63 protein-coding genes and 1 pseudogene (2 of these 64 cut by a window edge) are annotated in these 57,671 nt (G+C 28.4%); 23 read left to right on the forward strand and 41 right to left on the reverse strand.

Annotated features, from left to right (window positions below):
• Positions 1-1,569: the 3' end of an acyl-[ACP]--phospholipid O-acyltransferase gene (locus L8X33_RS01670; protein ID WP_263669791.1), read on the forward strand. It extends 1,944 nt beyond the left edge of the window; 1,569 of the gene's 3,513 nt are visible here — the last part of the coding sequence; its start codon lies off the left edge, out of view; it ends in the stop codon at positions 1,567-1,569.
• A 30-nt stretch (positions 1,570-1,599) separates the two neighbouring features.
• On the opposite strand, the gene L8X33_RS01675 is transcribed toward L8X33_RS01670, so the two are convergent.
• Both L8X33_RS01675 and L8X33_RS01680 read right to left on the reverse strand, forming a co-directional pair.
• Positions 1,600-3,609, reverse strand: coding sequence for a CocE/NonD family hydrolase (locus L8X33_RS01675; RefSeq protein ID WP_263669792.1), 2,010 nt, complete (start codon positions 3,607-3,609; stop codon positions 1,600-1,602).
• Positions 3,606-4,856 carry an MFS transporter gene (locus L8X33_RS01680; protein ID WP_133318814.1) on the reverse strand — a complete coding sequence of 417 codons (1,251 nt, stop codon included), beginning with the start codon at positions 4,854-4,856 and terminating at the stop codon, positions 3,606-3,608. Before L8X33_RS01680 ends, L8X33_RS01675 begins: the two co-directional genes overlap by 4 nt.
• A gap of 252 nt (positions 4,857-5,108) precedes the next feature.
• On the opposite strand from L8X33_RS01680, the gene L8X33_RS01685 reads away from it, so the two are divergent.
• From L8X33_RS01685 to mnmH, 7 genes are read left to right on the forward strand one after another with little or no spacing between them, the layout of a single operon-like run.
• The gene (locus L8X33_RS01685; protein ID WP_263661794.1) at positions 5,109-6,053 is read left to right on the forward strand and encodes an NAD(P)-binding domain-containing protein; all 945 of its coding nucleotides are present in this window, start codon (positions 5,109-5,111) and stop codon (positions 6,051-6,053) included.
• Positions 6,047-6,739 (forward strand): tRNA1(Val) (adenine(37)-N6)-methyltransferase, encoded by a 693-nt coding sequence (locus L8X33_RS01690; protein ID WP_263659105.1) that lies wholly within the window; start codon positions 6,047-6,049, stop codon positions 6,737-6,739. Before L8X33_RS01685 ends, L8X33_RS01690 begins: the two co-directional genes overlap by 7 nt.
• Complete coding sequence (locus L8X33_RS01695; RefSeq protein ID WP_263669793.1) at positions 6,729-7,100, forward strand: YkgJ family cysteine cluster protein; 372 nt, start codon at positions 6,729-6,731, stop codon at positions 7,098-7,100. The genes L8X33_RS01690 and L8X33_RS01695 overlap by 11 nt, the downstream gene beginning before the upstream one ends.
• Positions 7,076-8,311: a tetratricopeptide repeat protein gene (locus tag L8X33_RS01700; protein ID WP_263669794.1), complete on the forward strand. Its 1,236-nt coding sequence runs from the start codon at positions 7,076-7,078 to the stop codon at positions 8,309-8,311. Before L8X33_RS01695 ends, L8X33_RS01700 begins: the two co-directional genes overlap by 25 nt.
• Complete coding sequence (locus L8X33_RS01705; RefSeq protein WP_133318809.1) at positions 8,296-8,898, forward strand: indole-3-glycerol-phosphate synthase TrpC; 603 nt, start codon at positions 8,296-8,298, stop codon at positions 8,896-8,898. The genes L8X33_RS01700 and L8X33_RS01705 overlap by 16 nt, the downstream gene beginning before the upstream one ends.
• A complete protein-coding gene (locus tag L8X33_RS01710; RefSeq protein WP_263661799.1) occupies positions 8,898-9,386 on the forward strand; it encodes an HIT family protein in 489 nt (162 codons plus the stop codon). The genes L8X33_RS01705 and L8X33_RS01710 overlap by 1 nt, the downstream gene beginning before the upstream one ends.
• Positions 9,379-10,362 carry a tRNA 2-selenouridine(34) synthase MnmH gene (mnmH, locus tag L8X33_RS01715; RefSeq protein ID WP_263669860.1) on the forward strand — a complete coding sequence of 328 codons (984 nt, stop codon included), beginning with the start codon at positions 9,379-9,381 and terminating at the stop codon, positions 10,360-10,362. Before L8X33_RS01710 ends, mnmH begins: the two co-directional genes overlap by 8 nt.
• On the opposite strand, the gene L8X33_RS01720 is transcribed toward mnmH, so the two are convergent.
• The 3 genes from L8X33_RS01720 to L8X33_RS01730 are packed head-to-tail and all read right to left on the reverse strand — an operon-like array spanning position 10,357 to position 13,785.
• Positions 10,357-11,877 (reverse strand): inorganic phosphate transporter, encoded by a 1,521-nt coding sequence (locus L8X33_RS01720; RefSeq protein WP_133318806.1) that lies wholly within the window; start codon positions 11,875-11,877, stop codon positions 10,357-10,359. The two genes, mnmH and L8X33_RS01720, sit on opposite strands and share 6 nt — an antisense overlap.
• 43 nt (positions 11,878-11,920) lie before the next feature.
• Complete coding sequence (gene pdxA / locus L8X33_RS01725; RefSeq protein ID WP_263664426.1) at positions 11,921-13,021, reverse strand: 4-hydroxythreonine-4-phosphate dehydrogenase; 1,101 nt, start codon at positions 13,019-13,021, stop codon at positions 11,921-11,923.
• Positions 13,018-13,785, reverse strand: coding sequence for a pyridoxine 5'-phosphate synthase (locus tag L8X33_RS01730; protein WP_263662541.1), 768 nt, complete (start codon positions 13,783-13,785; stop codon positions 13,018-13,020). Before L8X33_RS01730 ends, pdxA begins: the two co-directional genes overlap by 4 nt.
• 55 nt (positions 13,786-13,840) lie before the next feature.
• Here L8X33_RS01730 and L8X33_RS01735 point away from each other — a divergent pair, with 55 nt between their 5' ends.
• From L8X33_RS01735 to L8X33_RS01745, 3 genes are read left to right on the forward strand one after another with little or no spacing between them, the layout of a single operon-like run.
• The gene (locus L8X33_RS01735; protein ID WP_263669795.1) at positions 13,841-14,800 is read left to right on the forward strand and encodes a Ppx/GppA family phosphatase; all 960 of its coding nucleotides are present in this window, start codon (positions 13,841-13,843) and stop codon (positions 14,798-14,800) included.
• A 10-nt stretch (positions 14,801-14,810) separates the two neighbouring features.
• Positions 14,811-15,254: a GatB/YqeY domain-containing protein gene (locus L8X33_RS01740; protein WP_263666179.1), complete on the forward strand. Its 444-nt coding sequence runs from the start codon at positions 14,811-14,813 to the stop codon at positions 15,252-15,254.
• A complete protein-coding gene (locus tag L8X33_RS01745; protein ID WP_263666177.1) occupies positions 15,251-15,904 on the forward strand; it encodes a DNA/RNA non-specific endonuclease in 654 nt (217 codons plus the stop codon). Before L8X33_RS01740 ends, L8X33_RS01745 begins: the two co-directional genes overlap by 4 nt.
• Positions 15,905-15,935: 31 nt before the next feature.
• Here the strand turns inward: L8X33_RS01745 and dnaK are convergent, their stop codons facing one another.
• Genes dnaK through L8X33_RS01760 form a run of 3 tightly spaced genes read right to left on the reverse strand, consistent with a single transcriptional unit; the run spans position 15,936 to position 19,109 of the window.
• A complete protein-coding gene (gene dnaK, locus L8X33_RS01750; protein ID WP_263666176.1) occupies positions 15,936-17,798 on the reverse strand; it encodes a molecular chaperone DnaK in 1,863 nt (620 codons plus the stop codon).
• Positions 17,799-17,820: 22 nt separating this feature from the next.
• The gene (gene grpE / locus L8X33_RS01755; RefSeq protein ID WP_263669796.1) at positions 17,821-18,330 is read right to left on the reverse strand and encodes a nucleotide exchange factor GrpE; all 510 of its coding nucleotides are present in this window, start codon (positions 18,328-18,330) and stop codon (positions 17,821-17,823) included.
• Positions 18,327-19,109: an HrcA family transcriptional regulator gene (locus L8X33_RS01760; RefSeq protein WP_258107533.1), complete on the reverse strand. Its 783-nt coding sequence runs from the start codon at positions 19,107-19,109 to the stop codon at positions 18,327-18,329. Before L8X33_RS01760 ends, grpE begins: the two co-directional genes overlap by 4 nt.
• 240 nt (positions 19,110-19,349) lie before the next feature.
• On the opposite strand from L8X33_RS01760, the gene L8X33_RS01765 reads away from it, so the two are divergent.
• The gene (locus L8X33_RS01765; protein WP_256374638.1) at positions 19,350-19,481 is read left to right on the forward strand and encodes a hypothetical protein; all 132 of its coding nucleotides are present in this window, start codon (positions 19,350-19,352) and stop codon (positions 19,479-19,481) included.
• Here L8X33_RS01765 and L8X33_RS01770 read toward each other — a convergent pair.
• The 5 genes from L8X33_RS01770 to L8X33_RS01790 are packed head-to-tail and all read right to left on the reverse strand — an operon-like array spanning position 19,470 to position 23,934.
• Complete coding sequence (locus L8X33_RS01770) at positions 19,470-20,099, reverse strand: hypothetical protein (protein WP_263669797.1); 630 nt, start codon at positions 20,097-20,099, stop codon at positions 19,470-19,472. The genes L8X33_RS01765 and L8X33_RS01770 overlap by 12 nt on opposite strands.
• The gene (locus L8X33_RS01775) at positions 20,096-20,332 is read right to left on the reverse strand and encodes a hypothetical protein (RefSeq protein WP_263659094.1); all 237 of its coding nucleotides are present in this window, start codon (positions 20,330-20,332) and stop codon (positions 20,096-20,098) included. Before L8X33_RS01775 ends, L8X33_RS01770 begins: the two co-directional genes overlap by 4 nt.
• Positions 20,316-21,368, reverse strand: a complete 1,053-nt coding sequence (locus L8X33_RS01780) for a DHH family phosphoesterase (RefSeq protein WP_263666173.1) — start codon at positions 21,366-21,368, stop codon at positions 20,316-20,318. The genes L8X33_RS01775 and L8X33_RS01780 overlap by 17 nt, the downstream gene beginning before the upstream one ends.
• A gap of 9 nt (positions 21,369-21,377) precedes the next feature.
• Complete coding sequence (gene flhA / locus L8X33_RS01785) at positions 21,378-23,537, reverse strand: flagellar biosynthesis protein FlhA (protein WP_263669798.1); 2,160 nt, start codon at positions 23,535-23,537, stop codon at positions 21,378-21,380.
• On the reverse strand, positions 23,530-23,934 hold the full coding sequence (locus L8X33_RS01790) for an Rrf2 family transcriptional regulator (RefSeq protein WP_220567238.1): 405 nt from the start codon (positions 23,932-23,934) through the stop codon (positions 23,530-23,532). The genes flhA and L8X33_RS01790 overlap by 8 nt, the downstream gene beginning before the upstream one ends.
• 182 nt (positions 23,935-24,116) lie before the next feature.
• Between L8X33_RS01790 and rpsO the strand changes: the two genes are divergently transcribed.
• Positions 24,117-24,389, forward strand: a complete 273-nt coding sequence (gene rpsO, locus L8X33_RS01795; protein WP_012661650.1) for a 30S ribosomal protein S15 — start codon at positions 24,117-24,119, stop codon at positions 24,387-24,389.
• Between the two features lie 187 nt (positions 24,390-24,576).
• Here rpsO and L8X33_RS01800 read toward each other — a convergent pair whose 3' ends face one another.
• From L8X33_RS01800 to ilvC, 5 genes are read right to left on the reverse strand one after another with little or no spacing between them, the layout of a single operon-like run.
• Entirely contained in the window at positions 24,577-25,470 is an 894-nt protein-coding gene (locus L8X33_RS01800) for an RsmB/NOP family class I SAM-dependent RNA methyltransferase (RefSeq protein ID WP_263669799.1), read from the reverse strand.
• Positions 25,457-25,843 carry a Holliday junction resolvase RuvX gene (gene ruvX / locus L8X33_RS01805; RefSeq protein ID WP_263664421.1) on the reverse strand — a complete coding sequence of 129 codons (387 nt, stop codon included), beginning with the start codon at positions 25,841-25,843 and terminating at the stop codon, positions 25,457-25,459. Before ruvX ends, L8X33_RS01800 begins: the two co-directional genes overlap by 14 nt.
• Positions 25,840-26,607: a DNA-protecting protein DprA gene (locus L8X33_RS01810; protein ID WP_263669800.1), complete on the reverse strand. Its 768-nt coding sequence runs from the start codon at positions 26,605-26,607 to the stop codon at positions 25,840-25,842. Before L8X33_RS01810 ends, ruvX begins: the two co-directional genes overlap by 4 nt.
• Complete coding sequence (locus tag L8X33_RS01815) at positions 26,594-27,658, reverse strand: divergent polysaccharide deacetylase family protein (RefSeq protein WP_263669801.1); 1,065 nt, start codon at positions 27,656-27,658, stop codon at positions 26,594-26,596. Before L8X33_RS01815 ends, L8X33_RS01810 begins: the two co-directional genes overlap by 14 nt.
• A 1-nt stretch (position 27,659) precedes the next feature.
• Entirely contained in the window at positions 27,660-28,682 is a 1,023-nt protein-coding gene (ilvC, locus tag L8X33_RS01820; RefSeq protein WP_263669802.1) for a ketol-acid reductoisomerase, read from the reverse strand.
• A gap of 107 nt (positions 28,683-28,789) precedes the next feature.
• Here ilvC and L8X33_RS01825 point away from each other — a divergent pair, with 107 nt between their 5' ends.
• The 6 genes from L8X33_RS01825 (at position 28,790) to L8X33_RS01850 (ending at position 33,646) form a co-directional block, all read left to right on the forward strand.
• The gene (locus tag L8X33_RS01825) at positions 28,790-30,730 is read left to right on the forward strand and encodes an RNB domain-containing ribonuclease (RefSeq protein ID WP_263669803.1); all 1,941 of its coding nucleotides are present in this window, start codon (positions 28,790-28,792) and stop codon (positions 30,728-30,730) included.
• Positions 30,723-31,688, forward strand: a complete 966-nt coding sequence (holA, locus tag L8X33_RS01830) for a DNA polymerase III subunit delta (RefSeq protein ID WP_263669804.1) — start codon at positions 30,723-30,725, stop codon at positions 31,686-31,688. Before L8X33_RS01825 ends, holA begins: the two co-directional genes overlap by 8 nt.
• A gap of 90 nt (positions 31,689-31,778) precedes the next feature.
• Positions 31,779-32,153: a 30S ribosomal protein S6 gene (gene rpsF / locus L8X33_RS01835; RefSeq protein WP_133318789.1), complete on the forward strand. Its 375-nt coding sequence runs from the start codon at positions 31,779-31,781 to the stop codon at positions 32,151-32,153.
• Between the two features lie 3 nt (positions 32,154-32,156).
• Complete coding sequence (locus L8X33_RS01840) at positions 32,157-32,687, forward strand: single-stranded DNA-binding protein (protein WP_263669805.1); 531 nt, start codon at positions 32,157-32,159, stop codon at positions 32,685-32,687.
• Between the two features lie 10 nt (positions 32,688-32,697).
• Entirely contained in the window at positions 32,698-32,958 is a 261-nt protein-coding gene (rpsR, locus tag L8X33_RS01845; protein WP_039618521.1) for a 30S ribosomal protein S18, read from the forward strand.
• Between the two features lie 52 nt (positions 32,959-33,010).
• A complete protein-coding gene (locus L8X33_RS01850; RefSeq protein WP_263659084.1) occupies positions 33,011-33,646 on the forward strand; it encodes a MarC family protein in 636 nt (211 codons plus the stop codon).
• Here L8X33_RS01850 and L8X33_RS01855 read toward each other — a convergent pair.
• The 5 genes from L8X33_RS01855 to fliW form a co-directional block, all read right to left on the reverse strand.
• Positions 33,639-33,953, reverse strand: a complete 315-nt coding sequence (locus L8X33_RS01855) for a hypothetical protein (protein WP_133318786.1) — start codon at positions 33,951-33,953, stop codon at positions 33,639-33,641. The genes L8X33_RS01850 and L8X33_RS01855 overlap by 8 nt on opposite strands.
• Before the next feature lie 98 nt (positions 33,954-34,051).
• Positions 34,052-34,780 carry a prepilin-type N-terminal cleavage/methylation domain-containing protein gene (locus L8X33_RS01860; RefSeq protein WP_263669806.1) on the reverse strand — a complete coding sequence of 243 codons (729 nt, stop codon included), beginning with the start codon at positions 34,778-34,780 and terminating at the stop codon, positions 34,052-34,054.
• On the reverse strand, positions 34,764-35,060 hold the full coding sequence (locus L8X33_RS01865) for a hypothetical protein (RefSeq protein WP_263661811.1): 297 nt from the start codon (positions 35,058-35,060) through the stop codon (positions 34,764-34,766). The genes L8X33_RS01860 and L8X33_RS01865 overlap by 17 nt, the downstream gene beginning before the upstream one ends.
• Complete coding sequence (locus L8X33_RS01870) at positions 35,057-35,785, reverse strand: pyrroline-5-carboxylate reductase (RefSeq protein ID WP_263661812.1); 729 nt, start codon at positions 35,783-35,785, stop codon at positions 35,057-35,059. The genes L8X33_RS01865 and L8X33_RS01870 overlap by 4 nt, the downstream gene beginning before the upstream one ends.
• Complete coding sequence (gene fliW, locus L8X33_RS01875; protein WP_012661666.1) at positions 35,785-36,180, reverse strand: flagellar assembly protein FliW; 396 nt, start codon at positions 36,178-36,180, stop codon at positions 35,785-35,787. Before fliW ends, L8X33_RS01870 begins: the two co-directional genes overlap by 1 nt.
• Before the next feature lie 175 nt (positions 36,181-36,355).
• Between fliW and bamD the strand changes: the two genes are divergently transcribed.
• Positions 36,356-37,012 (forward strand): outer membrane protein assembly factor BamD, encoded by a 657-nt coding sequence (gene bamD / locus L8X33_RS01880; RefSeq protein ID WP_263669807.1) that lies wholly within the window; start codon positions 36,356-36,358, stop codon positions 37,010-37,012.
• Positions 37,012-39,390, forward strand: a complete 2,379-nt coding sequence (gene lon, locus L8X33_RS01885) for an endopeptidase La (protein ID WP_263669808.1) — start codon at positions 37,012-37,014, stop codon at positions 39,388-39,390. The genes bamD and lon overlap by 1 nt, the downstream gene beginning before the upstream one ends.
• 10 nt (positions 39,391-39,400) lie before the next feature.
• Here the strand turns inward: lon and L8X33_RS08750 are convergent.
• The 11 genes and pseudogenes from L8X33_RS08750 to L8X33_RS01940 form a co-directional block, all read right to left on the reverse strand.
• Positions 39,401-40,072 (reverse strand): annotated as a pseudogene (locus tag L8X33_RS08750) (methyl-accepting chemotaxis protein); the annotation flags it as partial.
• A 716-nt stretch (positions 40,073-40,788) separates the two neighbouring features.
• Positions 40,789-41,280, reverse strand: coding sequence for a PAS domain-containing protein (locus L8X33_RS01895; RefSeq protein ID WP_263669809.1), 492 nt, complete (start codon positions 41,278-41,280; stop codon positions 40,789-40,791).
• Between the two features lie 85 nt (positions 41,281-41,365).
• Positions 41,366-41,857: a PAS domain-containing protein gene (locus tag L8X33_RS01900; RefSeq protein WP_263665206.1), complete on the reverse strand. Its 492-nt coding sequence runs from the start codon at positions 41,855-41,857 to the stop codon at positions 41,366-41,368.
• A 43-nt stretch (positions 41,858-41,900) separates the two neighbouring features.
• A complete protein-coding gene (gene ilvA, locus L8X33_RS01905; protein ID WP_263669810.1) occupies positions 41,901-43,112 on the reverse strand; it encodes a threonine ammonia-lyase in 1,212 nt (403 codons plus the stop codon).
• The gene (locus L8X33_RS01910) at positions 43,105-43,476 is read right to left on the reverse strand and encodes a CoA-binding protein (RefSeq protein WP_257928492.1); all 372 of its coding nucleotides are present in this window, start codon (positions 43,474-43,476) and stop codon (positions 43,105-43,107) included. The genes ilvA and L8X33_RS01910 overlap by 8 nt, the downstream gene beginning before the upstream one ends.
• A gap of 74 nt (positions 43,477-43,550) precedes the next feature.
• Positions 43,551-44,723 carry an MFS transporter gene (locus tag L8X33_RS01915; RefSeq protein ID WP_263659077.1) on the reverse strand — a complete coding sequence of 391 codons (1,173 nt, stop codon included), beginning with the start codon at positions 44,721-44,723 and terminating at the stop codon, positions 43,551-43,553.
• Between the two features lie 13 nt (positions 44,724-44,736).
• Positions 44,737-45,060, reverse strand: a complete 324-nt coding sequence (locus L8X33_RS01920) for a MarR family winged helix-turn-helix transcriptional regulator (protein ID WP_133318774.1) — start codon at positions 45,058-45,060, stop codon at positions 44,737-44,739.
• Positions 45,061-45,863: 803 nt separating this feature from the next.
• Positions 45,864-46,901 carry a tRNA (uridine(54)-C5)-methyltransferase TrmA gene (gene trmA, locus L8X33_RS01925; RefSeq protein ID WP_263669811.1) on the reverse strand — a complete coding sequence of 346 codons (1,038 nt, stop codon included), beginning with the start codon at positions 46,899-46,901 and terminating at the stop codon, positions 45,864-45,866.
• Positions 46,902-48,614 carry a Na+/H+ antiporter NhaC family protein gene (locus tag L8X33_RS01930; RefSeq protein ID WP_133318771.1) on the reverse strand — a complete coding sequence of 571 codons (1,713 nt, stop codon included), beginning with the start codon at positions 48,612-48,614 and terminating at the stop codon, positions 46,902-46,904. It abuts the gene before it with no gap.
• A 16-nt stretch (positions 48,615-48,630) separates the two neighbouring features.
• Entirely contained in the window at positions 48,631-49,377 is a 747-nt protein-coding gene (locus tag L8X33_RS01935; RefSeq protein ID WP_263669812.1) for an SDR family NAD(P)-dependent oxidoreductase, read from the reverse strand.
• Positions 49,374-50,621 carry an ankyrin repeat domain-containing protein gene (locus tag L8X33_RS01940; RefSeq protein WP_133318769.1) on the reverse strand — a complete coding sequence of 416 codons (1,248 nt, stop codon included), beginning with the start codon at positions 50,619-50,621 and terminating at the stop codon, positions 49,374-49,376. Before L8X33_RS01940 ends, L8X33_RS01935 begins: the two co-directional genes overlap by 4 nt.
• Positions 50,622-50,729: 108 nt before the next feature.
• Here L8X33_RS01940 and L8X33_RS01945 point away from each other — a divergent pair, with 108 nt between their 5' ends.
• Together L8X33_RS01945 and L8X33_RS01950 are read left to right on the forward strand one after the other, a co-directional pair.
• A complete protein-coding gene (locus tag L8X33_RS01945) occupies positions 50,730-51,182 on the forward strand; it encodes a methylated-DNA--[protein]-cysteine S-methyltransferase (RefSeq protein WP_220567261.1) in 453 nt (150 codons plus the stop codon).
• Between the two features lies 1 nt (position 51,183).
• On the forward strand, positions 51,184-52,062 hold the full coding sequence (locus L8X33_RS01950; RefSeq protein ID WP_263669813.1) for an EamA family transporter: 879 nt from the start codon (positions 51,184-51,186) through the stop codon (positions 52,060-52,062).
• Here the strand turns inward: L8X33_RS01950 and truA are convergent.
• The 7 genes in view from truA to glmU are tightly spaced (at most 1 nt apart) and all read right to left on the reverse strand, a layout consistent with a single transcriptional unit that may run on beyond the window.
• Complete coding sequence (truA, locus tag L8X33_RS01955; RefSeq protein ID WP_263669814.1) at positions 52,016-52,750, reverse strand: tRNA pseudouridine(38-40) synthase TruA; 735 nt, start codon at positions 52,748-52,750, stop codon at positions 52,016-52,018. The genes L8X33_RS01950 and truA overlap by 47 nt on opposite strands.
• Complete coding sequence (locus L8X33_RS01960; protein ID WP_263669815.1) at positions 52,750-53,775, reverse strand: LptF/LptG family permease; 1,026 nt, start codon at positions 53,773-53,775, stop codon at positions 52,750-52,752. Before L8X33_RS01960 ends, truA begins: the two co-directional genes overlap by 1 nt.
• The gene (locus L8X33_RS01965; protein WP_263669816.1) at positions 53,772-54,521 is read right to left on the reverse strand and encodes a prepilin peptidase; all 750 of its coding nucleotides are present in this window, start codon (positions 54,519-54,521) and stop codon (positions 53,772-53,774) included. Before L8X33_RS01965 ends, L8X33_RS01960 begins: the two co-directional genes overlap by 4 nt.
• Positions 54,518-55,186: a polyprenyl diphosphate synthase gene (gene uppS, locus L8X33_RS01970; RefSeq protein ID WP_263660975.1), complete on the reverse strand. Its 669-nt coding sequence runs from the start codon at positions 55,184-55,186 to the stop codon at positions 54,518-54,520. The genes L8X33_RS01965 and uppS overlap by 4 nt, the downstream gene beginning before the upstream one ends.
• A 1-nt stretch (position 55,187) precedes the next feature.
• Positions 55,188-55,808 (reverse strand): hypothetical protein, encoded by a 621-nt coding sequence (locus L8X33_RS01975; protein WP_263660976.1) that lies wholly within the window; start codon positions 55,806-55,808, stop codon positions 55,188-55,190.
• The gene (gene coaBC, locus L8X33_RS01980; protein ID WP_263669817.1) at positions 55,805-56,968 is read right to left on the reverse strand and encodes a bifunctional phosphopantothenoylcysteine decarboxylase/phosphopantothenate--cysteine ligase CoaBC; all 1,164 of its coding nucleotides are present in this window, start codon (positions 56,966-56,968) and stop codon (positions 55,805-55,807) included. Before coaBC ends, L8X33_RS01975 begins: the two co-directional genes overlap by 4 nt.
• A protein-coding gene (glmU, locus tag L8X33_RS01985) for a bifunctional UDP-N-acetylglucosamine diphosphorylase/glucosamine-1-phosphate N-acetyltransferase GlmU (RefSeq protein ID WP_263669818.1) crosses the window boundary here: on the reverse strand, positions 56,965-57,671 show its 3' portion. Its footprint extends 586 nt past the window's final position; 707 of the gene's 1,293 nt are visible here — the last part of the coding sequence; its start codon lies beyond the right edge, outside the window; the stop codon is at positions 56,965-56,967. Before glmU ends, coaBC begins: the two co-directional genes overlap by 4 nt.

Below are 57,671 nucleotides of genomic sequence, written 5' to 3' on the forward strand. Positions count from 1 at the left end.
ATTACTTATAGAAAAATGCTTGCTTTAAGTTTAGTTTTTAGCTCTTTTATAAAAAATAGATCACATGAGTTAAATATACAACCTACCCAAGGAAGCTATGCTCCAAAAGAAGAATGTATAGGAATTTTGCTCCCTGCTTCCATGGCTAGCTCTCTTTGTAATCTAGCTGTATTACTTGCAAATAAAATCGTGGTAAATTTAAATTTCACAGCAGGTGTAAAAGCAATAAATCAAGCCATTCAAAGCTCTCAAATTCAACAAATTTATACTTCTAGAAAATTTATGGAAAAATTAGAAAATAAAGGCATAAAACTAGAATTTGAAGAGTATGTTAGAATTATTTTTATGGAAGATATTATCGCAAACTTTAAAAGACAAAAACTCAAAATCTTTTCTATGCTTGCTTTAGTAAGTATCTTACCTACTTGTTTAATAAAAGCATTATTTGCATCTAATAAACAAAACCTTGCCATAGCTGCTATATTATTTAGTAGTGGTAGCGAGGGAACACCTAAAGGAGTAATGCTAAATAATCGCAATATTTTAAGCAATATAGCCCAAATTTCAGATGTATTATGTGCAAAAAATGAAGATGTTGTCTTATCTTCTTTGCCACCTTTTCATGCTTTTGGATTAACTGTAACTACTTTTATGCCTTTATTAGAAGGGATTAAAAGCATAACACATGCTGATCCAACAGATGCGCTAGGTGTAGCAAAAGCTATAGTAAAAAATAATGTTAGTATTATGTGTGCTACTTCAACTTTTCTAGGTATTTATGCAAGAAATAAAAAACTTGATGCGATTATGTTTGAAAGCTTAAGGATTATCGTATCAGGTGCTGAAAAACTCAAAAGCGAAGTAAGAACTGCCTTTGAAATGAAATTTAAAAAACCTATTTTTGAAGGTTATGGAGCCACTGAAACCACTCCGGTTGCAAGTGTGAATTTACCGAATAAATTTGATCCTGACTATTGGATTTTACACCGTGCAAATAAAGAAGGTAGTGTAGGTATGCCTTTGCCAGGAAGTGCTATACGCATAGTAGATCCATCTACTTATGAAAGTTTAAATCATAGAGAAGATGGATTAATACTCATTGGTGGCCATCAGGTTATGGTAGGTTATTTAAACAATAAAGAAAAAACCGATGAAGTTATCAAAGAAATCGATGGCATACGCTGGTATAATACCGGAGATAAAGGCCATGTAGATGAGGATGGCTTTTTATATATAGTAGATCGTTATTCTCGTTTTGCAAAAATTGGTGGTGAGATGATATCTTTAGGAGCTTTAGAAGAAGAAATTGCTAAATTTATCAATACAGATGTAGTAAAATTTTGCGCAGTTGCGCTAGATGATGATAAAAAAGGTGAAATGGTATGCTTATTAGTAGAATGTCAAGATCAAGATTTTGAAGGAATTTGCGAAGCGATTAAAAACTCTACTATGCCTGCTATTTTTAAACCAAGTAAATATTTTAAAGTAGAACAAATTCCACTTTTAGGTTCTGGTAAAGTGGATTTAAAAGGCGCTAAAGATTTAGCTAAAATCTTACAAGAAAATTAATTCCCAAAGTAATTTTACTTTGGGGAAATTTTACAAACTATTTCTTTTAGTTTTATAATCATATTTTTTATCAAAAACAAGCTTATTATTTTCCTTAGCTACTAATTTTCCCTTAATATAAAAATACTCCAAATCGCTAGTTTGTGTTAAGATTATATCTGCCTCCATCATACAACCCTCGCGTCCTATTTGCATTGTTTGAGTAATGGTATATTGCGCGCTTAATGGGTTTTCATTTTGAAGTTTTAATTCTCTTTTTAAATTATGCTTTACTAAAACATCAACCTCATCAAATCTATAAACACCTTCTCCAAAAACTCCACCAACACCATCTGTAATACAAGTCCAAGTATCGTTTAAAATATCATAAGAAATGCTTCTATCTACCCTACCTTCTTCTAAAAGTGTTATTGGGGTCAAAGGGGCACTTTGTGCTTGCATATTGATTTTATCGCTATCTTGACCACTAAAACATGGCAAATTAAATTCACACTCATTTAAATCTAAAGTCAATATTGAAATTTTTGGCATAGGCCAAAACATAGGCCAAAAAGAATTTGCCAATGATAATCTTATCTTAGAACCCTTAGCAAATCTATATCCACAAGCATCAAGTTTGATTTGCTTTTGGATAAATTCATCTTTTTTTAAAGGTATAAATTGCTCTTTATTATCACTTAATGCAAGATTGATTACTCCATAACTTACTCTTTTTACAAAACCATCAGCTCTAACTTCACTAAGTTGAGCAAAAAGCATAGCTTTTTCTTGATCGCTTGCAATTTTTACATTTAACATAGGAAAGCCCAAGACATCCAAATCTTGTTCTAAAAAATCACTTTCAAAAACAACTGCCATCCCATCATCCAACCTTTGATCGCTAGGACTTTCTCCTAAAACACCAGCTCCCATCCACTCTCCTGATAAAAGCCCATGATTTAATGGAGTGTTAATTTTGATAAATTCACTTGATTTTTTACATGTTAATTTATGCGGATTTAAATAGTATCTTTTATAGCTAATATCATTTTTAAAATCATTTAAAGCAACAAAACGACCTTCTACTTTCTCTGTTTTTGAATTTGGCTTAGAGCTATTTTCAATATATGCTTGTATCATAGGAGCTTCAAGCACATCGTTTTCTTCATTTTTAAGCCATTTATCCCACCATTTAAGTGCTTCTTGTAAAAAACCCATTGCAGGCAAAGGTAAGCCATCATGAGGATAAACATGAGCCCAAGGACCAACGATAGCTTTTTTTGGAACTTTCAAACCATTCATTAGAGTAAAAACAGGATTAGTGTAAGAATCAGCCCATCCATCTAATGCAAAAACAGGAACTTGTATATCATCATAATTTTCCCCAACAGACCCATGCTTCCAATAATCATCTTTTAAAGTATGCCCAAGCCATAATGTGGGCCATAAAGGCATGTTCTCAAGCCTATTGAACCATTTTTTTCTACCATTTGGATCAATTTTTGGATCAACAAAGCGTGATTGATATGCAAGCATGATATTACCCCACCAAAAATTATCATTAAGCAAACATCCGCCTTTATAATGAATATCCTCATTAAACCTATCATCAGTAAAACCTACTACTATAATTGCTTTTAAATTTTTAGGTCTTCTTGCTGCAACTTGTAAAGAATTAAAGCCACCCCAAGATTTACCCATCATACCAATATTCCCATCACACCATTCTTGCTTTGCAATCCACTCAATGACTTCTAAGGCATCATCTTGTTCTTGTTTTAAATATTCATCTTCTAATAAACCATCAGATTCCCCACTTCCTCTAATATCAACCCTAACAACCGCATAGCCATTACCACTAAAATATCCGTGCATAGGCTCATCTCTGCCCCTTGTTCCATCATTTTTTCTATAAGGAATGTATTCTAATATAGCAGGAACTTTTTCTTTTACTTGAGGAAGCCAAATTCGTGATGAAAGCTTAGTGCCATCTTTTAAAACTATCCATTCATTTTCTATTACTCTAACCTTGTTTTTAAAGTTAAAAACAATTTCCTTCATTTCATCTCCTTTTTATTGTATTTTTTAATCCAAATCAAACAAAACATTACACCCAAAATAGCCATAACTATCATGATGGTAAAATATATATGAAAACCTTTTACACCTGGGTATCTATCTAATAAATCTCCAGCAAGTAATGGTGCAAAAACTTCAGGCAAATACCCAAAAGTAGATACAATACCTATAGCCATACCCGCTAAATGTATAGGAATTTTTCCCTCACTAAGTAAAGAATAATAAATTCCAAAATTAGAATACATAGCTATATAAATTATGACACAAGCAGAAGTTAAAACACTCATTTGTAAAAATCCATTTAATTTTGAACTAAGCATTAAAAAAATAACACCAATTCCCATTAAAATAAAGCCTATCATCATTATTTTAGCTTTTCCATATCCATCTGCTATAAATCCACCCACTACAGAAGAAACCGGACGAATATATTGAGCCAATACCGTTAAAATAGCTGCAAAAACAGCAGAAGTTCCTATAACATTGCTTGCATAAGGAGTAAAATAATAAAAACTCATGTTAAAAAAATATGTACAAAAAGTAATAGCAACCACAAGCCAAAGAGCAGAATTTTTCAAAAGAAAAACCAAGTCTTTGATTTTAATCTTCTCACTTTGCTCATTAATATCATCTTTCAAAAGAAAAAACAATAAAATAGCACTTACAATAGGAGCTATAGAATAAAACACAATAACCATTTCTATACCTTGTGCGGCTAAGGCTTTTGTTTGAAAATATCCAAAAATACTCGTAGCTATAGCCAAATGTGCAGCACCAACAACTCCTCTACCGCCTTCAAAAATTCCATAAGCCCTTGCTTGTTCTTTAGAATTTGCTAAGCTCCTTACTATTTTCATCAAAGAAGGCCAAAAAGTTAATAATGAGGTAATCCCCCAAATTCCATAAATAATCAAAAGTGCATTTAAAGAAGTAAAATATAAATGCAATAAACCACCAAGTCCTGTAGCAATTAAAGAAAAAATCAATAACTTTTTTGGTGCAAAACGATCTGCTAAATAACCTCCTAAAGCATAAGAAAACAAACCAAGCAATCCATAAGCACTACCTAAAAGCCCCATTTCAAAATTATTTAAATGATAAAGACTCATATAATCATCATAATAATACTTTCTAAAATAAGGCAAACCATAAATAATAGATCCGCAAAAGGATAATAACAATAATGTTAAAAAATTATTTTTTAAACTTTGTCCTGTATTTTGTCCCATCAAAAACTCCTTTTGCATACTATATATAATTTTTATGTTTTTTTTGCTTTTATATAAGTGATTTTATGCAAAAAATATTATAATAATATATTTTTTACACATTTTAATCTACTTTATTATAAAATTTTATTAATTTAATAATTTATAAGCATAAAAAATTTATTTACAAAATAAAAATAATTTCTGTTTTTTATTTTTTATTATTGTTTTTTTGATACATTTACATAAACTAAAAATTAAAAAAGGGAAATAATGAAAATTTTTGATATGGTAGTTATTGGCGCTGGCCCTGCAGGTATTGCAGCAGGAGTAGAAGCTAAAATAAAAAATAAAGAAGTTATTGTTTTAGAAAAAGCTGATGCGATTTGTCAAACCTTAGTAAAATTTTACAAAGAAGGTAAAAGAGTAGACAAAGCTTATAAAGGTTGTGATAGCACAAATCACGGGCATATAAATTTTGAAGATGGAACTAGAGAAAGTACGATAGAAACTTTCCAAAATGCTATCAAAGAGCATAATCTTGAAGTAAAGCTTTCTAGTGAAGTTGAAAGTGTTAAAAAAGATGGAGAAAATTTCATCGTTAGTACTGCAAATGAAAATTATATTTGTAAAAATGCAGTTATTGCCATAGGTAGAATGGGTAAGCCAAATAAACCAAACTATACTTTACCTATAACTTTAACTAAAATCATCAATTTTAATGCAAATTCAACAAGCCAAGATGAAAAAATCTTAGTTGTAGGCGGTGGAAATTCAGCAGCAGAATACGCTATAGATTTAGCTAAAAATAACGATGTTACACTTTGCTATAGAAGAGAAACTTTCTCAAGATTAAATGATATTAATCTTGAAGATATTCAAAAAGCTTTTGAGCAAGGCAGTGTAAAAGCAAAACTCGGCATAGATATAACTGGTATTGAAGATGAAAATGGTAAAGCTAAAGTAAATTTCACTAACAATACAAGTGAAATTTATGATCGCATTATTTATGCTATTGGTGGTTCAACCCCGCTTGATTTCTTACAAAAATGCTCTATAGAAGTTGATGAAAAAGGTGTGCCAAGCTTTGATGAAAATAAAGAAAGCAATGTAAAAGGATTATTTATCGCAGGTGATATAGCGAGTAAAAACGGAGCTTCTATTGTAGTGGGTTTAAATGATTCATTTAAAATCTGCGATCATCTTTATAAATGCTAAAACTCTTTCAATATTCAAAAGGCTATCGTTATAATAATGATAGCCTTTTACTTTTTGACTTTTTATCTAAAAATAACTTAAAAGGAAATATCCTTGATATAGGATGTGGATGTGGAATTTTAGGACTTTTAGTAAAGCAAAAATTTCCAAATTCAAAAGTTTATCTACTAGATATTCAAGAGCAAAATATCAAACTAAGTTATAAAAATGCTAAAGAAAATAAACTTGAAATTCAAAGCATTTGCGAAGACTTTTTAAACTATAAAAGTGATATAAAATTTGATTTTTTGATCTCTAATCCTCCATTTTATAAAAAAAATACACAAAAAAGCCAAGATTTGCATTTATGTATATCAAGATATCAAGAATTTATGCCGCTTGAGAAGATGTTTGCTAAAATAAATACTTTAATCAAGCCAAATGGTAGTTTTTTTATGTGCTATGAGGCAAGTTTTTTAGATGAAATTTGTGCTTATTTAAAACAATTTAAATTAAAACTAGTTTCTCTTCAATGTATTCACACCAATACACAAACTAATGCAAGGCTTGTTTTAATGCATATTAAAAAAAATAATAAAAGCCCTTGTGTGATAATGCCTACGCTTTTTATGTATGAAAATAATGTTTTAAATCCAAAAATTAGCGAAATTTATGAAAATACAGGAACTATAAGCTATGATATGTGAAAAAAACTTTGATTATTCTTTTGATGAAAATGCTTGTAAAACATGCGGTGGAAAATGCTGCACTGGAGAAAGTGGATATATCTATGCTAGCAAAGAAGAGCTAGAAGCTATTGCTGCTTTTTTAAATTTAAACTTTGAAGCCTTTAAAGAACAATACCTTATCAAAGTTGGATTTAAATATAGTTTTAAAGAAGTAAAGCATGAAAATGGCTATCGTTGTATTTTTTTTGATACAATGTATAAAAAATGTTTAATTTACAAGCATAGACCAAAACAATGTAAAACTTTTCCATTTTGGGAGTATTTTAAAACACACAAAGAGGAGTTGAAAGAAGAATGTATAGGGGTTTGCTTTCACTAATTATCGTTTTTATCCTAACAAACCTTGCTTTGGCTAAAAGCGAAGATAAAATCTTACAAGCACTCATTTATGAAGAACATGGACAGTTTCAAAAAGCATGTGATATTTATACAAATTTATTTCATGAAAATAATGAAAGTATCTATTTGCAAAAAGCATTGCTTTTAGCTTTGGGTGCTAACTTAAAACAAAAAGATGAACTTTTAAAAGCCTCTAAAGAATTTTTAAATCATACGGCTATTGCAAGATTAAATGCTTTGCATTTTTTTGAAATAGGAGATTATAAACAAGCCGAAACTATACTTTATAAACTCATTAAAGAAGAGCAAGATTATAGAAACTATGAAATACTAGGTGATATTTTTGCTAAAAAAGCTTTATACACCAAAGCTTTAGAGCAATACAATCTTGCTTATAAGCTTTTTGAACATGAAAATTTATTACTTAAAATAGTTGAAATTAATATTAAAAATAAAAATATTGATCAAGCTAAAAAAGCTTTAGAAGAATTTGTAAAAAATTCACAATGTACTCTTAAAACATGCACCCTACTTTTAAAAATTTATCAAGAGCAAAAAAACAATAAGGCAAGCATTCAAACCCTTGAAAAACTATATAAACTCAACAATGATATTAAATATATATATGCTATGATAGAATTACTAGTGCAAGAAAAAAATTATAAACAAGCTCTAAATTTAGTCCAACAATACAACATAGATCCTGATACTAAAATTTTCTTATATACACAAACAAAAAATTATAAAAAAGCTTACGAAATAGCTTTAAAACATTATGAACTTAGCAAAGATAAAAAATACCTTTCTATGGCAGGGGTTTTAGAATTTGAAATTTATATGGATTCTAAAAGTAAAAAAATCACGGATCCAAAAATTCTAGCTTCTATTATGAAAAAATTTGAACAAAGTGTAGATGTGCGTAGCGATGCTTTATATCAAAACTACTATGGCTATGCCTTAATCGAATATAATATTGATATTGCAAAAGGCATAGAATTAGTAGGCTGGGCGCTTGAACAAGAACCACAAAATCTTTACTACCTAGACTCTTTAGCTTGGGGCTATTATAAACTTAAAAATTGCAAAAAAGCTTATGAAATTTTACAAAAAACATTCCACGATAAAGAATTTGCAAATTCCCAAGAAAGCAAAGATCACTTAAAGGCCATTGAAAAATGTTTAAAACAATAGATTTAAAAGATCATTTTTCAAAAACACAAAAAATTCTAGAAAATAAAAAAGAAATTTTTCCTTATGATATGCTAGGCAGAAGCCTAGCTTCTAATGCTTTTTATCCTAAAGATATTTACACACTTTTGCTTGAAAGAAAACTTTCGCATTTTTTATACTCCAAAGATTTAAATTTTAATCATGAAAATTTTGATGCTATCGTTTTACCAACAAGTCCTTTGCTTAATCAAGACATACAAAATTTAAGTCTTTTTAGACGCTATCATGAAAAACCCATTGTGCAATTTGACTTTATTTTTGATGAATATCAAATTTTAGAAAGCTTGGTATATGGAGCTGATGCGTTTATTGTATTTCCTAAAATGCTAAAAACTATGCAACTAAAAAAACTTTATAATTTTGCAATACATCTTGGCTTAGAGGCCATTTTTTATATTGAAAGCAAAAGCGATCTTAATAATGCTATTTTAGCAGGAGCTAGAATTTTTTTATTAGAAGATGAAAAGCTATTACCTTTGATACCAAAAAATAAAGCTCTTATAAGTAAAAATATCAAAAATCTACATGCTTGCATAAAGGAGAGTTGATGGAGTATTTATACGCACCTTGGAGAGATGTTTATTTTAATAATAAAGATAAAAATTTTTGTCCTTTTTGTCATTGTAAGTATGAACTTAATGAAGATGAAAAACTTGGGGTAATTTTTAGAGCTAAAGAATGTTTTGGCATTATGAATAAATACCCTTATAGTCCGGGTCATTTCATGATTATCCCTTATGAGCATTTAGAAAATATAGAAGATTTAAATAATGATACATGGCTAGAAATTAGCCATTTTGTGCGTATTGGAGTTAAAATTTTAAAAGAAAACTTTCATGCCAAGGGTGTTAATATAGGTATGAATTTAGGCAGTGCAGCAGGAGCTGGCATAGCGCCGCATTGTCATTATCATTTAATCCCAAGATGGCAAGGGGATACAAATTTTATCACTACCATAGGACAAACTAGAGTTTGTGGGAGTGATTTGGAAAAAGTTTATACCACCTTATGCAAAGCTTTTAAAGACTATGTATAAAGAAGTTGATTTTGAAAATTTTTTAAAATTTAATTTTGATCTTTTAATTGATGTAAGAAGTCCCAAAGAATACAAACTTGCTCATATAAAATCTGCGCAAAATTACTACGCATTAAATGATAATGAATTTGAAGAAATAGGCACACTTTATAAGAAAAATAAAGGCTTAGCTAAAGCAAAAGGTGCAAGTTATATTTGTAAAAATATGAGTGAACATATTAATAAACTTTATCAAAATTATAAAATAGGTTCTTTGGTGGGAATTTATTGTGCAAGAGGTGGTAAAAGATCAAAAGCTATTGCTTTAATCTTAGCTGAACTTGGTTATAGAGTTGTAAGATTAGAAGGTGGATACAAGACCTACAGAAGTTATGTGAGTGAGTTTTTTAGGAAAGATTTAAATATTGAGTTTTTATGTCTTTGTGGTAATACAGCAAGCGGTAAAAGTGATTTAATCGAAACTTTAAATAATGCTTTAAATTTAGAAAAACTAGCTAATCACCAAGGATCAAGTTTTGGTAAAATTTATGGAGAACAACCAAGCCAAAAAGCCTTTGAAGATAAGTTGTTTTATTTTTTAAAAGATTATACTCACAAAACTTGTTTTATAGAAGCTGAAAGCAGACAAATTGGAAATTTAACTATCCCACTAAATTTATACAATAGTATGCAAAAAGCTAAGAAAATTTGGTGCGAGTGTGATATAAATTTACGCATTCAAAGAGTTTTAAAAAACTATACTCCAATGGATAAAAAAGTATTTTATCAATGCGTTGAAAAAATATCACCTTATATCAGCAAGGATTTTAAATTAAGACTTTGTAAAAATTATGAAGAAAATAATTTAGAACTTTGTGTAAAAATGCTTTTTGAATATTATGATAAAGTATATAAAAAACCTGCAAAAATTGATTATTTTATAAATAGCTCTAATTTAAATGAAGCTAAAAAATATCTTATGAGTTTAAACTCATAAAATTATATTTACAAAAATTACAAAAATAATACTTGAAAGAATTCCAGCAACTGGTAAAGTAATAACCCAAGCTAAACCAATAGGTTTCATCATACCCCATTTAGCATCTTTATTAAACACCCCTATACCCAAAATAGCGCCGATTAAAATATGGGTTGAGCTAACTGGAATTCCAAGTTGAGTTGCTAAAAGTATAACAATACTTGCACCAAGTTCAGCACTAAAGCCTGTTGTTGGCTTAATTTCTGCTAGTTTTGAACCAACAGTTTGAATAACTTCTTTACCTAAAAACCAAAGTCCAATAACCAAAGCTATACCAAACATAAGCATTACAGCAAATGGCACTGGCGAACTTGGATTAATGGTATTATTTTTAAGCACATCTAAAATCGCAGCAAATGGTCCAAGAGCATTAGCTATATCATTAGCTCCATGCGAAAAAGCAAAACTAGAAGCAGTAAAAATTTGAAACCACGAAAAAATCTTTTCTATAGTTTTATTTACTTCAGTTTTTTTCATCAATCTTACAACAGCCAAAGTAACTATATAAGCAAAAATAGAAATAATAGAAACTATCCATAAATTCTGTACCATATCTAAAGTAGAAACTTTATTTAAACCTTTAAATAAAAACATTGACGCTATTATTAAAGCAGCTATCCCTGCAACCAAAGGAACATGAAATTTCATTTTAGAAAAAACATCGATATTTTTTTCTTTTTCTTTTAATTCTTTAATTTTTAACTTATATTCACTTCTTTTTTCATCATCATCTAAAACAATGGCACTTAATTCTTTAATTTGCTCTTCTTGACTTTTGTTTTTTAAATTGATAAAAAAATTTTCTTTAAACTCCTTTTTTTCTTTTTTAATTTCTTTTATTTGCATATTAATCAAAGCCGAAGGTTGAAGTATTTTTTTATAAATATAAGCATAAATTAAATACGCCACAAGTCCACCAAGTAAAGGAGAAATAACCCAACTCATAGCTATTTTATAAATACCATTCCAATTTACCATAGAAAAAGCTTGGTCTTGATCAAAAAATACAAACCCCATAGCTATACTTGAACCTACAATACCACCTATAATGCTATGAGTAGTAGAAACTGGAAGTCCTTTTTTTGTTGCTATAAATAACCAAATACCTGAACTTAGCAAAGCTGAAAGCATAACACATACAAACACCATAGGATCAACACTATCTGGTAAAACCACTATACCACTTCTTATAGTATTAGTTACTTCCCCACCTGCAAACACAGCCCCACTTAATTCAAATACTGCTGCAATAATTAAAGCTTGCTTGATAGTAACTGTCTTAGCTCCCACGCTAGTGCCAAATGAATTTGCAACATCATTACCGCCAACATTAAAGGCCATAAAAATTCCAAATACACTAGCAAGAATAAATAATATCATGGAATTATTAGGAATGTAATTATAACCCCAAACAAAAAAACACAAAACGCTTACAATAAAAATAAAAAATGCAATGGTATTGTCTTTACTCAAGCATTCTCCTTAAGAAATTATTTTAAGAATATTTTAGTAACTTTTACTTATTTTTTTCTTTGATTTGTAAAAATTGTAAAGCAGATTTTACTGCTTGCATATAACTTTGTAAGTTTATTTTTTCATTTTTATAAGCCCTATCATAAGCTGTTCCATGATCAACACTAGTTCGAATTATGGGTAAATTTAAACTCGCATTAATACTTTTATCAAAATACAAAGCTTTTAAAGGTGCTAAAGCTAAATCATGATACATACTGACTAAATACTTGCATTTACTTAATGCAAAAGGAGTAAAAGCACTATCGGCCACTAAAGGCTCACTTAAAAAAATATTTTCCTTATAAGAAAACTCTTTTTCTTTTTGACTTAAAAAATATTCATTTTCTAAATTTTGTAAATTTAATGCATGATCTTTTAAAAATACATTTGCCATTCTTATAGCTTTTTTTATTTCCTGCTCTTCTTCTCCGCCTATTACGCCATTATCACTTGCATGAGGATTAAAACCCAAAACTCCAATTTTTTCAAATAAAGTGCATTGATAAAAATTAATTAAAAATTTCGCAAGTTCAAAAGCCTTAATTTCTTTATAAACATCTCTTAAAGGCATATGCTCAGTATATAAAGCCACAAAAAGCTCATCACACCCTAACATCATAATAGCATCTTGTTTGAAAAAATCTCTTAGTGCCTCAGTATGACCTTTATAGCTCACTCCCCCCATTTGCCAAGTTTTTTTATTAATCGGTAAAGTTACTAAAGCATCTAAAAATAAATGCGTGCAATAACTAGCTCCTTCAAAACTTAAAAAAGAATAAGCTCCACTTTTAGCGTCTAAATTTGCAGGATTTAACTCAAAATCAAAATCAATAATTTTATTAGCTTGATACGAAAACTCATAAATTAAAAAATTTTCTTTTTCTTCTTTAAAGGCAAAATGTGGTTTTAAAGCATTAGAAATTTCAACTAAATTGATTTTAGATTTAGGATTTATTTTCAAAAGCTTACTTGCTTTTTGAAATAATTCATAATGTACAAAATAATATGGCTCACAAATTTTTACTAGCTCATCATGACAAGATAATAAAATTTGCATACCTATACCATTTAAATCCCCTATGCTAATAGCAATTTTTTTCATCTTTTAATCAAAGCTTTCATTTGCAATATAGCTTTTTCTAAGCCTACAAAAACCGATCTTGCTACTATGCTTTGACCTATATTTAACTCTTCTATTTCTAAAATATCCACAATATTTTTTACATTTTTATAATTAAGCCCATGACCAGCTGCCACTCTTAAATTTAAACCCTTAGCCAAACTCGCACTTTGTTTTAATCTTTGGAGTTCATTTTCTAAAAGCTTTTTAAGTTCATTTTTACTTAAAATTAATTCAGGCAATGCATAAGAAGTTTGATTGATATTGGTATATAATGCATTATAAATATTAGCATACAAGCCTGTATGAAGCTCTATAAAATCAGCATTTAAAGAAGATGATTTATTAATATCTTCTAAATTTGGATCAATAAACAAAGAAACTTCGATTTGCTCTTGCTTTAAAGCATTAATGGCTTCTTGTAATTTTTCATTGTCTAAATTTAAACCACCTTCTGTTGTAAGCTCTTGTCTTTTTTCAGGTACTAAAGTAACGCGCGAGGGTTTGTATTTTAAAGCATATTCTATCATATCAATAGAGCATTCTAAATTCACTACACACTTGCAATATTTTAAGATATTTTCTAAATCAAACTCATTAGCATGACGACGATCTTCTCTTACATGGATAGTGATTTGATCAGCTAAATTTGCACTCAAAAACGCAGCTTCAAGCAAATCAGGATCATTTACTTTTCTAGCTTCTCTTAAAACTGCTATATGATCGATATTAACCCCTAAAAGCATAAGTTTTCCTTATAAGTTTTTTGCTATTATACTTTAAATTTTTTAAGGAGAGCTAGTGCTAGGTATTGATATGGGTTCAAATACATTAAGAGCTGTTTTGATGGATGAGAATTTTAATAAATTAAAAAGCGAAGAATTTATCATAGGAGCAGCTAAAAATATGCAAAATGACACCATTAGTGATGAAGCTATAGAAAGAATTTTTAGCGCTTTAAAAATCTTAAAAGAAAAAAAATATGACTTAAGTCAAGCTAAAGCAGTCGCCACAGCTGCTTTTAGAAAAGCAAAAAATACTAAGCTTATTTTTGAAAAAATTCAAAAAGAATTTAAACTTGATATAAAATTAATCGATGCAAAAACCGAAGCAAAACTAAGCGTTTTAGGTATGCAAGAGCGTCTTAAAGCTCTTAAACTTTTTAGAAAAGACTTAAGTTATTGTGATTTGGGCGGTGCTTCTTGTGAAATTTCAAATGATAAGTTTAGCAAAAGTTATGATTTTGGAATCATTAGTTTTTATGAAAGAATGCATTTTAAAGCCATAAAACCAAATGCTTATGTAAGTTTTTTTAAAAAATATCCACAAAATCTTGTGCGTATTAAAGATGAAAAATTAAAAATTCATCTAAGCCCCTACCCTGCGCATTTAAAGCAACTTGCCTTAAAAGCTTTTAATCTTAGTAAAGATATAAAATTAAAAGGAAATTTTTTCATACTAAATTCAGGAGTACCTACCACACTTTGTGCTTATAAACAAAACATAAAATACAAAGACTACCTAGAAGAAAGTGTAAATGGTAAAATACTCAAACGCAAAGATTTTTTTGATTTTGCATTAAAAATTTGGAATTTAGAACAAGAAAAAGCTAAAATTTATCTTGGAGAAAATAGAAAAAAATACCTCATAGCAGGCTCAATGATACTTTTTGCTTTATTTAATAAGCAAAAGCTCATTGTGATTGATGATGGTGTTAGAGAAGGTGTGTGTATAGCACATTTTAAAAATATCAAATTTTAAAGGAGAAAAAATGAGTTTAAAAGATCAAATTTTAGAAGATATCAAAGAAGCTATGCGTAATAAAGATGATTTTAAAAGAAACACTTTAAGAACGCTTAATGCTAGCTTTAAACAAATAGAAGTTGATGAGAGAATCACACTTAATAATGAAAGAATATATAAAATCATTGCGAGTGAGATTAAAAAACGAAATGAAGCCGCACTTGCTTTTAGCAAAGGTTCTAGAGAAGATTTAGCACAAAAGGAACTCCAAGAAGTAGCTATTTTAAGTGCTTATTTACCAAAACAACTTAGCGATGAGGAATTAGAAAGTGAGCTAAAAAAACTTATAGAAAAACTACAAATTAGCTCTTTAAAAGAACAAGGTATTTTGATGAAAGAAGCTAAAGCAGCTTTTGGTGCAAGCGTTGATGGTAAAAGACTTAATGAAATGGTAAGAAAGCTTTTAGCATGAAAAAAGTTTTAACACTTTGCGCCTTAGCTTTAAGCTCTTTTGCTTATACTCAATATGAATTACATCCTAGCTTTAAAGCTTATTTTAAAGACTGCTCTTTATTAATGGATAAATATTATTATATTAATTGTTATGATTATAATTATAAAGGCACCAAGGCAATTGCTTATAAACTAGAAGCTAAAATTTTAAATCAAGGACACATCAAAAAACGCCCAAAATTTAAAGATGATACCAATATTCCTAAAAAGTATAGAACTTATTGGGAGGATTATCTAAGAAGTGGTTATACAAGAGGGCATGTTGTACCAAATCAATCCATGAATGCAACCCCACAAGCCCAACTTAGCACTTTTTTAATGAGCAATATCACTCCGCAAAAAAAAGATATTAATGCAGAAATTTGGAATGAAATCGAACAAAGAGAAAGATATTTAGCAAAGAAAAATAAAGAATTAGAAGTCTTAAATTTAGTACTTTATGATGATAAGCCAAAACGCATTAAAAACAACATAGCCATTCCTAGTTTTTATGTCAAAATTCTTAAGGTTAAAAATTTCAGCGAATGTTATAAAGTGCCAAATAATGATAATTTTGCAAGATTTGATAGAAATTATTTTAAGGAAGATTGTAAAAAATATATTGATTAAACTAGAAGCAACAAGGCTTCTAGTTTAGTTTTTACTCAACTTCAGCATCGATTACATCATCTTCTTTTTTCTTTTGAGCGTTTGGTTCTTCTTTTTTATACATATTTTCTGCTAATTTATGAGAAACTTCACTTAAAGCTTTCATTTTGCCTTCGATTTCTTCTTTAGAAGCATTAGCATTTTTCAATGTCTCTTTTAACTCATCTAAAGCTTTTTGAATATTTGCTTTATCATCATCACCTACTTTATCTCCAAGCTCACTTAAAGATTTTTCTACTTGATGTACCAAACTATCAGCAGCATTTCTAGCTTCTACTGCTTCTTTGCGTTTTCTATCTTCTTCTTTGTGAAGCTCTGCATCTTTTACCATATTATTGATTTCTTCTTCACTTAATCCACTTGAACCTGTGATTTTAATCTCTTGAGCCTTACCTGTAGCTTTATCTTTTGCACTAACTGTTAAAATACCATTTGCATCAATATCAAAAGTTACTTCAATTTGTGGCATACCACGAGGTGCTGGTGGAATTCCTTCAAGATTGAAATTTCCTAAAGATTTATTATCACGGCTAAATTCTCTCTCACCTTGTAAAACATTGATAGTAACTGCGCTTTGATTATCTTCAGCAGTTGAGAAAACTTGCTCTTTTTTAGTTGGTATAGTTGTACCTTTTTCGATGATTTTAGTCATCACACCACCTAAAGTTTCAATACCTAAAGAAAGCGGAGTAACATCAAGCAATAATACATCTTTAACATCACCTTTAATAACCGCACCTTGAATTGCCGCACCTATTGCAACAACTTCATCAGGATTTACTGATTTATTAAGCTCTTTTCCAAAGGCTTTTTTAACTTCTTCTTGTACTAGTGGAACACGAGTAGAACCACCCACCATAACGATTTCTTTTACTTCACTTTTATCAAGCCCTGCATCTTTTACTACTTCATTAATTTTGCTAATAGTTTCAGCAACTAAACCATCAATCATACTTTCAAATTTAGCTCTTGTTAGAGTTTTAGTTAAGTGTTTTGGGCCACTTGCATCAGCTGTGATAAATGGTAAATTAATATTAGTTTCATTAGCTGAACTCAATTCTTTTTTAGCATTTTCAGCTGCTTCTTTTAACCTTTGTAAAGCCATTACATCGTTTTTAAGATCAATACCTGTTTCATCTTTAAACTCATTTGCTAAAAAGTCGATTAATTTATTATCAAAATCATCACCGCCTAAAAATGCATTACCGCCTGTTGCTAAAACTTCTACAACATTATCACCTGTTTCAAGCACAGTAACATCAAATGTACCACCACCTAAATCATAAACTACAATTTTTTCACTTTCTTTTTTATCAAGTCCGTAAGCTAAAGCCGCTGCAGTTGGTTCGTTGATAATTCTTAATACATTCAACCCTGCAATTTGTCCTGCTTCTTTTGTAGCTTTTCTTTGTGCATCATTAAAATACGCTGGAACAGTAATAACCGCATCTTCTACTTTTTCACCCAAGAAAGCTTCTGCATCTTCTTTTAATTTCATTAAAACTTTTGCTGAAATTTCTTGTGGAGTATAAATTTTACCTGCTATTTCAATCGCACAAGCCCCATTTCTCTCTGTGATATGATAAGGTAAGCGATTTTTAGCTTCTTTTGCTGCTTCTTCATTGATCATCAAACCCATAATTCTTTTTATAGAATAAATAGTTTTTTCAGGATTAGTCACAGCTTGACGCTTAGCGCTATCTCCAACTAAAACTTCTCCCTTATCTGTAAAAGCAACTACTGAAGGAGTAGTGTTTTTACCTTCTTTATTTGGGATAACTTTACTCTCGCCTCTTTCATATACACTCACACAAGAATTTGTTGTACCTAAATCTATACCTATAACTTTTGCCATTTTTTATCCTTTTTATTAAATTTTATTTTGCAACACTAACTTTTGCTGATCTAATTACTCTATCATTCATCATATAGCCCTTTTGTAAAAGTTGGATAATATGATTACTTTCATGATCGGCGCTTTCAACATGAAACATCGCTTCATGTAAATTTGGATCAAACTCACCATTTGCTTCTATTGCTTTAACCATATGTTTTTCAAGTTTTTTCAAAAGCAAGTCTAAAGTGTTTTGAACCCCTTCTTTTATTTTCAAACTTAATTCATCATTAGCTTCTACATTAATAGCCGCCTCTAATGCATCAACTACATCAAGCAAATCTTTAGCAAAACTTTCATTTGCATAAATTGTTGCTGAAATTTTTTCTTTTTCCATTCTTTTTTTGATATTTTCAAATTCAGCATTTGCTCTTAAATAAGTATCTTTTAACTCATTATACTCTGCTTGAAGTTTTTCTAATTCATTGTTTTGATTTTCTGAATTTTCCACTGCTTCTTCTTGCATTTGCTCATTTTGCTTTTCTTCGCTCACGCAGCCTCCTTTATAATATTTAACATTGTTTTAAAATCAGAATACACACTACCAGCAAAAACCACATTAGATTCTTTGCCTAAAAATGTACTCTTAAGCTTTAATCCCATAAAACCCTCTTCAAATAAAGGATCAAATTGCAATTTATCGTTAAAATAAAATCCAATTTGAGGAGATAAAAGCTTAGCAAATTCATCATTTTGATAAATTTGATAAGCTTTACTCTCATTATATCTATAATAAACCATAGCTTCTTTTAGCATAGTTATTTTTTCCAATAACTCTTTAAACTCAACTCTAAAAGCTAAATTTTCAATACTTTTTAGATCAAGTCCTATAAGTCTTTGTAAGAAAACCAGACTATCTTGGCTAAATCTTAAAACCAACTCATTTTGTCCAAAATCAAGTATGATAAATTTATCATTAACCTTGGTAATATCTTGTAAAATAAGCTCATCGCCACCATAAACTAAGGTATAAATTTCAAACTTATCAAGCAAAAACTCTAATAATGCAAGATCGTTAATCACAATCTCATCTTCGCAAAGTTGCTCATACCAATAAGCCTTCATAGCACTAAAAGTTGGTATGCGACCACTGCTAATATGAAGTTGCGTTAATACACCCTCATCGCTTAATTTTTTAAAATAAACTCTTATAGTAGAAGCAGGTATGCTAACTTTATGATTTAACTCATTAGAACCCACAGGGTTATTACCCTCTAGATAGGTTTCAATGATAGTTTTTAAAATTAAATCTTTTTTACTATAAGACTTCACTATAAAACCTTAAATTTTTTATTTTAGCACTCAATGTTTTTAAGTGACAAAATAATTATACAACTTTAGTATAATAATGTCAAGTTATTTTTAAATAAAAATATTTAAAATTATTTAGTCTATATAACTAAAGTTTATTTAGCCATTTATATATAATATATAAAAACTTATTTTTCAGTTTTTTTAAAAGAAAAGATAATATAATTGCGTCTAGCAATATTTTTTAAAAGGTTTATAATAATGAAAAATCTTACTTTAAGAGAAAAGCAAGATCTTGAAGCTTATGTGTTTTCCAATATAGAAAGAAAAAAAATGGCTTTAAGTAGAATTTTAAAGTTATATTATTTAAGATTTTTTAGACTAGTTTTTTAATTTATATTTTCTCATACCCTTTTTTGTGAAAGATAAGTCTTTAAAATCAGGGGATGAGATTAACTCCATACAAGTTTTATCCAAATTTTCCATTCCACTTACTTGCATACTAGCTTGCAAATTTTCATCTAAATATAAATCAAAAATTACACAAGCTTGATTATTGACCTTGTAGAGAATTTTTCCACCTTTTTTCTCATCTAGTTCATACGCTTGTAATTTATCATTTTTACTCATTCTCTTAATTTCATTTGCAAAAGATTGATGCAAGGTATAATAAATCATAAAATCGCGCATAATATTTTTAATATCAGCAATTTCTTTTTTTAGTTTTGATAAATCTTTAGTGTATAAACTTATAAATTGCGTATTTAAGTATTCATTTAGACTTTTTTCGTTTAAATTTTCACACAATGGATAAATTTTAACCACAAAAGCCTTATCTTTAGCAAGTACTATATCTACACAAGCTTGTTTGTTTTGTTTGTATTCTAAAAATAAAGCTTGACTAGAGCTTAAATTTAGCGTGTTTTGTTTATTATAAGCAAAATCACTTAAATCTTCATAGATATTTGCATAAGAAAAAATTCCTATAAAAAGCAATAATAAATTTTTCATTCAAATAAATCTTTATGATGAATTTTTAAGTACTCCACTACTTCTAAGATCTCATCAACTCCTTCTTTTTGGGTATTATGACAAACTTCATCAATACAATCAATATAAACTCCAATTGCTTTTTCTAATTTTACTCTTTTTACCCCAGCAAACAAGAGCATTGCTTCTAAAACTATACTTAATTCATATTGTAAATTTTCTATTTCTTCTTTAAAATCATGATTTGTTTTCATTATTTTCCTTTAATTCTTTACTTTTAATTAAATCTACAAATTGTGCTTTTATAAAATCATAATTAGAGCTATCTTTATACGCAGCAAATAATCCTCCGCTAGCATTTTTATGCCCTCCCCCATTGACCAAACTTTTAGCCATCAAACTCACATCGATTTTATTATTTGCTCTAAAACTTAAGGTTTTTCTCGAACTAAGATCAACAAAAAAATCAAAATCAGGATTTTGCATTAAAAAATCATTTCCAATTACGGAAGTATTGCCTATATTTGAAGTTAATAAACCTTTACTTCCTTTATAAAATACACTAAATTTTTCTTTATTTACACTTAATCTTTCTACCACAAATTTAGAAATTAAATTGCTTAAAGTATCATCATTTTCTTTTTTAAAAAAAGATTTTTTTAAGCCATGCAAATCATCATCTAAATTAATATGAGCATTTTTTTGATGAATGTATTTTCTACAAACATCAAAAAGATAAAAAAGATATTTGATATTTTCTTGTGCAAACATTACCCTATTGATTTCTTTTGCTCCAGAAACCATACCAAGTAGTACTTTTCCAAGTTCAAAATTCTCATCTTCACTCAACCAAATATCTACTGCATTTACCACATCCACAAATTCTAACAAAGCCTTATTTTCACCATAACATTTACTAAAAAAATCATAAACAATCTTAGTAGCACATCTTTTATCATCTAAAAAATACCAAGGATATTTTTGCATACATTCTAAGCCACTTTGATGATGATCTAAAAGTAAAAGTTTGATTTTTTTGCCTTCTATGGCTTTTTGAAAATCTTCACATTGACTTAATGTTAAATTTAAATCCGTGATTAAAATCACAAATTCTTCATTAGGATTTTGCTTTAAATCTTCCTCTATATTTTTAAAAATCACATTAAAATTTTCATTAATCTCTTTACCATAATTAGAATTATAAAAATAACAATTCTTAAAATAAAAATCTAGCACATACTGACAAGCATAGCCATCTAAATCCGTATGTGAAAGATGATAAATTTTCATATTTTTCCTTTATAAATTATCAACTTTTATGATACCTTCTGTTTCAAACTTGGTATTTTCTGCAATCTCAGCAAAACTTAAGACCGTAATATTAATACCAAAATTAGAACAAATATCAGCAATGAATTTTCTAAGTTGCGGCTCAACACAAAGCAAGAAAGGCTTAATTCTTGTATTTGCCACACTTGCAAGTTCAGCTTTTAAAGCTTCTACTAAAGCACCAGTTTGAGCTACATTTATCATTAAATGATACGAACCATCTTTAAACTGCACATGCTCCATTAATTTTGCAGCCGCAGCAGCATCAAAAATATAAAAGCTAATTTGCCCTTTTTCATCCACATATAAATTTGTAATTGCTCTTGCTAAAGAAGCCCTTACATGCTCAATAATCATATCCAAACTCTTGCTTATTTCAGCTATATCACTAATTGATTCTAAAATTGTAAGCATATCTTTAATAGGAATATGCTCTTTAAGTAAAGCTTTTAAAACTTTTTGAATTAAACCTATACTAGCAACCCTTAAACAATCATCTACCACGATAGGATAATCATTTTTGATTTTATCTAGTAAATTTTGCACTTCTTGTTTAGTTAAAAGCTCTGAAGCATTAGCTTTTATAAGCTCACTCATATGGGTTGAAATTACGCTTGCTGGATCAATTACAATATAACCATTTAGCGTTGCCTCATCTTTTAAGGATGATTCTATCCACAAAGCATCAGAATTAAAAGCAGGTTCTTTAGTAGCTATACCTTCGATAGGTTCAGTGATAAAACCACTATCCATAGCTAGATATTTATCAGGATAAATTTCAGCACTAGCTATACCCACACCTTTGAGTTTAAAAGTATATTCATTTGGTTTTAATTGCAAATTATCTCTAATTCTAATTTTTGGCATTAAAAAACCTAAACTTTGAGCTATATTGCGTCTTGTTGATCTAATACGCTCTGTTAATTCACTTTCTGCTAGTTTGATAAGTCCATAACCTAATTCTAATTCTAAAATTTCTAATTTTAAAATATCTGTGATTTTATTCTCTTCTTCTTTTAAGATTTCTTCTTCGCTGCGTTTTTGAGGTTTAGCTTGTTCTTCTTCATGGGTTTCTTGAGACTTTTTAGCTGAAATTGCATTGATTTGAATTTTACCTTCTTGCACTTGCTTTATCATATAACCAAGTCCTAAAAACACCAAAGCCATAAAGCCCAAAGAAAAATGTGGCAAGCCTGGTACTAAAGCAAATATAAATAAAACAAAGCCTACAATTAATAAAGTTTTGTATTCCCCTAAAAGCTGATTGATAGAACCTTCAGCAAAATTATCCTCATCTTTACTAGCACGCGTGATGATAATTGCAGTTGCCGTTGAAGTTATAAGTCCAGGAATTTGAGAAACAAGTCCATCACCTATTGTTAATATAGTATAAGTTGAAGCACATTCTCCAAGCTCCATATCATGCTGAAAATAACCTATCATAAACCCACCAATTAAATTTACAATGGTGATAATAATCCCAGCAACAGCATCCCCTTTTATAAATTTAGAAGAACCATCCATTGCTCCATAAAAATTTGCTTCAGCTATGATTTCTTGGCGTCTTGCGCGTGCAGTTTTTTCATCAATCAAACCTGCATTTAAATCCGCATCAATAGCCATTTGCTTACCTGGCATTGCATCAAGGGTAAATCTTGCTTGAACTTCAGAAACCCTTGTACTACCTTTAGTTACAACCATAAAATTGATTAAAACTAAAATACAAAAAACAACCATACCTATAACATAATTTCCACCAACAACAAATTCACCAAAACTTGCCACTATATCACTAACAGCAGCTGGACCTTGATGACCTTCGCTTAAAATCATACGCGTTGTAGCTATGTTAAGTGAAAGTCTAAAAAGCGTAATAATTAAAATCATAGTTGGAAAAGTTGTTAAATCTGTAGGTTTTGGTATATATAAAGAAATTAAAATAATTAAAACTGAAATTGCTATACTTAATGCAAGAAAAAAATCTAAAACTATACTTGGTAAAGGTACTATAATAATAGCTAAAATTGCAATAATTACAGCTACTATAGTTAGACTCTTTGCCTTTAAAATAGGTGCAACAAGTGGAGCAATCCAAGGCAATACTAAGCTAAAAATATCCCTTTTAGCCATTATTTTGAATAATATCCTCTAGAGTAATAGAAACTAAAAAATCATCTATCTTATTTTGAAGCTTCACCAACACAGGCATAATTTTACAATTTTCTTCTTTTTGCGAAGGACAAATTCCATTACTGCACTCAAATACATTGATAGATTTTTTCTCTACACTATTAATAATTTCTTTTAAAGTGTATTCACTTGGCTTTTTAACAAGCATAAATCCACCTTTAGCACCCTTATAAGATTTCAAAAGTGCGTCTTTGGCAAGTGCTTGTAAAATTTTTGCTAAAAAACTTTTTGGTATATCTAAAACACTTGACATAGTATCTACATCTTGTGGTTCTTGGGATTTTGCTATATGAATTAAAGACAATAAAGCATATTCGCTAGCTTTGGTAAATAACACTTTTTTCCTTTCATTGAAATATTAATAAACGATATCTATTTAACTTTAAATAAAAATTTTAATTATATCAAAAATATGTGTTGTTAAATATTAAATTTCTTATTTTTTAAATTTCAGTATTTTTTTTGTTTTTTTAGTTATAATTGCACTTTTTATTTTAAATACCGCTCAGGAGGTCTATTATGGCTTTAGATTCGGCTAAAAAAGCAGAAATAGTTGCAAAATTTGCTAGAAAAGAAGGAGATACTGGTTCTCCAGAAGTTCAAATCGCACTTTTAAGCGCAAGAATTTCAGATTTAACAGAACATTTAAAAATCTACAAAAAAGATTTTTCTTCTCGTTTAGGTCTTTTAAAGCTTGTTGGTCAAAGAAAAAGACTTTTATCTTATCTAAAAAGAAAAGATTATCAAGCTTATTCTAAATTAATCAGCGAATTAAATTTAAGAGATAAATAAGCCTCGTGCTTATTTATCTTTAATATATTTTATTTTAGTTATTTACCACTTCTTTAATTTAAGTTTTCAAAATTTCAATATTTTATTCACAAGAGTTTCACGATGTGATTTTAGCTTCTAAGTATCTAAAAATAGCACTTTAAGTTTTATGAGTAAAAATATTTTTCACATTTAATTTTATTGATTTTTAATGTTTTTTCACTTTTGCTATAAAAAACCCATCTGCATAGTCATCTGGTAAAACTCTTTTGGCGAATGACAAGTCAAAATCATCACTTTTTGCATTAATGAAATTAACATTTAACAAATCAAAATCTAGTAATTCTAATTTAAAATTTTCATTTCTTAACGCATTTTCTAAAACAGCTTCATTTTCTTCTCTTAAAAATGTACAAGTACTATAAACCAATTCCCCGCCATGTTTTAAGGCTAGTAATGCTGAATGTAAAAGTTTTTTTTGCAAATTTGCTATTTGCTTAATTTCTTTTGTGTTTTTTTGTATTTCAAAACCCATTTTTGCAAAAGTTGAACAAGGCGCATCAAGCAAAATTTTATCAAATTTCAAAGGACAAGCTTTACCTATAGTGCGTGCGTCTTTTAAGAAGCATTTTGCAATTTTAACTTGATAATTTTCCATAGTTGTTTTTAAGGTAAAAAAGCGTGTTTTAGATAATTCACAACTTGCTAAATAACCTTCATTTTGCATAAAATTGGCCAAATTTAAACTTTTTCCACCAGGAGCTGCACACATATCTAGCACATTCTCACCAGCTTTAACACCCAAAGTTTTAGCACATAAATACGAAGAATAATTTTGTATATAAAACTTACCCTCATTAAAAGCATTCATTGAGCTTAATTTGCTTTTAAAAATACTAGGTATTTTATAACAATACAAATCAATTTTTTCAAATTTTATATTTTTTTCATTTAGAATTTCTTCTAGTTTTTCATTGTCAATAAGCAAAGAATTTCTAAAAATATTGACATATTTTTCTTGATTAAAACTTTGAAGGATTTGTTCTTTTTGCTCTTTTGTATAAATTTCATCTAAAGCTGTATTTAAATCAAGCAAGGCCATAAAAATCCTTTAAAAATAAATATGCAGCTAAAGAATCAAGTTTGCCATCTTTTTTCTTTAAATTCACTACACCGAGCTCTTGTGCGTTTTTAGAGCTAAAACTCTCATCAACAAAAAAAACTTCTTTATCAAAACCAAGTAAAGATATGAAATGCTCTATTCTTTTTCGCATTTCATCTTCACTAGATCCGCCCAAAGGAATTCCTACCACCAAAGTATTTACATCATAGTCTTTAATGTATTTTTTTACCTCATTTGCTGCTTGATTGCGGTTTTTTCTAATGATAGCTTCAAGTGGCATGGCCATGCTTTTATTAATACACAAAGCAACACCAATACGCTTTAAACCTATATCTAACGCTAAAGTATTCATATGTAAGCTCTTATTTTCACTCCAGAAATTTCCACCAGACCCTCAAGCTCATATTCATAAACTCTATCACCAAATTTTTTCAAAACTTTTTCTAAATCGTCTTCATGTTTTAAAAAGCTTAATAAATCATCTTCGCTTTGTTCATGATGAAGTTCTCCAAACATTTTTGCAAATTCCTCAAAATTATGAATTAAATTTGCTTTTTTTGTGGCTAAAAGTAAATTTGTTCCTTCACTTTCATCTTTCCTATGAGGTAATACATATATAGGTTTATTCATACTCAAAGCAAGCCTTGCACTTTGCATAGAACCACTTTTTAAATCAGCTTGAGCTATTATAACAACCTCACTTAAAGCAATAATAAGCCTATTTCTTAATAAAAAATCATATGGCTTTGCTTTATATTTTGCTTCATTTTCACTTAAAGCTAATGCATTTTCATAAATATTTAAAATTTCATTTGTATTAGCTTTTGGATAAATCTCATCAAGTCCATTAGCAAATATGGCTATAGTTTGAGGATAAGCTATTTTAGCTGCTTGGATATCCACACCCAAAGCCCCACCACTTACTACACAAACCTTAGTCTTTTTTAACAAAGATACTAACTCAATGAGACAATTTTTAGTATAAACGCTCATTTTTCTAGAACCTATAATAGCTACTTTTCTAGCATTTAAAAGCTCTAAATTGCCTTTATAATAAATCTTTGAAGGTGGATTTAAAAGATTTTTAAAATCTTCAATATTCTCAATAAATTTCATTTAAATATACAAGTTCAACTAAATTTAACAAATCTTTACTTTGCACCAAAGCTTTAAAAGTCTTTTCTCTTGGATGACCAATAGCTATAGCAAAACCTTTCTTTCTTGCCTCTTCTACTGCTTGTTTGAGTTGATTTTTAATATATGCTATATCATCTTCATTATCCAAAAAAACATCTCTAGCTATATAAGGCTGATTAAATTGACTTACTAAATTTTTAGCTTTAGAATTTCCTATGGTTCTTGAATCTACAAAAATAAAATCATTTTGTTTAAAAGCATTAAATAATTTTTCCATAGCCTGCTTATTTGCAGTAAATAAACTTCCTGTATGGTTGTTAATAAATTTTACTTTTGGAAATTGTTCTTTTACAAAAGCAATGCGCTTGCTTATTTTTTCCATATCATCACTAGGGTGTAAAGTGTTTAATTCTGCCTTGTCATATTTTATAGCAGCAAGAGGCAAATGCACCATAAAAAAGTCAAAATCCTTTGCAAACTCAGCTGTATAAGGATGGCGTTTATCAGGTGGAAAAAAAGATGGGATTAATTTTAAATTTGTTTTTTTAAGCATATCTACATGAGTGTGACTTGCCATATCATCTATGATAATTGCTAGACGAGGCTTGGTATTTTTTTGTACTAGAATTTGAGTTTTATTATCCTCGCTTTTATCTGATATATTTTGCTCTTCATTTTTTGATTCTTTGCTTGTATTTTGATCTATTACTTCTAAAATTGAAGTTTGATTATCTTCTTTAGTTTGATTTAACTCTGTATTTACAGGGTTTAAATTTAAAATTTCACTAATATTTTTATCTAAAAATTCTAAATTTTCATTTTCTAAAGTCAAATTTATATCATTAAAACTAAAATTATTTTCTTGTTCTATTATAGGTAATGGTTCTTTTTTGTTTATTGTTTGATTGTAATCTGAACCTTTATTTTCTTCTTTTTTTAAAAACAAAGCTCCAAATGCAAAAAGAAAAATTCCAATTACAACAAGACAAAGTGCTAAAAGCACTTTGTATTTTTTATTTATAGTTTTCAAATTAGTTTTTATCTTTATCAACTAATTTTTTAGCACTAATCCAAGGCATCATAGCGCGAAGTTCGCGTCCTGTTTTTTCTATCAAAGAATCATTCATTAATTTACGCTCTGCATGCATTCTTGCAAAATTCGCTCTTCTTTCTAAGATAAAATCTTTAGCAAAACTTCCATTTTGTATATCTTTTAAAACACCTTTCATAGCCTCTTTAGTTTCTTTGGTAATAATCTTAGGTCCTGTGATATAATCTCCATATTCAGCAGTATTAGAAACAGAATATCTCATATCAGCAATACCACCTTGATAAATCAAATCTACAATTAATTTCATTTCATGCAAACACTCAAAATACGCCATTTCAGGTTCATACCCTGCTTCAACTAAGGTTTCAAAACCAGCTTGGATTAAAGCACTAAGTCCTCCACAAAGCACCGCTTGTTCGCCAAATAAATCTGTTTCAGTTTCAGCTTTAAAAGTCGTTTCTATAATACCTGTTCTACCACCACCTATAGCACTAGCATAACTTAAAGCTAAATTTTTAGCATTTTTACTTTCATCTTGGTGGATAGCAATTAAGCAAGGAGTGCCCCCGCCTATACTAAATTCATGTCTTACAGTATGACCTGGAGCTTTAGGAGCTATCATAATCACATCTATACCTTTTGGAGCAACAATTTGTCCATAATGGATATTAAATCCATGTGCAAATGCTAGAGTTTTACCTGCTTTTAATTCAGGTTTAATTTCTTCATTAAAAATTTCACTTTGAATTTCATCAGGAGCTAAAATCATAATCAAATCTGCTTCTTTAGTAGCTTCTTTTACACTTTTTACTATAAAATTTGCTTTTTGAGCTTTTGCCCAACTTTGCCCACCCTCTTTTAAGCCTATGATCACTTCTACACCACTATCTCTTAAATTCATAGCATGAGCATGACCTTGAGAGCCAAAACCTATAATAGCTACTTTTTTTGATTTTATTAAATTAATATTACAATCTTTATCATAATAAATTGACACAGCCATTATGCACTCCTAAAATTAAAATTAAAGCAAAGATTATAACTAAAAAATATAAATTTAATCCTTTTATGATAAAATTTAAGTTTTGAAAAATTACTATAAAGAGTATTATGAAAGAATTATTTAATCAACTAAGCTATGGTCTAAATGCTGATGAAATTACCAATAAAAGCAAGCAAATCATTAGAGAGTTACTAACTTGCGATATCATTAAATTTTATAAAAACAAATACTATTTAAAAGATGGCTTTACTTTTGGTAAGATTGATATTTCAGCTAATGGAACGGGATTTTTAGAAAGTTTTGATCCTGTTTTTAAGCGTGATTTGCTCATAGAAAATAAAAATTTAAAAGGAGCAAATTATGCTGATATAGTTGTAGCAAAATTACTTCCTCTTAAAAAAAAGCGTCCAAGTGCTAAAGTTATCTTAATACTTAAAAGAGCCCATGAAACTTCTTTAGTTATAACTAAAAAATACGGCGAAGCAGTCCTTGGAGTAAATATTCAAACAGGACTCACATGTGCCTTAAAAGCTTCTCAAAAATCCTTAAAAACTCTACCTTTAGGAACTATTTTAAAAATAGAAAATCATGATAATAATATCACTGAAGTGATAGGGCATATTGATGATGATTTTGTAGATGAAAAAATTTCCTTAGCACTTTTTAATAAAAATGCAGTTTTTGATAATTTATGTGAAAATGAAGCAAGAGCTTATGGAAATGAAGTTGATGCGAGTATGTATCCATCAAGAAAAGATTTTAGAAATTTAAATTTTTGTACCATTGATCCAATTGATGCAAAAGATTTTGATGATGCAATTTATTATGATAAAAATGAGCATGCTATTTATGTAGCCATAGCTGATGTAAGTGCTTATGTGCATGCTTATAGTGCCATTGATAAAGAAGCAAGATCAAGGGGTTTTTCGATTTATTTTCCTCATATTGCTATACCTATGTTACCAAGAGCTTTGAGTGAAAATATTTGCTCACTAAAACCTAATGAAGATAGGTTAGCATTTTGTTTTAAAATAAGCTTAGATCAAAACAATGAAGTGATTAAAGAAGAGCTTTTTGAAGCTATTATCAACTCAAAACGCCGTTTTAATTACGATGAAGTTGATGAGTATTTACAAACGCAAGAAGATTTAGGCGCAATCAATTGGCTTTATGAGGTTTTCAAAATCACTAAAAATTTACGAAAAAAACGATTAAAAAATGCTTGTGAGTTTAAAACCCAAGAGCTAAGAATGACTTTAGATGAAAATAATAAACTCATAAAAACACGCCTTGAAAATGACACTGCCTCGCATAATTTAATCGAAGATTGCATGCTTTTAGCTAATAAAGCTGCAGCAAAATTCATTGATATAGGAGTTTTTAGAAATCATTTAAGTCCTGATTACAAAAAAATAGATCAATTGCTAGCTGATCTTTCAGCACTTAGTATAGATATTAATCCTAAAAATAATGTCATAGAATTATTTAAAGACATTCAAGTCTTAGCAAATGAGCTAAATATAAGAGAAGAAGTAGATAAACTCATCATCAAGGCGCAAAAAAAAGCAGAATATTCTAGTGAAAATGCAGGGCATTTTGGCTTAGGTTTTGATAAATATACCCATTTTACAAGTCCTATTAGAAGATATTCTGATCTTATATTGCATAGACTTTTAAAAGCTAAAATCAATAATGATGAAAAAATGTTTAATTATTTGCTTTTAAATATACAAAGTACTTGCGAGGAATTAAGTTTATTAGAAAGAGAAGCAGATAAGGTTGCTTGGTATTTTATGGATAGAAAATTTGCAAGATGGGCAAAAGAAAATATAGGAAAAAGATTTAAGGCTTTAGTGGTAGAAAATCAAAGTTCATTGCAAGTAAAATTAAATGATGAAATTAAGGGAGCTTTGATTACCATCATAGGTTCAAGGGCAAATTTATTAGAAAACATAGAAGTGGAAATCACTGAAGTAGATATTGTTAGTGCTAAAATTTTTGGTAAAATCACTAAGCATTTTAGTTTAGAAAGAAACCAAAGTGTATAAAAATCAACTCCAAAGCTTACTTAATAGCAATAATTTTCCTAATTATTTCTTACTTTATGGAGCAGATAATTTCCAAATAGAGCTTTATACTAAATTTATTAAAGACAAATACTCTTTTGATGAGAGTTTAAGATTTTATTTTGAAGAATATGATTTTAAGCAAGCATATGATTATTTATCTAGCGCTTCCTTATTTAGCGAAAGAAAATTGCTAGAAATCAAAACTCAAAAGAAAATCCCAAGTAAAGAACTCAAGCAACTTTTACAGCTTTGTCAAAATTCGCAAGATAATTATTTTTTACTTGAAATTTATGATGAAAACTCCAAACAAAGTGAAGCGGAGAAAATTTTTGCTAATAATTTTTGTAGATTTTATAAAGTAAATTCAGCTAAGGAAGGCATGGAATTACTAGCTTTAAAAGCTAAAGAATTAAATATTAACATTACTCAAAATGCCCTTTATGCTCTTTTTTATAATTTTAATGAAAATTTATATTTAGCAGCTAATGAGTTAAATAAATTTAGTGGTCTAAATATCGATGAAAAAATCATCCAAGAGCATTGTTATAGTTTAAGTACTATTAGTTTTGAAAGTTTTTTTGATAAATTAACGCAAAAAAAAGATTTAAGGAATGAACTTGAAAATATTTTAGAAAATTACAATGAAATAGCATTGATTAATGCCTTATATGCAAATTTTTCTAGACTTTTTAAAATAGCTTTACATGTTAAAATTTATGGAAATTTAGACTTAAAAGAAATTTTAGGCTATGCTCCACCTATTTCTGTGGCACAAAATCTTCAAAAACAAGCTCTTGTGATCAAAATATCACAATATAAAAATATCTTTCTGACACTTTGTAATTGCGAATATGAATTAAAAAAGAATTCTAAAATAGAAAAAAAAGAATTTTTAATCGCAACACTTTTACAACTTAGCTCCATATTAAAAAGTTAAATTAAGAAAACTTATGGTAAAATGAAATTTGCATTTTATGCAAAATCCTTGCCTAAAATTTTAGGCTTTATATCCATAAGGAGAAATTAAATGAGACATTATGAAGTTTTATTCATATTAAAACCAACACTTACAGAAGAAGAAGTAAGTGCTAAGTTGGAATTCGTAAAAGAAGTCCTTACAAAAAATGGCGCAGAAATTGAAAGCGTAGTTCCAATGGGAACAAGAAAACTTGCGTACAAAATTAAAAAATACGAAAGAGGAACTTATTTTGTGATTTATTTCAAAGCTCCTACAAATTTAATAGCAGAGCTTGAAAGGGTATTAAGAATCACTGAAGAAGTAATCAGATTTTTAATCGTAAAATATGAAAATAAAAAAGAAATTGCAGCTTGGGAAAGATTAAGCAAGGGTATCAAACAAAATAAAAAAGAAATTAAAGCTAGTGAAAGTACAGAAGGCTAATTAATGTTTAATAAAGTCGTTTTAGTAGGGAATCTTACAAGGGACATAGAAATGCGTTATGCTCCATCAGGTAGCGCAATAGGCTCTTCTGCTATAGCTGTAACAAGAAGATTTAGTACAAATACAGGAGAAAAAAGAGAGGAAACCTGCTTTATCGACATTAGCTTTTTTGGAAGAACTGCAGAAATTGCTAATCAATACCTTAATAAAGGTAGTAAAATTTTAATCGAAGGTCGTTTGAGATTTGAGCAATGGAGCGATCAAAATGGACAAAACAGATCAAAACATAGTATTCAAGTTGAAAATTTAGAAATGCTAGGTTCAACTGTGCAAAATAATCAACAAAGTAATTTTGAAAATCAAAATTATAGTTATAATCAAAATTTTAATCAACAACAAAGCTTTGATCCTTATGCTCAAGTACAAACTAGAACAAATTCATCTAATAATACCTATCAAAATCCTCAAAAGGAAGCCCCTATGAAGGAAATTGATATTGATAAATATGATGATGATACAGAATTACCATTTTAAAGGAAAAAACATGGCAGAAAAAAGAAAATACTCACGCAAATATTGTAAATATACTGAAGCTAAAGTTGATTTTATAGACTATAAAGATACAGCATTGCTAAAACATGCTTTATCAGAAAGATTTAAAATCATGCCACGCCGTTTAACAGGCACTAGCAAAAAACACCAAGAAATGGTTGAAGTTGCTATTAAGCGTGCAAGACATGTAGCACTTATCCCTTATATCGTAGATAGAAAAGAAGTTGTTACTAATCCTTTTGAAGGACTATAATTATTAAATCAAACCCAAGCTTTTTAAGCTTGGGAAAATAAAAGGTTGTTTTATGTTTTCAGATATAGAATCTGAAATTTATGTTATTTTACTTGCATCCGTTGCTATTATAGCGGTTTTAAATCCTTTTGGAAATCTTCCACAATTTATTGCAATGACTGAAGGTCTAGATGCTGATATAAGAAAAAAACTTTTTAGAAATATCATTTACACTGCATTTTGTATTGTTTTAGTTTTTTTACTTTCTGGACCATTTATCATGAAATATTTATTTAAAATAGATATTAATGATTTACGAGTTGCAGGTGGTTTGATTTTAATCATTATGAGTACAAAAAATCTACTTTTCACCCCATCAAGCACTCAATTTCAACACTATCAAGGATTAAGCCACAAAGAATTATTAAAAAAAAGTATAGTGCCAATGGCATTTCCTATGCTTGTAGGACCTGGAACACTTTCTACCATAGTAGTTATTTCAGAAGATCAAAATTTAGCTATAGCCATAGCTTCTGTATTACTTACTTTTGCTTTTATTTTTGCCTTATTTCACTTTTCAGCTACTATTGAAAAAGTTATCGGTAAGCTTGTGCTTTATGTTTTTTCACGCATTGCTTTAGTTTTTATTATGGCTATGGGAGTAAAAATGATAGCTATTGGAATTCAAACTTACATTCAATCTACCTAGGATAAATAAAAAAACTTTTTTGCAAAAACACTTCTTCATTTACTGCTTTATTAGTATTTAACAACACACTAATATTTACCGCTACAATACTTTTTGCATGAATATACTTTGCAATTAATTTATTATTTTTACATTCACCCAAAGGATAAGCATAATCAATTCGTATTTTTGTATTATTATATTCAAAATTATATTCACTTAAGCATTCTTTACCCTCCAAATAGGCTTGATATAAAAAATATTTAGCAAACTCTTTAGCATCATGAAGTAAAATATTTCCTTGAGTATAAAGCGTTAAATCTTTCATAATTCTTGGTGGATATGAAGAAATTTTTATTATAAACGCCATAATAAAAGAAATAAATAAAATAAAAAATATTGTATATATCATTGCAAATGATTTTTTCACAAAAGCATCCATTTATCTAAACATCTATTTTGAGTATTACTGCAAATTATAATTTTTAATAACTTACCATCATGCTTGAAAATAAGTTTTGAAATATTTTGAGCTAATAAAAATACTTGTTTGTTATGATTTAAATCATCAATTTGCATATAAATATTTTTATTTTTCAAATACACCTTAATATAAGCATATAAAATAGTATAAAATCCGCTAAAACTCTCATCAAAAAAATTGATTTTTTCTCTATCATCAACTAATATTTTATAGATTTTTGAATTTTTTATATCATAAATATACATATAATCACTAGTATATATTTTCAACTTCTTCATACTATGCATATCTTTATAATTGCTCAAAATTCCTTCAGAAATTCCATTTTCTATAAAATGCAAATTACTTTTTGGGCTAAAAAAACTTTCATTATTTTCTAAAATAATACCACTGAAGTTTAATTTTTTTAATGACAAATCATAAAAAATATCATCATTTGCACTCATATAACACTCAAAAGAATTACTTGTAAATATTGCATTCAAGCAAGAATTATAAATTTTCTCCATGCTAAGTAAAGCTTGATTTAAATCAAAAAATATTTCACTAGATTTTTTAACATTAAAACTATAATTATAAATATACATAGCTGGATTAATTAAAATAGTAATCAAAATACCCAAAATAACAAGGCTTAACGCAAGTTCCAATAAACTAAAAGCCTTTTTCATCTACAAAAGCTTCTTTATAGGATAAATCTTTTATTTTTAAAGATTTGAGTTTAAATTCATCACTAGTGTATTCTAAAAAGTTGTAAGTATTTATATTTATCTCTTTTGCTTTATATAAAGGAATTTTCTTTAGCAATTCTTTTTCTTCATTAAAAAGGGTTTGATTTTGCCATATAACATTTAAAGATTTATTTGCAAATACAAGATAATAAGATCCAAAAATAAAAGATAAAATTACAATACAAAAAGCAAGCTCTAGGAGACTAAAAGCTTGCTTCATTTATTTAAACTTGCATTAAAAGCTTCAAAAAAGGCACCGCGCAAAGCTCTTTTTTCCAAAGCTTCAATTCCTTTTATAGTTACTCCTGCTGGAGAACAAATTTTTTCTTTAATAATAGCAGGATGAGCATGATTAAACAAAGCACTAAAGCTTTCAAAACTTGCACGAGTAAGCTCATAACTAAGCTCATTTTTTAAACCATTTTTCACACCTGCATTAGCTAAACTTTCTGCTACCAAAGCCAAAAATGCAGGAGCACAACCACTCAAAACCATAGCTATATCAAATTCTTTTTCATTTTGCAAACTTATGGCTTTACCAAAAGTATTTAGCAAAGATAAAATTTCATCTTTAAATAAATCTTTTTCCATTAAATAAGCAGTTGTAGAAGCTTTAAATTCGGCTGCTGTATTTGGCATAATTTTCACATAATTTTGTGCATCAATACAATGAAGCCACTCAAAAGTAGTGTTTGCTAAAACCGAAATAAGCCATCTTGCCTTGCCTTTTAATTTAACAGCTACTTCTTCTAATGCATAAGGTTTAAAAGCCAAAATAATATTTTTATTATCCATATCAAACTCATCATACGATAATACTTTTAAATTTAAACCACTGGCTTTTTTTAAATCCCTAGCAACAATAACTACTTTATAAGTATCCTCTAAACCTTTAGCTATAGCACTTGCCATAGCACCATTTCCTAAAATATAAATTTCAGACATTATTTTGTTTGTTTAATAAAAGCTGAAATCTTTTCAGACTGAAAATAATTAGGATATTTGCTTGTATCTAAAATCACTTGCACTAAAGAGTTATTATCATAATTCATCACAACAGGTGCTAAAAAATTTACCGTAGATTCTTCCAATGGCTCATTAATAGCTACTATAACAAACACACCAAAATTAGTTTGCTCATTTAAAGCTAATAATTCTTGATAATAATCAGGCACTTCAAAATCATAATCAGGACGGATCATATAAGGATCAATCATCACAAAAGAAAAATCTTTACCATCAAGGCTTTTAAGTCTATAAAAAACCTCGTCTATTTTATAAAAATTCATATTTTTGGTATCTTCAAAACCTAAAATAGGACATTTAACTTCTAAGTTCATCTTGCCTCCTAAAATCTATTGACTAAGAAATTACAACTCATTAAGCAATTTTAGTTCCAATTTTAAAAATTACACTAATTAAGAGTTTTTGACTATAATTTTAGTTTTAAAAATTAACAATTTCATAAACATAAAAACATTATAATTACAATTATTAAATTTATAAGGTAACACAATGAAAAAACTTTTTATTTTTTCACTTATTATTGCAGGTTTATTTTTAGGAGCATGTAGCTCGAAAAAAGCTGAAGATTTATATAATCTAAGTTCTATGGAATGGTATCAACAAATTATAAAAGATTTACAAGAAAAAAATCTTGAAGCAGCTGATAAACACTATACTTCAATGGCAGGTGAGCATATTGCTGATCCATTATTAGAACAAACTTTACTTATATTAGCTCAAGCTCATATTAGTGAAGAAGAATATGAAATGGCAAATTTTTATCTTGATGAATATTTAAACAAATTTGGTGATTCTAAAAATGTAGCTTATATAAGATATTTAAAAATCAAAGCTAAATTTGACTCTTTTGCTGTTCCAAATCGTAACCAAGCCTTAATGCTAAAAACAATAGAAGAAATCAAAGAATACAATCAAAACTATCCTAATGTACAATATAATGATTTAATCGATACTATGCTAACTAAATTTAATCTTGCAGTTTTTTACCTTGATACAAGTATAGCAGAGTTATATCAGAAAAAAAACAGAGAACAAAGCTATCAAATTTATAAGCAAAAAATCGAAAATTCCGATTTTAATAAAATTGATATGATTAAACCAGAACTTCCATGGTATAGAAAAATATTTGAAGAAGGTATAATGTAATGAAATTAGAAAATACTCAAAACTATCCAACAAAACTTCCCATTCTTGTAGAAGATGAGCTTTTTTTATACCCTTTTATGATAACACCTATTTTTTTAAATGATATGCAAAATATTAAAGCCTTAGATACCGCTTTACAAAATGAAAGTATGATTTTTGTGGCACCATCAAAAATTGAAGGTGGGCGTGGCTTTGATGATATATATGATTGTGGTGTCATTGGGAGTATTATGAGAAAAGTTCCACTGCCTGATGGCAGGATTAAAATTTTATTCCAAGGATATGCAAAAGCCAAGATTGTTGAGAGAATTTCGGATGATCCTTTATATGCTTTAGTTGATTTAATTCATCAAGAGCCAATTTGCAATACAAAAAAAGAAGCTATTATAGAAGTAGTTAGAGAAAAAGCAAAAGCTTTATCGACTGTGAGTCATTATTTTCCACCTGATCTTTTAAGAACTATAGAAGAAGATGTCGAGCCTAGCAGAATTTGTGATCTAATATTAAATTCTATTAAAATCAAAAAACAACAAGCTTATGAATTTTTTATCGAAACTAATTTAGAAACTAAGCTTTTAAATTTAATTGATTATTTAGCTAAAGAAATTGAAGCAAATAAAATCCAAAAAGAAATCAAAAATAAAGTTCATTCTAAAATTGACAAGGTTAATAAAGAATACTTTTTAAAAGAACAACTCAAACAAATTCAAAGAGAGCTTGGAAGCGATATACAAAAAGAAAGCGAAGTAGAGGAATATAATAAAAAATTAGAAAAGAAAAAAGCTTTTATGTATGAAGAGGCTTATAAAGAAATCAAAAAGCAAATTCAAAAATATGAAAGAATTCATCAAGATAATTCAGAAGCTTCTATGGTGCAAACTTACATAGAAACGGTTTTAGATATACCTTTTGAGCACTCCTCAAAGAAAAAACTAAATTTAAAAGATGTATCTTTACAACTCAATAGTGATCACTATGCCCTAGAAAAACCAAAAGAGCGTATTGAAGAATACTTTGCAGTTAAAGAACTTTTAGAAAAACGCAAGATTAAAGATAGAGATGGTGCAAAAGTCATCTTGTGCTTAGTTGGCCCTCCTGGTGTTGGCAAGACTTCTTTAGCAAATTCAGTCGCAAAGGCATTAAAAAGAGAGTTAGTGCGCATAGCTTTAGGTGGTTTAGAAGATGTTAATGAACTAAGAGGACATAGAAGAACCTATATAGGAGCTATGCCAGGACGCATTATACAAGGACTTATAGAAGCAAAACAAAGCAACCCAGTAATTGTGCTTGATGAGATTGATAAACTAAGTCGCAATCATAGAGGAGATCCAAGTGCAGTTTTACTTGAAATCTTAGATCCTGAACAAAATACTAAATTTAGAGATTATTATCTAAATTTTAACATCGATTTAAGCAAAATCATTTTCATAGCTACTGCAAATGATGCAAGTTTAATTCCACCTGCTCTAAAAGATAGAATGGAATTTATAGAACTTAGCTCTTACACTCCTCAAGAGAAATTCCAAATAGCCAAAAACTATCTCATACCTGATGAAATAAAAAAACATGGATTAAAAAAAGAAGAAATAAGCTTTAGTGATGATGCTATAGAATTAATAGTGAATGAATATACTAGAGAATCAGGTGTAAGAAATTTAAGAAGAAAAATTGCTGAAATTTGTAGAAAATGTGTTAAAAAACTTCTTTTAGAAAAAGATATTAAAAATATTGAAATTAATGATAAAAATTTAAAAGATTTTTTAAGTAAAAAAGTCTTTGAAATAGAAAAGCACGAAAAAGAAAATAAAATCGGACAGGTAAATGGACTTGCTTGGACTGCAGTAGGTGGAGATGTATTGAAAATCGAAGCCATTAAAATCAAAGGCAAGGGTGATCTAACTTTAACAGGGAGCTTAGGCGATGTAATGAAAGAATCAGCAAAAATTGCTCAAAGTCTTGTTAAGAATTTAATCGATGATGAACAAATTAAAGTCTCAAAGAAACTTTTCTACAAAGAAGATGAAAACATATACAATCAATACAATCTTCACATTCATGTACCAGATGGAGCCACTCCAAAAGACGGACCAAGTGCAGGCATAACTATTACCACAGCCATTGCTTCTATTTTTAGCAACAAGAAAGTAAAATCAAATGTTGCAATGACTGGAGAAATTGATCTAATGGGCAATGTTCTACCAATAGGTGGTTTAAAAGAAAAACTTATTGCTGCTTATAAAGCTGATATTAAAACAGCCATTATCCCACATAAAAACTATGAAAGAGATTTAAAAGATATTCCTGAAGAAGTAGTAAAAAATATGAAAATTATTGGGGTAAAAAATTTACAAGAAGTTTTAAAAATAGCTCTTATCTAAATTAGAAGCTTTAAGCTTCTAATTTATCTATAATAGCTTTACTTTCTCTTTCTAAATTTTGTATATCTTCTATAATACAATCATAATCCTCTTTAGAAATGCTTTCCTTTTTAGAAAGCTTCACTGCTTTGTTAGCTACATTTTGAATAAATTCACTTTTAGACTCTAATTCTTTAGGAGGAATTAAAGGACAGAAAATGCTTTTTGCATCTTCATCTTTACATAAAGTTGAAATAGGATCTAGATTTTGAAGATTTTCTTGAGAACCATTTAGAGTTAAATAAACATCAGATTTATATAATATATGATCTATTTTCATAGCAGAAAGAGTTAAATCAGATGCAAAATTAACAAAATCTTCTCCTAAATGCAAACTCTTTCCTTCAAGATCTTTAAAAGCTTGGCTAAAATCTAAAATTTTAGCATCAGAAGAACTAGCTATACCATAAACCTTCTCACTATTTTCTTGTATTAAGCCTATTTCTTGATTCATTACTTGAATTGCTAAAGTAATTTCACCTGTTGCTTTTTGTGTTTTTTCGGCAAGTTGTCTTACTTCATCTGCAACTACCGCAAAACCTCTACCATGCTCTCCCGCACGAGCTGCCTCAATAGCTGCATTTAAAGCAAGTAGGTTAGTTTGATCTGCAATATCCCTAATTACTTCAACAATCGCATTGATGTTTTGAGAATTTGAAGCAAAAGTATCAACAGCATTTTTACTTTCATTGGCTACTTGCATCATAAAACCAATTGATTCTTGTAAGCCACCAATCTCGATACCATTTTTTTGCGCTGTATTAGAAATAACTTTAATATCACCAAAAACTTTCCTCATAAGTTTAATGATAGCATTTAAATCTGTAGATAATTTTAATAAATTTTTATTTTGACTATTTAAACTCAAGTCCATAAGTTCTCTTGATAAAGCATTCTTAAACACCAATTTTCCAGTTTTTTCTATCTCATCCAAAGCTTTATTAATAAAGTTAATATTATGAACAAAAATACCTTTTAAACCTTCAGGGATAGCTCTTCTAAAATATTCACCTTTTTGAGAACAAGCAATTGAAGTATTTATTTCTCTTAAATAAGCCTCTAAACCATCTATTGTGTTATTAAGATTATCAGCAATTTCTTTTAATTTTTTATTAGTACATTTAATATATACAATTCTTGAATCAAAATTACCATTTTTTAACTCTCTACTAAGATGTAAAATCTTATCACTAAATTGTTCTTCTTTTTTTAAAATAAACAATCCATATATAAATAAACAAAACAAAACTAAAAAGAAACCTAAAGAAATAAACTCTGCATAAAGCAAAGAATTAATACAGGCTACTATGCTTAAAACTATACCAAGAAACAAAATATTTTTCATAAGAAATCCTTTTTTTATTTTTGAATTTTCATCATTAGTTCATTATAGGTTACCCCATAAGATTTTACTATTGCTTTTAACTCCTCTATTCCAGATTTAATACCACCATCTTTTTCTTTCAACAAAAGAACTTTATAAATTTCTTCCATTGTTTTGATAGCATCAACATTAGGTTTTCTTCTAACTGAATAATAATTTAAAATGTTTCCATTTTCATCACATGAAGCAGTTACATTAGCAAAAACCCAATAATAATTGTTATATTTTGTTTTATTTTTTACAAAAGCAAAAATTTCTTTTTTAAGCTGAATGTTATCCCATAAATATTTAAAAACCGTTCTTGGCATATCAGGATGACGCATAATACTGTGAGGTTTATATAAAATTTCATCAATTTTATAATCAGAATATCTCAAAAAATCCTCATTTGCATAAATAATCTCACCTTTTAAATTAGTTTTTGATGTTATTAAAACATCCGAGGTTAGAATTTTTTCTGAAGACATAACACAATCTCCTTAGTTTAAAATTAAAAAGAGAGTGATTATATCTTAATACAAAATAATAATTTATAAACAAAATTTATCAAATTCATCTTTGAAGCTCTAAAATTAATTGATTATAACTCATACCATAAGAATTAACTATCTTAACAAGTTCATCCAGTCCGGCTTTTATACCATCTTTTTCTTCTATTTCTAAAAGAATTTTATAAACTTGCTCTATGGTTGATATTGCCTCTCTTTTAGGTTTTCTTCTAACTGAATAATAATTTATAATATTTCCTTGTTCATCAAAAGAAGCTGTAACATTAGTAAAAACCCAATAATAATCATTTTGTTTGGTTTTATTTTTAACAAAAGCAAAAATTTCTTTTCCATCTTGTATATAATCCCATAAACATTTAAAAACAGTTTTTGGCATATCAGGATGACGCACAATATTGTGAGGTTTATATAAAATTTCCTCCATTTTATAACCCGCATATTTTAAAAAATCATCATTAGCATAAATAATATCCCCTTTTAAATCTGTCTTAGAAGTTATTAATGTATCTGGTTCTAAAATTTTTTCTTGCGACATTTTTTTCCTTATAATTTATTTACAAAATATTATATTTCATTTATCATAAAATTTCATTGAAATTAAAACCTTTGTCATAAAGTATCTTTCTGACTAATTCTTGATGTTCTTTTCCTTTTGTTTCTAAAGTAATTGAAATCATCGCATCACCATATTCTAACTTAGTGGAAAATCTATCATAATCAATTTTAACTATATTAGCTTGAGCTTCTTTTATAGCATCACTCAAAGTACTCAAAGCTCCTGGTTTATCAACCAAAGTAACATTGATAAGCATTTTTCTAAAAGCTTTAAACAAACCTTTTTCTATGATAATATTTAACATTTGTACATCAATATTTCCACCGCTTAAAATCACGCCTATTTTTTTATGATTTTTTAAATCTATTTTTTTATGTAAAAGTGCAGCAACTGCTGATGCTCCAGCACCTTCAACTGTGATTTTGTGTTTTTCAAGTAAATACAACACCGCATTAGCTATTTCTTCATCATCAACTTGAATAAAATCATCAACACATTCAAGAATAATATCAAAATTAATTTTATTTACATCACGCACCGCAATACCATCAGCTATGGTTCTCACAGCCTTTGAATTGATTATTTTTTTACTTTTAAAACTCTCATACATAGCAGGAGCTCCTTTAGCACTTACTCCAATAACTTTTATATTAGGATTAATCTGCTTAGCAGCACTCGCCACTCCACTAATCAAACCTCCACCACCAACTGGAGCTAAAATCATATCTAAATCACTTATTTCATCAAGCATTTCAAGCATTAAAGTACCCTGCCCTGCTATAATACTTTCATTTTCAAAAGGATGAATAAAATTTAAATGATGTTCTTTAGCATAATTTAACGCATAAGCATAAGCCTCATCAAAATTATCTCCTTTTAAAATCACTTTTGCACCTAAATTTTTAGTCGCACTTACTTTTAGCAAAGGTGTAGCTTCAGGCATAACAATCACAGCTTTTATCCCAAATTTTTTAGCACTAATTGCAACTCCTTGTGCATGATTTCCAGCGCTTGCAGCTATTACACCTGCTTGCTTTTGTTCTTTACTTAAATTAGCAATAGCATTATAAGCACCTCTGATTTTATAAGCACCTGTTTTTTGTAAATTTTCACATTTTAGAAAAACATCAGTATCTAAAAACTCACTTAAAAAAGAAGAGTGCACCAAAGGGGTTTTTAATACAAAATCTGCAATTTTTTGCTTTGCTTGATAAATTTTATTTAACTCAATCATGATTTACCTTTTTATCTAATTCTATTTTAATACAACGATCTTGAACGCAATTTATACCAAATTTTTTACATTTTTGCATTATTTCATCGTTAATAATACCAAGTTGCATCCAAAAATTTTTAACATTTTTAGCTAAAAGATCTTCAAAAATTTCATTTGCGTAACTTGCTTTTCTAAACATTACAACCGTGTCAATTTCAAAAGGAATTTCCCTTAAATTTCTATAAACTTTCTCGTTTAAAATAAAATCTTCTTTAGGATAGATAGGATAAATTGTATAAGATAAATCTTGTAAATATTTGCTTACAAAATACGAAGGTTTTTCTTGATTAGGACTAAGTCCTATAATGGCGATATTTTTCATAGAACTTAGTATTTTATGAGTATCACACAATGCTTTTTCCTTATTTTTAAAAAAGCATTGTATCTAAAATAAAATTAACAAAAAGTTTTTTTAACTATTAATAAATAATATAAAACAAGAGCAAACAAAACAAGTACAGCGCAAAGTGCATAGACATTAGCAAAACCTATACTTGGTTCAACAATACCCAACAAATAAGGACTAACTCCTATACCAAAATCCAAAGATAGAAAAAAAGTAGAATTAGCTAACCCCATTTTTTCTTTAGGAGCTAGTTTGATAGCCAAAGCTTGTGCACTTGAAGTAGCATTTGCATAACCTAGTGCACAAAATATACCGGCGATAATAATCATATAAAAATTTTTTGCAAACGCAAGTAAAAGTAAACACAATATAAAACTAAATAATGAAAAAATTATTACAATATTAGCTCCATGTTTATCAAATACCTTTCCAGCAAGAGGTCTAAAAACTATAGAAAATCCGGCATATATTACAAAAAACATAGATCCAGCAAAGCTTAAATTTAAACTTTGAGTATAAGCACTCATATAAGCTATAATAGCTCCAAAAGGACATGCGATCAAAAAAGTAATCAAAGCCAAATTTAAAACTGATTTTTCAAAATAATTATAAATACTAAATTTTCTTTTTACATGATAATGTTTTTTAAATCTTCTTACTTTTAAAAAAATTGATAAAACTAATGCAAAGATAATACTCACACTTGCAATTAAAAAGCTTAGTTGAAATAAGTTGATAGAGTCAAGTTTTATGGCCAAAAAAGGCCCTAAAGCTGAAGTTAAAACAACACTCGTGGCATAATACCCTATACCAATTCCTCTTTTATTACTAGGTATTATTCTAGCAATAGCTGCTCCACAAGCACAAGAACAAATTCCATAGCAAACTCCAGCTAAAAAGCGTATCAATACCAAAAAATACACATTATAAAATTTCAAATACATTAAATTAATAAAAAGATAAAATAAAAGTGAAAATATAATCACTTTTTTTATATTAATACCATCAATAATAGAACCAAAATAAAGTCTAGAAAGCAAAGCACCTATAACAAAAGCACCCATTATAAGTCCTGCGGTGCTAGTTTGAAGATTTAAAACACCCAAAACATAATCTGTACTAGAAATAGTACTCATATAAAAAACAAGACAAATAACAAAATTTATCCCAAAAATACAGAAAAAATTTATATTAAATAAATTATATTTCTTACTAAGACCCATGAAAAAACCTTTCTTAAATTTTTTCATTGATATAATCAAGTAATTTTAAAAGCACTTCTTGATCTTGTTCATCTAATATATCTAAGATTTCTTTTTCATATTTTCTTATACAAACATTTGCATCAAAAAAAATTTCTTTACCCTTGGCACTTAAAGTAATGATCTTTTCTCTTTTATCATCAGCTTTTAAAAACTCTATATATTCAAGTTTTGCTAGTTTGGAAACAACTCTAGAAAGTATAGCTTTATCCATTTGATAAAATTCACATATTGGAGCTAAAGTGCTATTTTGATGATGGCTTAAATAAACAAAAACTCTCCAATCACTTGATTTCAATCCAAATGGCTTTAAAATTTCATTGACTTTATAGAGTATTTTTCTATTTGTATAAGTAATTTTTTGAAAAAATATGAGAAATCCTTTGTAAAAATTAATTGATTAAATCAACTATTTTAATAGTAACAAAGATTACATAAATTCTAACTTATATAAGTTTTTTCCTTAAATACATTCTGCATTTAAGATAAAAAATATCAAAAAATTAAAGCTTGTAACTTTGTTATAATATTTTAAATTTACAAATATTTGTAGTATTGACAAACTCAAATTAGCTTAGATTAAACTATGACATTAGAGACTTTATTTATACTAATAAAACTTGCATTATTATTTTATAATGCTTAATATAATTTAACATAAGTCAATAAATTTTACCACTGAGTATTGTAAAATATTAAAAATTATCGCAATAAAGGTTGTAATCATGATCGATATTTATCCTTATATACTAATAATACATTTATTTTGTGCTATATTTTTTATAGGATTTTTATTTACCGATGTATTCTTATTAAGAAAATTAAATTTGGATATAAAAAATACAATTAAAATAATGCCACCTATTGTATTGATTTTATTTCTTAGCGGTTTATATTTAGCTCATTTTCACTTAAATTCATTAAATTGGATATTTATTTGCAAAATATTCTTTGCTTTATGTATTTTTATATTAATACTATTTTCTCTTTTTTATAAAATAATCTTAAAAAAACAAAATCCTTTTCATGCATATATTCACCCTATTGTATTTATTTTTACTATAATTATTGTAATATGTGCAAAATTAATGTTTTATATTGTTATTTGATTTTCAAATAAACACCACATTCAAGATGATTTGTGTTTGCAAATTGATCAAAAAATGCAAATTTGGATATTTTATGAGTTTTGCATAATTTCTCAAGGTTTTCTTTTAAAGTGATAGGATTGCACGATATATAAATGATATTTTCATAATTTTTAATAAGTTCAATCACACTTAAATCAAGTCCTGCTCTTGGAGGATCAACTAAGACATGAGATATTTTAAAACCATCTAAATCTATGTCTTTTAAGCGATTAAATTCCCTTTCTTTTTTCAATGCTTGACTTAACTCTTCACTAGAAAGCCTTGTAAAAGTTATATTTTCAATAGAATTTAAAACGCAATTTTTTAAAGCAAACTCAATATTTTTCTTAGAAATTTCAGTTGCTAAAACTTTTTTAAAATTTCTTGCTAAAGCTATGGTAAAATTTCCATAACCACAATAAAGCTCTAATAAATCTTGCTTAAAATCACTCTCTACACAAGATACAACCCATTCGTTCATCTTTTCATTAATAAAAGTATTGGGTTGGATAAAACAATCATTATTAAACTCATATAAAAATTCATTTGTATTGATATTTAAAATTTGTCTTAAATTTTCTCCATTAAATACAAGTTTTTTACCCCTACTTCTTGCTATGAGCTTGAGATTTAATTTTTCTGCTAATTCTTGTAAATCTTGTGTGATTAGCTCTATATTTTTATGGAAAAGTAAAGTTATACTTAAATCTAATTTTGTAGCTAAAAACTCTACTCCAAAAAGCTTTTCTTTTAAATTTTCATTTAGATTATTTAATAAAATAGGCATATATTTTTGAATTTTTTCATCTGCTATATCAAAATTTTCAATAGGAATTTTTTTCTTATTTTCAAACATTGCATAAGAAATTTTCCCATTTTCATGATGATATATAGAAAATTCCGCCCTAGTTCTATAAGCTTTTAAAGGTGATTTAAAGCACTGAATTTCTCCATCATATAAAGAAGAAAACAATGCTTTGTTTAAAGCAATTTTTTCTTCAAAATACATTTACGCATCTACCTTTTTGCCAACCACAAAAAGTAAAGCTATCATAGCTAAGATTCCAAAAACAAGTCCTAGCCACACATTAAGTCCTAATGCTACTGGTAAATAACCACAAAGTATACTAATAGCACAAACACTCAAAGCATAAGGCATTTGTGTACTAACATGAGCTAAAAGATCACACTTACTTCCCATAGACGAAAGTATAGTTGTATCAGAAATTGGCGAGCAATGATCTCCAAAAATAGCTCCTGTTAAAACCCCTGAAATATTAATAATCATATATTGGTGTAACTCTGCTCCGCTTAATTCATTATGAACCCCAACAGCCATAGCTAAAGGAATAGCCAAAGGCATTAAAATACCCATAGTTCCATAACTAGTTCCCGTTGAAAAAGAAATAATAGAAGCAAAAATAAAAATTGCTGTAGGAAGCAAATAAAGAGGTGTTTTATCTGAAAATAAGTCAATTAAATATTTAGAAGTTCCCAAATCTTTAATCACAGAAGCTAATGACCATGCACAAAGTAAAATAATCACAGTCATAATCATAGTTCTCCAGCCATGAGTCCAAACCGCAATAGCTTCTTTTAAAGTAAATATTTTTCTATACATTCCCAAAATAATAGCTACTATGGTAGCTAAAAGCGCTGCTTGAAACAATACAACTGAAGCATCAGCTGCGCCAAAAGTCTCTCTAAAAGCAAATAAACTAAGCGGTGCTGCATCAATTTGTGCTTTAACACTCACATCATCTAAGGCATTATAACCACTAAAATAAAAACCTATAAATGAAAACACGATCAAGACAGCTAAAGGTATAATAGCATTAGAAGCTTGCAATTTTACATGCTCTTTTGGCTCTAAGACCTTATCTTCTATATTATCAATTTGTTCATGACCATGAGAAAATTTACCTGCTCTAGCTCTAAGTTCAGCTTTTAACATAGGTCCAAATTCCCTACCTGTATAAATAGTCAAAACAACAAAAATCAACATAAAAAGATTATAAAATCTATAAGGTAAGGTTTGTACAAAGATTTCAAAAGCGTTAATTTCTTCTTTTACTACACCTAAATGTGCAAAAGTTGCATTATCAATTAGATCATATCCGCTGCGAATTAAAGAAATTTCAAGTCCTATCCAAGTAGAAATGATAGCAAGACCGGTAATTGGTGCTGCAGTTGCATCCATTATAAAAGCAAGCTTTTCACGGCTTACTCTAAATTTATCTGTTACCGGACGCATGATAGGACCTACGATTAATGAATTGGCATAATCATCAAAGAAAATAAAAATTCCCATGCACCAAGTAGCAAATTGTGAGCTTTTTGCTTGTTTAGCTTTAGTAGAAAGCCAAAGAGCTACTGCTTTTGTCCCCCCTGTTTTGGTAATAAGAGCTACAACACCACCTATAGTTAAAACTTGCAATAAAATTCCTGCATTACCCGGACTTGCCATGGCATTTACCACTTTGGAAATAAAGCCTGTAAAAGAAGCAATGATAGCATGGTAAATACTATTTTCAATAAGTCCTAACATAAAAGTACCACTTAATGCACCAATAAATAACGAAAGTACTACATCTTTAGTAACAAAAGCTAAAATAATAGCTATCACCGGTGGTAAAAGCGTCCAAGCTCCAAAAAGTTCTGCATTTGCTTGTGCATCAGCAAATAACAACAAAGGAGCTAATAATAAATAAAAAATTTTCATAATTATCCTTAAGTTTTTATATTTTTTCGCTAAAAGTTCCTGCCCATGTTTGAGTCACAGGCATAAGCTCTATTTCGTTAATATTAATATGCTCAGGTAAGCTAATGATAAAAGTAATAATTTTTGCTATATCTTCAGCTTTGATATATTTAGTATTTTCATAAACCTCATCAGCTTTTTTAATATCACCTTTAAATCTCACTTCACTAAATTCAGTTTTACAAAGCCCTGGAGCGATATTTGTTACTTTTATATTACTTCCACGCAAATCCGTTCTTAAAGCTTTGGAAAATTGTGCCACAAAAGCCTTAGTTCCACAATAAACATTACCTCCATAATAAGGCACATTAGCTGCAATTGAGCCAAGATTAATTATGTGGGCATTTTTTGCTTTTCTAAGTAAAGGTAAAGCAGCTCTTGCTACATATAAAAAGCCTTTGATATTAGTATCTACCATGGCTTCAATATCTTCAATATCCAAAGAATCAAATTCATTTAAACCTAAAGCAAGACCTGCGTTGTTAATAAGCAAAGAAATATTGCCAAAATCTTGAGGTAAATTTTCAATTGATGCAAAAACTGCTTGTTTATCTCTAACATCAAGTTCTATGGGATAAATTTTATCCCCATAAAGCTCTTGTAGTTTTTCTAATCTATCTTTGCGTCTTGCTATAGCTATAACTTTATAATCAAGTTCTATTAAAGCTTTTAAACTCTCTAGTCCAAAACCTGAACTTACTCCAGTTATTAAAGCAGTTTTCATGGTTGTGTCTCTTCATATAGCATCAAATTCTCATTTTCCTTTAAACCAAGTTTTTTTAGATATTTAATATTTTGTTCTTTTTTTGCAATTATGGCAAAATCAAGAGCGTTAAATCCCAAATCATCAATTTCTTTATAATTTGCTTTGTAATCTATAAGTAACTTAAGCATTTTTACATCTGCATAGTTTGCTCCATGCATAAAAATATTTTTAGAAGTATGCTCAAGTGCACATAAAGTAATGAAATATGGCGTATTGCTTCCCATACTAGCAATAGAAAGTTTTTCATTATCGTTAATGTATTTTTGATTTACATTAGCTCCATTTTCTAACAAAACTTTTGCAACCTTATAATTGTTGTATTCAACTGCATAAAACAAAGGTGTTTTTCCAAAAGAATTTCTATAATCAATAATAGCCCCATTTTCTAATAAAAGCTTGACATTATCTGCACTATCTAATGCAAAAAACAAAGCAGACTCATAACCTTCATTTATTTTTACACCTAATTTTATAAACTCACTTATAATTTGACTTTCTCTATTGTTTAACAAAGCAGATTTAAAACCATTATTTAATTCTAAATTGCTAATTTTTTTAGAATAAATATATTCTTTTATTTGTTCTAAAGAGTTGTTTTTATTAGCCACAAATTTTTCAAAGTCCGAAATATCTTTAAAGATTTTAGTCTCACCAACTGCCCAATTTAAAAATTCATTCAAAGCATTACTAGCAAAGTAAATAGCACTTGCTTTATCTAGATTAAATTCGTTTTGAAAATATTTTGTTAAAGGATTAATCGCATTATTATACTCTTTCCAAAATTCCTTAAAGAGTTTAAAATTTCCTATACTTTGATAAGCCCAAAATCTAAAATAAGCTTTTAATTTTGCAAATTTTTCTTCAAGTATTATAGGATCTTGTAAAGTTTTTTGATAAACTTGCGGATCAAGTGCAATTTCTAATAATTTAAAATCAAATTTTCTCAAATCGCTAAAATATTCCCCTCCCATACAGGCACTATTGCTTCCTCTAATTTCATTAGCAAGCTCATATAATCTTTTTGTAATTTGATTATTTTTTAAAGAAAAATCGCAATTTAAATCTACTTGAGCAAAATCTTGAGAAACTTGTGGTTTAAACTCTTTAAAAAAATCCATCTTATTTTCTTTGACATACCCGCAAGTGTAATCTAAAGCTAATGCATTTAAACTTATAATCAAACTAAATAATAAAATCCTCAAATATTTTCCTTTGATATAAATTAAATCACTATTTTAACTAAATTTTTGCTTTAATAACAATTAATTAATTTAAAATTCATACAATGATTATTTTAAAATGAGGAAAAAATGTATCAAAGTTTTTACAAAGCTAGTTTTGCTTATATTCTTTTGCAGAGTAATGAAAATAAACTTATCAATGTTGATTTTATAACATATAAGCCCAATTTTAGCAAAGATAAACACATTATTTTAGAACAAGCCTTAGAAGAACTAGACCTTTATTTTAATAAAAAACTTTTTTTCTTTAATACACCCCTAGCTCTTCAGGGGAGCGAATTTGAGCAAAAAGTATATAAAGCTTTAATTAAAATTCCCTATGGACAAACTAAAACATATCAAGAAATTGCTTCTTTTATCAATCATCCAAAAGCTTTTAGAGCGGTAGGTAATGCAAATTCTAAAAACAAACTTGCAATTTTTATACCTTGTCATAGAGTGGTAGCTAAAAATCACTTAGGCGGATACAATGGTGGTTTATTTATCAAAGAAGCTTTACTTAAATTAGAAGGTGTGCTTTAAAATGCCAAGTTTATTACTAGCAAGTTTTATTTGGGCTTTTTCTTTTCCATTAATTGGGCATTTTATAACCTTAGAAATGGATAGTTTTTTTGCTGCATTTGCAAAAGTTTTTTTGTCTTTATTAGTATTTTTACCTTTTTTAAATTTTAAGCTGAATTTGCATTTAAAACTAAAACTCATAAGCATTGGAGCTTTACAACTTGGTGTGATGAATTTATTTTATTATCATTCTTTTTTATATTTAAGTGTAAGCGAAGTGGCACTTTTTACGATTTTTACACCTTTTTATGTTGTACTTTTTTATGGGCTTTTTTCAAAAAATCTTAGATATTTATATTTTATAAGTATTTTTATATGTATTGTAGGTGCTTTTGTAGTTAAATTTGATAATATTAACTCTAATTTTTTATATGGCTTTTTACTTATTCAAGGAGCTAATTTAGTATTTGGCACTGGACAAAGTTTTTATAAAATTTTATTAGAAAAAAATACAAATTTAAATCAAAAAGAAGCTTTCGCTTATTTTTATTTAGGCGCAACCAGTATAACCCTACCTGCTTTTTTATTTTTTGGAGATTATAATAATTTACCATCCAATTTAAGTTCTTGGATAGCTTTGATTTATCTTGGGACTATTGCTTCAGGACTTGGATATTTTTTATGGAACAAAGGCTCCACTGAAGTAGATAGCGGGGTTTTAGCCTTGATGAATAATGCTATTATACCTATAAGTATTTTTATCAATATGAGTATTTTTGGAGTAGATGTAGAGCTACTACCTTTTTGCATAGGGACCTTGATCATTCTTTTTTCATTTTTTATACATAAAAAAATCATGCATTATTATAATAAGAAATCTTACTCAAATACAAACCACTAGCAGGAACTAAAAATCTACAATGAGCTTTTTTAGCATTGATTTGCTCTAAAAGCTCATTTTTACTCATTTTTCCTTCTAGTACTTTTAAAATACTTGCCATCATCATTCTAATTTGAGATCTTAAAAAACCATTTGCTTCAAAATAAAACACAGTGTAATTTTTATAAGCATAAACTCTAGTTTTATACATTTTTCTTATACTTGTTTTATTATCAGAACCTTCTTTTTGAAAGAGTTTAAAATTATGCTCTCCTTCAAATAAAAAAGCAATTTCCTTAGCTAATTTAATATTTATTTTTGGATAAAAATGCACATATGAGGCTAAAAAAGGATTATATTTTTCATGACTTATAATATAGCGATATGCTCTTTTTTGCACATCAAAACGCACTTGGAAATTTTCTTGCATTCTTTGGATATGCTTTATATGTATAAATGGGTGTGCAAAATGATTGATTTTATTTTTTAAATATACAAAATCTTTAAAATGTTCTCCCGCTTTTACGCAAGCGACTGCATTAAATGCATGCACACCTTTATCAGTTCTTGAAGCAAATAAAGGCTTTTCATAAATACCCAAATGCGACAAGGCCTGCGCTAAGGTATCTTGAACACTAAGCTTATGTGGCTGGGTGGCTGAACCTTGAAATTTAGAACCATCATAAGAAAAAGTTAATTTTAAAAGCATTAATACTTACTTGCAATTTTTGCTTTAAAATAAAACAAAGAAGTAATTAAAAAGCTTGAAAAAATCACAGCAATAGCTACAAAAGGAGGGTTATAAAAACTAATCAAAAGCGTAAAATAAGCAAAAATAATCACAAAAATTCCAAAATAAGCAAAACCTTTTTCATAACGATAAGTTACTATACCAAAAGAGAGTGCAAAAAGCACGCTAGCTAAAGGAAATAAAGCTATAAGAATATAAATAACAAATTCTTTTGCTTTTTCTTTATTGCTTGTTACATCAGACCAATACCCATAAAAACTTTGAGTATTTAATTCTTTAGAAGAAAGTTTGCTTTTAATTAATAAATTTTTAAAACTAGAAATATGCCAATCTTCTTCTTTAATCTCATAAGCCTTTCCTTCATCTAGTTTAAAAGTAATAACACCATCATTTGTTTCTAACTTTCCTTCTTTGGCTAAAATCACTTGTTCTTTATCTTGTGGGTTTTTCTTTGGATGATACATTATGATATTTTTATAAGTTTCATCAGAATTTTTGGCATCGATAAAAACAAGCCATTCTCCATATCTTTGTCCAAATTCCCCTGTTTTTATACTTACTTTAGCACTAATTTTTTTATAATCTACAAAATTATCAAAAAGTTCAAAAGATATAGGTATAAAAACCAAAACCACCACAAGCATAAAAGCACTTACCAAAACTGCAATTTTTGCAAAAAAACTTGCTATCATGCTTGGAGCTATACTCAAAGCAAATAACACTGTGCTTTCATTTTCCCTAGAAAGTCTATAAAAGGCCAAAGTCAAAGCTATGAAAAAAGATATGGGTAGAGTAAAAATTAATATCTTTGGTAAAAGAAAAATATATAATTTGATTAATTCAAAAAAAGTAATTTCAATATAAGCGGTAATTTTAGCAAGTTGTATAAAAAAAATAATCGAAACAATAATAAATAAAGTAAAAAATAAAGATAACATTGTACTTAAAAACTGATTAAGCAAATACTTATAAACTAGTTTCATAATATACTTTCTACACTTAGATTAATCAAAATTCCACAAAATAAAAAAGGAATCATAGGCATTTGATAATCTTTCTTGGCTATTTTTATAAACATCAAAAGACTTAAAAAACTTGCAATAAATAAAATCAAAAAGCCTTTTTCATAGCCAAAAATTCCAAAAATCAAAGCTATTATTATAACATCACCTTCCCCTAAACTTTCTAAAATTTCATCTCTTTTTTTAAAATTTTTAATAAAATTAATCACACTTTTTAGTATAAAAATTAACCCCGCTCCAAAACACACTCTAAATAAAAAGCTATCTTGAAAATCCTCTAAATTTAAACCATTTTGCAAAAAATCAAAACAAAAAGCTAAAACAAACAAAATCCAAAGCCAAAGCTCACTCACTGCTTTTAGATAATAATCCATCCAAGAAAGTGCTAGTAATACAGCTAGCATACAAGCAAAAATTAAAATTTGAAAAACATCTTCGATTAAATAAAAAGCAAAGACAAACAAACACGCACAAATAAATTCATTAAAAGGATAAATCAAAGAAATTCTTTCTTTACAAAAAACACATTTGCCTTTTAAAAATACAAAAGATAACAAAGGAAAAAGATGATAAAATTTCAAAGTTTTAAAACACTTAGGGCATTTTGATCTTGGGCTTATTATGCTTTCTTTATTAATCGTTCTTAAAATCAAAACATTGACAAAAGAACCCACACAAAGCCCTAGTAATAAAAATAAAAATATCATTTACCAAAGGTTCTTTTGCGTTTTTTAAACTCAGTAATGATATTTGTGATTTCTTTTTTAGTAAGTGCAGGAAATAAAGTTTGACTAAAATAAATTTCTGCATAACTTGACTGCCATAATAAAAAATTTGAAATTCTTTTAGCACTCCCTACCCTTAAAAACAAATCCACATCTTCACTTAAGTCAAGATTTGCTTGTATATTTGCTTCATTAATTTCAAGATTTTTTTCAATCACCTTTTTAACCGCTCTAACTATTTCATCCTTGCCTCCGTAAGAAATAGCTAAATTTACGCATAATTTTGTGTAATTTTTAGTTTGTTCTTGAAAATTTTGTATTTTTTTTAAGGTTAATTCATCCAAAAGACTTAAATTTCCTATGGCTTTAAAACGCACTTCATTAGCTATAAATTTATTTAAAGATTCATCAAGATATTTATTTAACAGCTTAAAAAGAAACTCCACTTCTTCTTTTGGTCTTTGCCAATTTTCTGTACTAAAAGCATAAAGGGTTAGATTTTGAATTTTTTCATCTATACATACTTCTATAATTTTTTCAACAACTTTAGCACCTTGACTATAGCCAATTTTTTCTAAAAGTCCATTTTTTCTAGCCCATCTTCTATTGCCATCCATTACTACAGCAAGATGCTTTAACTCATTCATTCTATCCCTTTATATCCATCAATCTTTTAAAAACAAACATAGGATTGAGCGTATTAACTACTTCAAATTTAAAATACTCGTTTAAAAAATGTGCTACTTTGGCAAAAGGTGTTTGTATGCGTATGATTTTACCATTATCAATTATAATTTTTAAAGCACCAAAAATTTCAAAATACAAATACACCTCTAAAATATTTCCATTTTTCTTAGCTTCAAATAAAGCTCTATTTCCCTCATAAACAAAAGGTATATGATAAATTCCTTCAAAAAACGCAAAAAACATTTCCTTATAAATTTCAAACTCATATGCGCTTTTGCTTTCCATAAGTCTTTGGATAATGAATTTTTTATACCAAGCTTTTTCATCACCTTCTTGTAAAAGCTTTTCTATAAGTTCAGTCCCTTCTTCAAAAAGTCTAATTTTAGGCTTTTTCAAAAGATTTTTAAAAGAAATCACGCCTTTATCTTCATAAACTTCAGCTAAATACTCCTCCCCTACTTCAAGCTCTATCAAACTTTTTGTTTCAAGCTTTTTAGTGTTTAAAAGCAATACATAGCGATTATATGCGCGTTTTTCTAAAATTTGCATTCTTACAGGTAAGGTTGAGTTGATGATATTCACCAAAGTTTCCTTAATTCTTGTGCTAAAATAAAACCAAGTTTTTCTTTGCTTTGTTTAGAACTTTCAAAGATACTATCTTTAGTGATAAAACAAATGCTATTTTCATCACTTCCAAAGTTCATTTGCTCATTTAAGACATTTAAACACACCATATCTAAATTTTTACTAACTAAAGTTTTTTTAGCATTTTCTAAAGCATTTTGCTCATCAAATTCCATTTTAAAGCCTATTTTTTTGCCTTTAAAATCTAAATTTTTTAAGATGTCTTCATTCAGCTTTAATTTTAAATCAAGTCCGTTTAAATGCTCATTTTTCTTAATCTTCCCCTTATAAGCTTTTAGAGTAAAATCACTCACAGCAGCAGCCATAATTAAAGCATCAAAATCTTTGTATTTTTGCAATTTTTCTTTTAGTTCTAAAGAAGATTCAAATTTTTCTAGTTTATAAGGTGTTTTAAACTCTACTGAGCTAACTAGCACCACCTTAGCACCTAAAAAATACAAGGCATCAGCAATTGCCTTTGCCATTTTTCCACTTGAAAAATTACTAATACATCTTACATCATCAATTTTTTCTTTAGTGCCACCACCACTTACAATAAAACTTTTATCTTTAAAAAAATCTTCTTGCATTAGACTTCTTTTTAAAACATTTATAATACTATCAAGCTCAGCCAAAGCTCCTAAGCCCTCATCTTTACAAGCTAGAGTTTTAACTATAGGATCAATGATAATATAACCTTGCTCTTTTAAATTTTTTAAAGAATTTTGAGTGCTAAAATGTAAATACATGTTTGTATTTGCAGCGGGTGCGATTAAAAATGGTTTATTTTTATCTACTGCTATTAAAGTTTGAATAAATAAATTATCTGCTATACCATAGTTTAATTTATTAATAGAATTTATACTAGCAGGCACAAAAAGCACACAATCGCAAGTCTTACTAAAAGCTATATGATTATTAGTATTTTGCCAACTTTCATTATCTTCACATAAAACTTCATCCGCTAAAGCTTCAAAGCTAAGCTTAGTGCCAAATTTTAAAACTCCCAAACTTAGTAAAACTTTAACCCTAAAACCTTCTTTTTTTAATAAAGAAATAAGCTCATAAGCTTTATAAAAGGCTATGCTTCCACTTACTGCTAGTAAGATTGTTTTCATTTTTTACCTAGTTTTTTATAGTAAAAATCTTCTATAATTTGCGTCTTTGCTCTATTAATATACAAAGAGCCTTTTTCTACATCCTTACACACGGTGCTTCCTGCTGCGATGATTACCTCATCTTTTATCTCAACCGGAGCGATAAATTGCGTATCTGAACCCACAAAAACATTTTTACCTATTTTGGTCTTATGCTTTTTAACCCCATCATAATTACAAGTGATAGTACCACAACCTATATTAGTTCCCTCATCTATCTCACAATCCCCTAAATAACTCAAATGCCCTGCTTTAATTCCATTTAATAAAGCATTTTTGCATTCTACGAAATTTCCTATATGGGTATTTTTAAGCTGGCATTTTGGACGCAAATGCGCTAAAGGCCCTACATCGCTATTTTCTACTATACTATCTTCAATCACACTTGAACTTTTAATGATAGAATTAATGATTTTTGATTTTCCTTCTATGCGCACATTTTCATACACTTCACACTCACCTACAAACTCAACTTCATCTGAAATAAAAGTCGTCGCAGGCATGTGAAAAATCACTCCTTGCTTCATCCATTCTTTTTTAATCGCTTCTTGCATAAGATCTTGAGCTAGGCAAAGCTCAATTTTATCATTTACCCCCATAAAATCTTGCTCATTTACAAACACCGCATCGATTTCATAGCCCTTTTCTTTTGCTAAATAAACCG

Source organism: Campylobacter sp. CNRCH_2014_2849, assembly GCF_025772845.1.
Classification (GTDB): Bacteria; Campylobacterota; Campylobacteria; order Campylobacterales; family Campylobacteraceae; genus Campylobacter_D; species Campylobacter_D lari_D.

Bases quoted from the DNA above. Each gene is read 5' to 3' on its own strand.
- L8X33_RS01685 (WP_263661794.1), top strand. From the start codon at position 5,109: ATGAAAATTTTTGATATGGTAGTTATTGGCGCTGGCCCTGCAGGTATT.
- L8X33_RS01825 (WP_263669803.1), top strand. From the start codon at position 28,790: ATGAAAGAATTATTTAATCAACTAAGCTATGGTCTAAATGCTGATGAA.
- L8X33_RS01690 (WP_263659105.1), top strand. From the start codon at position 6,047: ATGCTAAAACTCTTTCAATATTCAAAAGGCTATCGTTATAATAATGAT.
- truA (WP_263669814.1), bottom strand. From the start codon at position 52,750: ATGCTTTTAAAATTAACTTTTTCTTATGATGGTTCTAAATTTCAAGGT.
- L8X33_RS01840 (WP_263669805.1), top strand. From the start codon at position 32,157: ATGTTTAATAAAGTCGTTTTAGTAGGGAATCTTACAAGGGACATAGAA.
- dnaK (WP_263666176.1), bottom strand. From the start codon at position 17,798: ATGGCAAAAGTTATAGGTATAGATTTAGGTACAACAAATTCTTGTGTG.
- L8X33_RS01860 (WP_263669806.1), bottom strand. From the start codon at position 34,780: ATGAAAAAGGCTTTTAGTTTATTGGAACTTGCGTTAAGCCTTGTTATT.
- rpsR (WP_039618521.1), top strand. From the start codon at position 32,698: ATGGCAGAAAAAAGAAAATACTCACGCAAATATTGTAAATATACTGAA.
- ilvC (WP_263669802.1), bottom strand. From the start codon at position 28,682: ATGGCTGTGTCAATTTATTATGATAAAGATTGTAATATTAATTTAATA.
- L8X33_RS01780 (WP_263666173.1), bottom strand. From the start codon at position 21,368: ATGAAAATTTATCATCTTTCACATACGGATTTAGATGGCTATGCTTGT.
- pdxA (WP_263664426.1), bottom strand. From the start codon at position 13,021: ATGAAAAAAATTGCTATTAGCATAGGGGATTTAAATGGTATAGGTATG.
- L8X33_RS01740 (WP_263666179.1), top strand. From the start codon at position 14,811: ATGAGTTTAAAAGATCAAATTTTAGAAGATATCAAAGAAGCTATGCGT.
- L8X33_RS01930 (WP_133318771.1), bottom strand. From the start codon at position 48,614: ATGAAAATTTTTTATTTATTATTAGCTCCTTTGTTGTTATTTGCTGAT.
- trmA (WP_263669811.1), bottom strand. From the start codon at position 46,901: ATGTATTTTGAAGAAAAAATTGCTTTAAACAAAGCATTGTTTTCTTCT.
- L8X33_RS01850 (WP_263659084.1), top strand. From the start codon at position 33,011: ATGTTTTCAGATATAGAATCTGAAATTTATGTTATTTTACTTGCATCC.
- L8X33_RS01745 (WP_263666177.1), top strand. From the start codon at position 15,251: ATGAAAAAAGTTTTAACACTTTGCGCCTTAGCTTTAAGCTCTTTTGCT.
- L8X33_RS01810 (WP_263669800.1), bottom strand. From the start codon at position 26,607: ATGAAATTTATTGAGAATATTGAAGATTTTAAAAATCTTTTAAATCCA.
- L8X33_RS01865 (WP_263661811.1), bottom strand. From the start codon at position 35,060: ATGAAGCAAGCTTTTAGTCTCCTAGAGCTTGCTTTTTGTATTGTAATT.
- L8X33_RS01680 (WP_133318814.1), bottom strand. From the start codon at position 4,856: ATGGGACAAAATACAGGACAAAGTTTAAAAAATAATTTTTTAACATTA.
- lon (WP_263669808.1), top strand. From the start codon at position 37,012: ATGAAATTAGAAAATACTCAAAACTATCCAACAAAACTTCCCATTCTT.
- ruvX (WP_263664421.1), bottom strand. From the start codon at position 25,843: ATGAATACTTTAGCGTTAGATATAGGTTTAAAGCGTATTGGTGTTGCT.
- mnmH (WP_263669860.1), top strand. From the start codon at position 9,379: ATGTATAAAGAAGTTGATTTTGAAAATTTTTTAAAATTTAATTTTGAT.
- L8X33_RS01730 (WP_263662541.1), bottom strand. From the start codon at position 13,785: ATGCTTTTAGGGGTTAATATCGATCATATAGCAGTTTTAAGAGAAGCT.
- flhA (WP_263669798.1), bottom strand. From the start codon at position 23,537: ATGGCTAAAAGGGATATTTTTAGCTTAGTATTGCCTTGGATTGCTCCA.
- L8X33_RS01775 (WP_263659094.1), bottom strand. From the start codon at position 20,332: ATGAAAACAAATCATGATTTTAAAGAAGAAATAGAAAATTTACAATAT.
- rpsO (WP_012661650.1), top strand. From the start codon at position 24,117: ATGGCTTTAGATTCGGCTAAAAAAGCAGAAATAGTTGCAAAATTTGCT.
- L8X33_RS01675 (WP_263669792.1), bottom strand. From the start codon at position 3,609: ATGAAGGAAATTGTTTTTAACTTTAAAAACAAGGTTAGAGTAATAGAA.
- L8X33_RS01935 (WP_263669812.1), bottom strand. From the start codon at position 49,377: ATGAAAACTGCTTTAATAACTGGAGTAAGTTCAGGTTTTGGACTAGAG.
- L8X33_RS01765 (WP_256374638.1), top strand. From the start codon at position 19,350: ATGAAAAATCTTACTTTAAGAGAAAAGCAAGATCTTGAAGCTTATGTG.
- L8X33_RS01950 (WP_263669813.1), top strand. From the start codon at position 51,184: ATGCCAAGTTTATTACTAGCAAGTTTTATTTGGGCTTTTTCTTTTCCA.
- coaBC (WP_263669817.1), bottom strand. From the start codon at position 56,968: ATGAAAACAATCTTACTAGCAGTAAGTGGAAGCATAGCCTTTTATAAA.
- fliW (WP_012661666.1), bottom strand. From the start codon at position 36,180: ATGAACTTAGAAGTTAAATGTCCTATTTTAGGTTTTGAAGATACCAAA.
- L8X33_RS01705 (WP_133318809.1), top strand. From the start codon at position 8,296: ATGTTTAAAACAATAGATTTAAAAGATCATTTTTCAAAAACACAAAAA.
- ilvA (WP_263669810.1), bottom strand. From the start codon at position 43,112: ATGATTGAGTTAAATAAAATTTATCAAGCAAAGCAAAAAATTGCAGAT.
- L8X33_RS01900 (WP_263665206.1), bottom strand. From the start codon at position 41,857: ATGTCGCAAGAAAAAATTTTAGAACCAGATACATTAATAACTTCTAAG.
- rpsF (WP_133318789.1), top strand. From the start codon at position 31,779: ATGAGACATTATGAAGTTTTATTCATATTAAAACCAACACTTACAGAA.
- bamD (WP_263669807.1), top strand. From the start codon at position 36,356: ATGAAAAAACTTTTTATTTTTTCACTTATTATTGCAGGTTTATTTTTA.
- L8X33_RS01910 (WP_257928492.1), bottom strand. From the start codon at position 43,476: ATGAAAAATATCGCCATTATAGGACTTAGTCCTAATCAAGAAAAACCT.
- L8X33_RS01915 (WP_263659077.1), bottom strand. From the start codon at position 44,723: ATGGGTCTTAGTAAGAAATATAATTTATTTAATATAAATTTTTTCTGT.
- L8X33_RS01945 (WP_220567261.1), top strand. From the start codon at position 50,730: ATGTATCAAAGTTTTTACAAAGCTAGTTTTGCTTATATTCTTTTGCAG.
- L8X33_RS01965 (WP_263669816.1), bottom strand. From the start codon at position 54,521: ATGATATTTTTATTTTTATTACTAGGGCTTTGTGTGGGTTCTTTTGTC.
- L8X33_RS01770 (WP_263669797.1), bottom strand. From the start codon at position 20,099: ATGAAAAATTTATTATTGCTTTTTATAGGAATTTTTTCTTATGCAAAT.
- uppS (WP_263660975.1), bottom strand. From the start codon at position 55,186: ATGAATGAGTTAAAGCATCTTGCTGTAGTAATGGATGGCAATAGAAGA.
- L8X33_RS01855 (WP_133318786.1), bottom strand. From the start codon at position 33,953: ATGAAAGATTTAACGCTTTATACTCAAGGAAATATTTTACTTCATGAT.
- L8X33_RS01710 (WP_263661799.1), top strand. From the start codon at position 8,898: ATGGAGTATTTATACGCACCTTGGAGAGATGTTTATTTTAATAATAAA.
- L8X33_RS01700 (WP_263669794.1), top strand. From the start codon at position 7,076: ATGTATAGGGGTTTGCTTTCACTAATTATCGTTTTTATCCTAACAAAC.
- L8X33_RS01695 (WP_263669793.1), top strand. From the start codon at position 6,729: ATGATATGTGAAAAAAACTTTGATTATTCTTTTGATGAAAATGCTTGT.
- L8X33_RS01895 (WP_263669809.1), bottom strand. From the start codon at position 41,280: ATGTCTTCAGAAAAAATTCTAACCTCGGATGTTTTAATAACATCAAAA.
- L8X33_RS01870 (WP_263661812.1), bottom strand. From the start codon at position 35,785: ATGTCTGAAATTTATATTTTAGGAAATGGTGCTATGGCAAGTGCTATA.
- L8X33_RS01800 (WP_263669799.1), bottom strand. From the start codon at position 25,470: ATGGCCTTGCTTGATTTAAATACAGCTTTAGATGAAATTTATACAAAA.
- L8X33_RS01960 (WP_263669815.1), bottom strand. From the start codon at position 53,775: ATGAAACTAGTTTATAAGTATTTGCTTAATCAGTTTTTAAGTACAATG.